This is a genomic window from Anaerolineales bacterium, assembly GCA_003105035.1.
Taxonomy (GTDB): domain Bacteria; phylum Chloroflexota; class Anaerolineae; order Anaerolineales; family UBA4823; genus FEB-25.
The window spans coordinates 173,015-230,685 of record PQAL01000005.1; the positions used below are offsets into that span (position 1 = coordinate 173,015).

48 protein-coding genes, 1 tRNA gene and 2 pseudogenes (2 of these 51 running past the window's edge) are annotated in these 57,671 nt (G+C 52.6%); 18 read left to right on the forward strand and 33 right to left on the reverse strand.

Features of this window, described 5'->3' with window-relative positions; genetic code table 11:
- Positions 1 to 1,180, reverse strand: partial view of a hypothetical protein gene (locus C3F13_03720; GenBank protein ID PWB55788.1) — the 5' portion only. 128 nt of this gene lie to the left of the window's left edge; the window shows 1,180 of its 1,308 coding nt (coding positions 1-1,180); the start codon lies at positions 1,178 to 1,180; the stop codon falls past the left edge of the window.
- A 364-nt stretch (positions 1,181 to 1,544) separates the two neighbouring features.
- Between C3F13_03720 and C3F13_03725 the strand changes: the two genes are divergently transcribed.
- A tRNA-Met gene (locus tag C3F13_03725) sits at positions 1,545 to 1,619 on the forward strand.
- A gap of 418 nt (positions 1,620 to 2,037) precedes the next feature.
- On the opposite strand, the gene C3F13_03730 is transcribed toward C3F13_03725, so the two are convergent.
- Positions 2,038 to 2,505 (reverse strand): hypothetical protein, encoded by a 468-nt coding sequence (locus C3F13_03730; protein ID PWB55789.1) that lies wholly within the window; start codon positions 2,503 to 2,505, stop codon positions 2,038 to 2,040.
- 262 nt (positions 2,506 to 2,767) lie between these two features.
- On the reverse strand, positions 2,768 to 5,605 hold the full coding sequence (locus C3F13_03735) for a hypothetical protein (GenBank protein ID PWB55790.1): 2,838 nt from the start codon (positions 5,603 to 5,605) through the stop codon (positions 2,768 to 2,770).
- 403 nt (positions 5,606 to 6,008) lie between these two features.
- Here C3F13_03735 and C3F13_03740 point away from each other — a divergent pair, with 403 nt between their 5' ends.
- From C3F13_03740 to C3F13_03760, 5 genes are read left to right on the forward strand one after another with little or no spacing between them, the layout of a single operon-like run.
- The gene (locus C3F13_03740) at positions 6,009 to 8,159 is read left to right on the forward strand and encodes a hypothetical protein (GenBank protein PWB55791.1); all 2,151 of its coding nucleotides are present in this window, start codon (positions 6,009 to 6,011) and stop codon (positions 8,157 to 8,159) included.
- Between the two features lie 57 nt (positions 8,160 to 8,216).
- Entirely contained in the window at positions 8,217 to 9,554 is a 1,338-nt protein-coding gene (locus tag C3F13_03745; GenBank protein ID PWB55792.1) for a UbiD family decarboxylase, read from the forward strand.
- Positions 9,555 to 9,611: 57 nt separating this feature from the next.
- Positions 9,612 to 10,805, forward strand: coding sequence for a hypothetical protein (locus C3F13_03750; protein PWB55793.1), 1,194 nt, complete (start codon positions 9,612 to 9,614; stop codon positions 10,803 to 10,805).
- The gene (locus tag C3F13_03755) at positions 10,802 to 11,227 is read left to right on the forward strand and encodes a hypothetical protein (protein ID PWB55794.1); all 426 of its coding nucleotides are present in this window, start codon (positions 10,802 to 10,804) and stop codon (positions 11,225 to 11,227) included. Before C3F13_03750 ends, C3F13_03755 begins: the two co-directional genes overlap by 4 nt.
- 10 nt (positions 11,228 to 11,237) lie before the next feature.
- A complete protein-coding gene (locus tag C3F13_03760) occupies positions 11,238 to 12,392 on the forward strand; it encodes an alanine--glyoxylate aminotransferase family protein (protein ID PWB55859.1) in 1,155 nt (384 codons plus the stop codon).
- A gap of 144 nt (positions 12,393 to 12,536) precedes the next feature.
- On the opposite strand, the gene C3F13_03765 is transcribed toward C3F13_03760, so the two are convergent.
- From C3F13_03765 to C3F13_03795, 7 genes and pseudogenes are all read right to left on the reverse strand, one after another.
- Entirely contained in the window at positions 12,537 to 12,938 is a 402-nt protein-coding gene (locus tag C3F13_03765; GenBank protein PWB55795.1) for a hypothetical protein, read from the reverse strand.
- A gap of 47 nt (positions 12,939 to 12,985) precedes the next feature.
- Entirely contained in the window at positions 12,986 to 13,219 is a 234-nt protein-coding gene (locus C3F13_03770) for an NrdH-redoxin (protein ID PWB55860.1), read from the reverse strand.
- Positions 13,220 to 13,300: 81 nt separating this feature from the next.
- Positions 13,301 to 13,756 (reverse strand): annotated as a pseudogene (locus tag C3F13_03775) (peroxiredoxin).
- 89 nt (positions 13,757 to 13,845) lie between these two features.
- Positions 13,846 to 14,043, reverse strand: a complete 198-nt coding sequence (locus C3F13_03780; GenBank protein ID PWB55861.1) for a DUF2892 domain-containing protein — start codon at positions 14,041 to 14,043, stop codon at positions 13,846 to 13,848.
- A 72-nt stretch (positions 14,044 to 14,115) separates the two neighbouring features.
- Positions 14,116 to 16,389 (reverse strand): hypothetical protein, encoded by a 2,274-nt coding sequence (locus tag C3F13_03785; GenBank protein PWB55796.1) that lies wholly within the window; start codon positions 16,387 to 16,389, stop codon positions 14,116 to 14,118.
- Positions 16,382 to 16,843 carry a hypothetical protein gene (locus tag C3F13_03790; protein PWB55797.1) on the reverse strand — a complete coding sequence of 154 codons (462 nt, stop codon included), beginning with the start codon at positions 16,841 to 16,843 and terminating at the stop codon, positions 16,382 to 16,384. The genes C3F13_03785 and C3F13_03790 overlap by 8 nt, the downstream gene beginning before the upstream one ends.
- Positions 16,844 to 16,855: 12 nt before the next feature.
- A complete protein-coding gene (locus C3F13_03795) occupies positions 16,856 to 17,428 on the reverse strand; it encodes a hypothetical protein (GenBank protein ID PWB55798.1) in 573 nt (190 codons plus the stop codon).
- A gap of 397 nt (positions 17,429 to 17,825) precedes the next feature.
- Here C3F13_03795 and C3F13_03800 point away from each other — a divergent pair, with 397 nt between their 5' ends.
- From C3F13_03800 to C3F13_03825, 6 genes are all read left to right on the forward strand, one after another.
- Complete coding sequence (locus tag C3F13_03800) at positions 17,826 to 18,599, forward strand: ABC transporter ATP-binding protein (GenBank protein PWB55799.1); 774 nt, start codon at positions 17,826 to 17,828, stop codon at positions 18,597 to 18,599.
- A complete protein-coding gene (locus C3F13_03805; protein ID PWB55800.1) occupies positions 18,596 to 19,711 on the forward strand; it encodes a cyclic nucleotide-binding protein in 1,116 nt (371 codons plus the stop codon). The genes C3F13_03800 and C3F13_03805 overlap by 4 nt, the downstream gene beginning before the upstream one ends.
- A gap of 4 nt (positions 19,712 to 19,715) precedes the next feature.
- Positions 19,716 to 22,100, forward strand: coding sequence for an ABC transporter permease (locus C3F13_03810; GenBank protein ID PWB55801.1), 2,385 nt, complete (start codon positions 19,716 to 19,718; stop codon positions 22,098 to 22,100).
- A gap of 5 nt (positions 22,101 to 22,105) precedes the next feature.
- On the forward strand, positions 22,106 to 23,287 hold the full coding sequence (locus tag C3F13_03815; GenBank protein ID PWB55802.1) for a hypothetical protein: 1,182 nt from the start codon (positions 22,106 to 22,108) through the stop codon (positions 23,285 to 23,287).
- A 167-nt stretch (positions 23,288 to 23,454) separates the two neighbouring features.
- The gene (locus C3F13_03820; GenBank protein PWB55803.1) at positions 23,455 to 23,667 is read left to right on the forward strand and encodes a hypothetical protein; all 213 of its coding nucleotides are present in this window, start codon (positions 23,455 to 23,457) and stop codon (positions 23,665 to 23,667) included.
- A 125-nt stretch (positions 23,668 to 23,792) separates the two neighbouring features.
- A complete protein-coding gene (locus tag C3F13_03825) occupies positions 23,793 to 25,529 on the forward strand; it encodes a dynamin (protein PWB55804.1) in 1,737 nt (578 codons plus the stop codon).
- Positions 25,530 to 25,950: 421 nt separating this feature from the next.
- Here the strand turns inward: C3F13_03825 and C3F13_03830 are convergent, their stop codons facing one another.
- The 9 genes from C3F13_03830 to C3F13_03870 all read right to left on the reverse strand — a co-directional run bounded on the left by C3F13_03830 (position 25,951) and on the right by C3F13_03870 (position 34,224).
- Complete coding sequence (locus C3F13_03830; protein PWB55805.1) at positions 25,951 to 26,637, reverse strand: hypothetical protein; 687 nt, start codon at positions 26,635 to 26,637, stop codon at positions 25,951 to 25,953.
- A gap of 1 nt (position 26,638) precedes the next feature.
- The gene (locus C3F13_03835) at positions 26,639 to 27,088 is read right to left on the reverse strand and encodes a hypothetical protein (protein ID PWB55806.1); all 450 of its coding nucleotides are present in this window, start codon (positions 27,086 to 27,088) and stop codon (positions 26,639 to 26,641) included.
- A 2-nt stretch (positions 27,089 to 27,090) separates the two neighbouring features.
- A complete protein-coding gene (gene galK, locus C3F13_03840; GenBank protein ID PWB55807.1) occupies positions 27,091 to 28,263 on the reverse strand; it encodes a galactokinase in 1,173 nt (390 codons plus the stop codon).
- A 52-nt stretch (positions 28,264 to 28,315) separates the two neighbouring features.
- Entirely contained in the window at positions 28,316 to 28,864 is a 549-nt protein-coding gene (locus C3F13_03845; GenBank protein ID PWB55808.1) for a pyridoxamine 5'-phosphate oxidase family protein, read from the reverse strand.
- 42 nt (positions 28,865 to 28,906) lie between these two features.
- Positions 28,907 to 30,436 (reverse strand): L-lactate permease, encoded by a 1,530-nt coding sequence (locus C3F13_03850; protein PWB55809.1) that lies wholly within the window; start codon positions 30,434 to 30,436, stop codon positions 28,907 to 28,909.
- A gap of 59 nt (positions 30,437 to 30,495) precedes the next feature.
- Positions 30,496 to 31,266 carry a 3-oxoadipate--succinyl-CoA transferase subunit B gene (locus C3F13_03855; GenBank protein ID PWB55810.1) on the reverse strand — a complete coding sequence of 257 codons (771 nt, stop codon included), beginning with the start codon at positions 31,264 to 31,266 and terminating at the stop codon, positions 30,496 to 30,498.
- Between the two features lie 2 nt (positions 31,267 to 31,268).
- On the reverse strand, positions 31,269 to 32,171 hold the full coding sequence (locus C3F13_03860) for a 3-oxoadipate--succinyl-CoA transferase subunit A (GenBank protein ID PWB55811.1): 903 nt from the start codon (positions 32,169 to 32,171) through the stop codon (positions 31,269 to 31,271).
- A gap of 29 nt (positions 32,172 to 32,200) precedes the next feature.
- Entirely contained in the window at positions 32,201 to 32,548 is a 348-nt protein-coding gene (locus C3F13_03865; GenBank protein PWB55812.1) for a hypothetical protein, read from the reverse strand.
- Positions 32,549 to 32,649: 101 nt separating this feature from the next.
- Positions 32,650 to 34,224, reverse strand: a complete 1,575-nt coding sequence (locus C3F13_03870) for a 1-pyrroline-5-carboxylate dehydrogenase (GenBank protein ID PWB55813.1) — start codon at positions 34,222 to 34,224, stop codon at positions 32,650 to 32,652.
- Between the two features lie 258 nt (positions 34,225 to 34,482).
- Between C3F13_03870 and C3F13_03875 the strand changes: the two genes are divergently transcribed.
- The 5 genes from C3F13_03875 (at position 34,483) to C3F13_03895 (ending at position 41,827) form a co-directional block, all read left to right on the forward strand.
- Entirely contained in the window at positions 34,483 to 35,304 is an 822-nt protein-coding gene (locus C3F13_03875; GenBank protein ID PWB55814.1) for a hypothetical protein, read from the forward strand.
- 37 nt (positions 35,305 to 35,341) lie between these two features.
- Positions 35,342 to 36,109, forward strand: a complete 768-nt coding sequence (locus C3F13_03880; protein PWB55815.1) for a hypothetical protein — start codon at positions 35,342 to 35,344, stop codon at positions 36,107 to 36,109.
- Between the two features lie 10 nt (positions 36,110 to 36,119).
- Entirely contained in the window at positions 36,120 to 36,557 is a 438-nt protein-coding gene (locus C3F13_03885; protein PWB55816.1) for a hypothetical protein, read from the forward strand.
- A 46-nt stretch (positions 36,558 to 36,603) separates the two neighbouring features.
- Complete coding sequence (locus C3F13_03890) at positions 36,604 to 37,323, forward strand: isoprenylcysteine carboxyl methyltransferase (protein ID PWB55817.1); 720 nt, start codon at positions 36,604 to 36,606, stop codon at positions 37,321 to 37,323.
- Positions 37,324 to 37,666: 343 nt separating this feature from the next.
- On the forward strand, positions 37,667 to 41,827 hold the full coding sequence (locus tag C3F13_03895) for a hypothetical protein (protein ID PWB55818.1): 4,161 nt from the start codon (positions 37,667 to 37,669) through the stop codon (positions 41,825 to 41,827).
- A gap of 68 nt (positions 41,828 to 41,895) precedes the next feature.
- Here the strand turns inward: C3F13_03895 and C3F13_03900 are convergent, their stop codons facing one another.
- The 5 genes from C3F13_03900 to C3F13_03920 form a co-directional block, all read right to left on the reverse strand.
- Positions 41,896 to 42,453 (reverse strand): hypothetical protein, encoded by a 558-nt coding sequence (locus tag C3F13_03900; GenBank protein ID PWB55819.1) that lies wholly within the window; start codon positions 42,451 to 42,453, stop codon positions 41,896 to 41,898.
- 171 nt (positions 42,454 to 42,624) lie between these two features.
- A complete protein-coding gene (locus C3F13_03905) occupies positions 42,625 to 43,869 on the reverse strand; it encodes a hypothetical protein (GenBank protein ID PWB55820.1) in 1,245 nt (414 codons plus the stop codon).
- Positions 43,866 to 44,339 carry a DNA mismatch repair protein MutT gene (locus tag C3F13_03910; protein ID PWB55821.1) on the reverse strand — a complete coding sequence of 158 codons (474 nt, stop codon included), beginning with the start codon at positions 44,337 to 44,339 and terminating at the stop codon, positions 43,866 to 43,868. The genes C3F13_03905 and C3F13_03910 overlap by 4 nt, the downstream gene beginning before the upstream one ends.
- The gene (locus tag C3F13_03915; GenBank protein ID PWB55822.1) at positions 44,336 to 45,154 is read right to left on the reverse strand and encodes a hypothetical protein; all 819 of its coding nucleotides are present in this window, start codon (positions 45,152 to 45,154) and stop codon (positions 44,336 to 44,338) included. The genes C3F13_03910 and C3F13_03915 overlap by 4 nt, the downstream gene beginning before the upstream one ends.
- Positions 45,155 to 45,199: 45 nt before the next feature.
- The gene (locus tag C3F13_03920) at positions 45,200 to 46,255 is read right to left on the reverse strand and encodes a saccharopine dehydrogenase (protein PWB55823.1); all 1,056 of its coding nucleotides are present in this window, start codon (positions 46,253 to 46,255) and stop codon (positions 45,200 to 45,202) included.
- 68 nt (positions 46,256 to 46,323) lie between these two features.
- Here C3F13_03920 and C3F13_03925 point away from each other — a divergent pair, with 68 nt between their 5' ends.
- Positions 46,324 to 47,196, forward strand: coding sequence for an LLM class F420-dependent oxidoreductase (locus tag C3F13_03925; protein ID PWB55824.1), 873 nt, complete (start codon positions 46,324 to 46,326; stop codon positions 47,194 to 47,196).
- Here C3F13_03925 and C3F13_03930 read toward each other — a convergent pair.
- From C3F13_03930 to C3F13_03970, 9 genes and pseudogenes are all read right to left on the reverse strand, one after another.
- The gene (locus C3F13_03930; protein PWB55825.1) at positions 47,193 to 48,563 is read right to left on the reverse strand and encodes a hypothetical protein; all 1,371 of its coding nucleotides are present in this window, start codon (positions 48,561 to 48,563) and stop codon (positions 47,193 to 47,195) included. The genes C3F13_03925 and C3F13_03930 overlap by 4 nt on opposite strands.
- Before the next feature lie 3 nt (positions 48,564 to 48,566).
- On the reverse strand, positions 48,567 to 48,935 hold the full coding sequence (locus C3F13_03935) for a hypothetical protein (GenBank protein ID PWB55826.1): 369 nt from the start codon (positions 48,933 to 48,935) through the stop codon (positions 48,567 to 48,569).
- A complete protein-coding gene (locus C3F13_03940) occupies positions 48,865 to 49,641 on the reverse strand; it encodes a 3-oxoacid CoA-transferase (protein ID PWB55827.1) in 777 nt (258 codons plus the stop codon). Before C3F13_03940 ends, C3F13_03935 begins: the two co-directional genes overlap by 71 nt.
- A 13-nt stretch (positions 49,642 to 49,654) precedes the next feature.
- Positions 49,655 to 50,632: a CoA transferase subunit A gene (locus C3F13_03945; GenBank protein ID PWB55828.1), complete on the reverse strand. Its 978-nt coding sequence runs from the start codon at positions 50,630 to 50,632 to the stop codon at positions 49,655 to 49,657.
- A 124-nt stretch (positions 50,633 to 50,756) separates the two neighbouring features.
- Positions 50,757 to 52,460: an ATPase gene (locus C3F13_03950; protein ID PWB55829.1), complete on the reverse strand. Its 1,704-nt coding sequence runs from the start codon at positions 52,458 to 52,460 to the stop codon at positions 50,757 to 50,759.
- 44 nt (positions 52,461 to 52,504) lie between these two features.
- Positions 52,505 to 52,924 (reverse strand): annotated as a pseudogene (locus C3F13_03955) (GxxExxY protein).
- 85 nt (positions 52,925 to 53,009) lie between these two features.
- Positions 53,010 to 53,606, reverse strand: a complete 597-nt coding sequence (locus C3F13_03960) for a hypothetical protein (protein ID PWB55830.1) — start codon at positions 53,604 to 53,606, stop codon at positions 53,010 to 53,012.
- Complete coding sequence (locus C3F13_03965) at positions 53,603 to 54,784, reverse strand: hypothetical protein (GenBank protein PWB55831.1); 1,182 nt, start codon at positions 54,782 to 54,784, stop codon at positions 53,603 to 53,605. Before C3F13_03965 ends, C3F13_03960 begins: the two co-directional genes overlap by 4 nt.
- 379 nt (positions 54,785 to 55,163) lie before the next feature.
- On the reverse strand, positions 55,164 to 57,671 hold the 3' portion of the coding sequence (locus C3F13_03970) for an ATPase (protein PWB55832.1). The gene runs 420 nt beyond the window's last position; the window shows 2,508 of its 2,928 coding nt (coding positions 421-2,928); its start codon lies off the right edge, out of view; it ends in the stop codon at positions 55,164 to 55,166.

Genomic DNA, 57,671 nt, shown 5'->3' on the forward strand with positions numbered 1-57,671 from the left:
AGCGCGGCTCATAGGCGAGAATATAATAGATCAACGGGTAGGTAGCTAATGGAATCAATAAAGCTGCTCGCTGTGGGATTCTTATCCTTGGAAGTGCCAGGCATGCCCCAATGAGTGCCAAAACCGTCAGCTTAAAGACATCCAGGAAATATTTCATCCAGTAAGGTGGTCCGATCCATAGGTTGATAAACCGTTGGCCTGTAAGCCAGAGGAATCTCGCTGGATGGGCCTTGATCCATGTCAGCGCTTCATCCCTCGCCTGGTGCATATATTCCATTTCGCCTAATTCAAGTAGTCTTTGGGCTTCCTGAAAGCTCGCCCGCGGGTGTAGATAGGGAAAACGGATGGCATCCATCTCCGCAAACGTAGGTAGCGCCTTATCGTTATTCCCCATGCGCAGTTCAAGCCCCAGGTTGCTGCGGATAAAAAACACTTCGTGGAAAACCTGATAGTTCCTTATCCCCCAGGGCAAGCACGCCATGACTACCCCGATCGTTAATACACCAACCCTCACCCATTTACCTGGGTTCTTGAGCCACACCAGTTCGAACACCATAAATCCCAGGATCACCGGCAGCAATGCTGGCTGTAGATGTAAGGCGAGTCCAATGCCTAGCCCAAGTAGAAGAGAACGAAGCCAATGCTCATTTTGTCCCTTCCATCTTCGTAAGAAAGCCACCATCAGCAACCCCAGGATGATCCCGGTTAAATATTCCCCATGTCCGGGCAATTTCGCCGCGATCGTTTTTTCCAACCCACCAAACGCGCCGATCAGCCCGCCGATCATGCCTGCGACACCTCCTGTGCCAAGCCGCTCAGAGAACCAGGGGAGCAACCCATATAAGACAGAGGCAGTGAACAGAATGAATAAAGCGCTCACAGAGCCTGCCTGGGAGGTCAGCCCGAAGATTCGATAGATCAGGCTCTCGATCAAGGGGACGAGAGGTGGTAGATGCGCTGTGGGACCCGTAGGGATGGCATAAGGATTGGCAAATTCCCCGGTCCGCAGCAGTGAGATGGCAATCGCTCCTCTCTCACTCTCGCTGGTGGGCGCCAGATAATCGGGGTATTCTCGGGTTAGGTCGTTTAGCTGGTGGATGCGTATTGTTAAGGAAAGCAGAAAGATCAATGGAAAATATCGCCATGGATTGCCAGTGATCCACTCCAACAAGCCTCGCATCAAGCGGAGCGGCCAGAAATTCTTATATTTCTCCACTCTGATCATCCCTTATGATAGACGAATAAAATAATCAGGCAGCTACATCATTATACAATGGGACCGCACTCCACAGTTTTTCCAGTCAAAACCTGGATCCGAGAGTGCGTCAATCGATATGTAATTCAATCACCAAGATGTTTTATTATAAAATGGGATAATTCATGAAATCTTTACCCACCCTGTGTTCATGTTAGAATATAGACCTCTTTTATAACTTGTCCCAGGTCACGGTTAGGTGATCTCAGGCGTCCAGGCGGATGCCTACACCTACCAACCCCATTACCAGTTGTGTTAATTCCCCCTGGGGCAGGCTGCACCTTAACATGGGCCCATAGCTCAGCGGCAGAGCGGACGGCTCATAACCGTTTGGCCGTAGGTTCGATCCCTACTGGGCCCACCAAACTCAAAAAAACAGCTCCCTGGTTGGAGCTGTTTTTTGTTGCCGATAATCGATAAGTTTTCACGTCTTTCGATCCTGCTGGTTGAGATGGCCTATGGACAGTCTTCTCATGACAAAGCAGGTTACCATTCGCTAAGATCACGAACCTTAAAATATTCCGTTTCTTTGCTAAACCTCTTGTGGACTAGAACGTTTGTGCTATAATATATCCATTAATACTCGCAATTGCTGACATTTCAAGAAGGGCGCTAAATGAATCCGGGTTCTCCCCCACCATCCAAATGCCAATGTGGTAATCCGCTCTATGCCTCATGAATTGTTTGCTTTTGTTTTTTTTACAAAACAATTCCCCTTGAATCGAAAACCGGCTCTACCTCCCGGTCGAGCTGTTGATAATCTTGCTCAATGTAAAAATTACTTAGGCGTAGGCAGCTGCAAGCTGAACGCGCGTGGAGTTCAACCGACCCATGGCGGCTTCAGCCACACAGCGCACCATCATGCACTCCAGCCGTGGGTCCTGCGCGAAGGCTGCCTTCAAGTCTTCCACTTTAAAGCGGATCACCCGGCTGGCACCGCTGCTGCGTGCTGTGGATGTAAGCACATTAGGCTCGATCAAGGCTGAGATGCTGAAAGGTTCTCCCGGGTTTATCTCACATACAACTACCTCGCTTGTCTTGTCTGGGGCGTGGGCACTCCCCACCGGGTGGTACAGCGCCACGCTGCCCTCCACCAGGAAATACAGGCTGTCGGCTGTCTTCCCCTCCTCGATGACCACCTGGCCATCCTTCAGCTCAATTTCTTCAGCAATCATCGCCAGAGTTTTTAATTGTTCATGCCCCAGCTTGCCGAAAAATGGATACCTTCTCAACAATTCAACAGAGATCATGCTTTTTCCTCCTAGAGCGATTTTTATTAATCTTGCCCACCTCTAGCGACTTCCCATGTCTCACCACAGGGATAACTCGCTGGTAGTGCAGGCGGCAGGTTGGCATTACTACCAAACTTCGATCGAGCTCATCCGAATGTGCGAATTATAGCAGGGTTATACTGCATGTCAAAGTCATCCCCAAAACCACGGAATTTCATGCCCGCAGGCCCCAAAAAAAACACCCCGGGTTGTAGACCGGGGTGTAAGAAAGGATTTTGTCTTACTTCGCTGTGATCGGCAAGAAAAATTCGCTACCAGTAAATTTCACACGGGTAACAACTGGCGTACCATACGCAACTACACCTTCGTCACAGCTCACTGAATAATCATCATTACTGATCGATCGACCACCGGTCACTGTAACTTGGAAGGTCACTTTTGCGCTTTCACCCGTGTCTAGAACCGGAAGTATCCATTTGACCGCACCATCTACGGGCTGCCAGCCTGAGCTGGCACTCCCTTCAACGTACTCTGTATTCGCGGGTATGCTGTCGTTAATTTCCAACAAGGTTGCCATCTGCCCAAGGTTAGTCACTTGGATCTGGTATAGCAGGTTAGCACCCACCGCAACCGGGTCTGGCGTGGCGATCTTAGAGATTCGCAGCACCGGTTCATCAGTGATGTAGGCCACCGCTGTCACTACCTTATCTTGTAGGAGTGATTCATGGGTGATGGTTGCCGTATTGGTCAGCACGCCTTCGAAGAAATCATCCACCTTCACCGTAAAGGTGATGAGCTGCTCGTCCCCGTGCGCTACATCGCCCGTCCATACCAGGCTGACGATATCACTTTCCAGTGTCCCCGCGCTTGCCACGGCATTCCGCTGGTAAGTGGCATGCTCCCAGGGGAAGATATCGGTAACTTTGACATCATTCAGGTCATACGGCCCTGAGTTGACAACGTGCACAGTGTAGGTGAGCACCGTGCCGCTTCCAGGCAGAGCCCACTCTGGGGTAACCGTCTTGAACGAGTCAACCAACCCAACTTCGTGCACAGTGGTCGTGACTGGCTCACCGATGTTGGTCATTGTCCCGGTTATATTCGTCTCGTACCAGCTGGCCTGGTAATAATCGTTGACGATCAGCGTCCCACTCACCAGGTCTGGGTCAACATCCACAGCGTAAGAAAGGTCGATTGACTCTCCCGTGTGTAAGCCCTCCTCCAACACCCATTCTACGACGGTATTGTCACCTATGATCTCAGAGGTTCCGCCATTACTGATGCTCTTCTCGATCAAAGTAACGCTAGGTGGAACGGTATCGGTGATTATGGGTGGCGGAGTCAGCTCTGTCGTGTAAGCACTGTTCCACACCTGGATAGTATAGGTCATTGTTTGCCCAGGACCAATCTCGGCCGGAGCTGATTTCGTTGGAATCAGGTTGGAAAAATGGGTGATGTTACCGACCGCTGTGCCGGTGACCGGCTCGGTGACGTAATCACCCAAGGTATCGGTAACCACCACTGTAGCGGTGTAAGCGTTTCCTTGCTCACCCACAATGGTGCTTTGCGGGATGGGCGTGGTAATGGTGATCATATCACCAACCATCAGGTCTCCCATCCAAACGTAACTCCGGCAGTGCTCATAAAGTGTGCAGGTTGGGCCTTTCTCAATAGTACCCACTGGAGGTGTCACCGATAAATCACTAACTTTATTGATACTGATATTCCCAAATGTCAGCAAGGCGGTTGCATCAAAGGCATTTCCAGGGCCCAGGTTTTCGATTGTCAAGGTTGGTGTGACAATTTTGTCGCCACCTCCCGCTCCTTTGGCAAGTGGATACACGCTCGCCATGGCTTCAAAGGTCGGCCCAACGATCAGGCTGTTCACCGGGATGCCTTCTGCGCACACACCTTCTGCACTGCACACCTGATAATCACTGTTCAAGAGCGGCAGGTCTGCAATATCTCCAATAGACACGGTGAAGCTCACCTGGGCCGATTGGCGTGTATCCAGGCGTGCTATCGTCCAGCTGATGACGCCATCCTCATACTCTCCACCTCGTTGGTACTCCACGCCTGGTGGCAGTGTAAGCGTATCCGTGATTACCAGGTCAGTGGCTAAGGACCCCAGGTTGAGCACCGTCAGGGTATAGGTCATCTCACGGTTGGAACCGGGTGGATCAGGGTCCACACTCTTGGAAAGGATAAAGATTGGATCGATCACCGTGGTTGAAAAAGGTTCTCCGTAATTAATGTCTGGATCATCCCCATTCATCCAGGTCACATTATAGTAATTGTTCCCGATTACTGTTCCGCTTGAAACAGAGCTTCCTGTGATGTTCACACTGAAAGTGAACGTTGATGTCTCCTTATATTCCAGGTCAACACTGCGATTCCAAAGGACCACATCTCCATCGAGAGTGCCATCCCGCCCTGCCTCAAGAAATTCCGTGTAATCTGGGACCAGGTCTGTCACTACGATCGGGACAGGCACTTCACCTGTATCCTGCCCAACATTGGTGACAGTCAACTCATAAATCAACGGTTTATTCTTTCCCGGCAAGGCTGGCGTGGCGGTCTTGCTGATCTCAAAAACGGGATGGTCAGTAACGTTCGTTTGCGCCATGATGCTAATGGGCTCGGCGATCATCGGGTCACTGATCACAGCGGTATTGGAGATCATTCCATCAAACCCATCGGTAACAACCACACTGAAGGTGATCATGACCGAATCATCGAAGCCCACCACACCGTGCTCCCACAGGATCATCCCATCCGTATATACGGGTGTGATTGGCGAATCGGTATCGATATAACCCGTGAAAGTTGTGCTGTATGGGATGGCATCCTCCAAGGTCACATCCGTGGCAGAATAGGCACCTGTGTTGAGGATGGTCAGGCTGTAAGTCAGCACAGCCCCATCCGGCCAGGCAACCTCAGGCCTTACCACTTTAGACGAAAGGCTAAGCTTGGGGTAGCCCACAGGTGGTGGGATTGCCCCAGCCGCCATGACCTTCTCTGAGGATTTGCGAGCAAAAACGACCACAGTCGCCACCATAAGGATACCGATGACAATAACGGTGATCAATTGGATAGCTTTCTTGAATCTTGTTCTCATCTCTATCTCCTTTGCCTAACGCCAACGCTGCCAAAATGTTCAAGGATAATACAATCATGCGTGGTGGCAAAACACAAAAGACTCCACCTCCCGATGAACACCCCTCCTGTTGCAACTTTCAATCCAACTGTGACCTTTTCTGTAATTTTTCTCTTAGGATTGGTAGAATCTCTTGTGCAACAAAAACATTAATTAATTTATTACCCAATTGCAATCAAATCTGGCATTATCATATATCAAATCAATTTACAGCGTAAGATATATTGATATCATTCATCTTTTTGTATCATTTTTTGCATATTCTATAGGATTTATTCGCCCTCCGAAGTAAACGGGCCATATTATTGCAACTACAAGAGAATATATTAGCTATATCAAATCTCGCCCTTACACAGTTACTTTTATGCCCTTAATCAACCGCCTGCCAGCCAAATATCTGACCCGACAACGCCTCCCGCGAATCGCTATGATCTTGTTGTTCACTGTATTCCTGTTTCCATCTATACAGGCTCCCAAAGCTCAGGCGCTTGAAGTGGTTGTTGAGGATCCAGAGCTTCATCCAACCTATACTACCTGCCCGCAGACTCACTGGTATCCTTTTGCTAACAGCCGCGGCCATACTGCCTACCTGACGTTAAACACAAACAACCGTGATCACTCCACGAATTCAGCTGAGTGGCACCCGGTCATCCCACAGCCAGGTTATTACCGGGTGGAAGCTTATATTGCTTTTCATGCCCCGATCAAATGGTGCAATACTGCCCAATGGCCTATCGCTCACGATACTACCGAAGCAAGGTATACCATCCATCATTTTTACGGTGAATCCCAGCGCAGCGTAAGCCAGTATCCTATCGCAGACCAGTGGCTTGACCTGGGGGAGTATTTTTTCTTCCCAGGCAGCAATGGTCATGTAAGCCTGACAGATTTTAATGGCGAGGCAGAGTACACCACTTCAATCTCTTTCAGTGCCATGCGCTTCACCTTCACCCGCCCCTCCCGCCCAACGGTATACCTGCCCATAGTTCATTCCGCCGATCCTGGCGGCGCGCCGCCCCCCGATGCAGGGGTCATCCAGGGGCAAGGGTTTGATACCTGTGGTCTCCCCTCCTTATCCAAAATGCAAACCTGGTGGAACGCCAGTCCATACAGCTTCTTTGGGTTGTACTTAGGCGGGATCCACTTTCCATCCTTCTGCTCAAAAGCAGACGCAGCCTGGGTGTCATCAGCGCATACCCAGGGTTGGAGTTTCATCCCAACCTGGGTGGGACCTCAAGCGCCTTGTTCAGGCTATAAACATGTAATGAATGCAGATCCGGCTATCGCATATCAGGAAGGCCGCCATGAAGCGGATGCTGCCTCAGCTGCCGCAGCAGCAGTAGGCCTTACCAATTATGGTTTAGGTGGCACGGTGATTTATTATGATATGGAAACCTTCGGTGGTGCCAGTCTGGCGTGTCGCCAGGCGGCAGCAGCCTTTATGAATGGCTGGACTGAACGCCTGGGCGAGCTGGGCAACCTGGCCGGTGGCTACGGGGCACGCAACTCGTATGTAGCAGATTGGGCGTCCATCGAGCATATCCCCGGGAATGTTTGGGCAGCTTCCTGGTACGCCGACGGATATGACCCTTATGCTTCTGTCAACGGCATCACCTGGCTGGTAGGTTTATGGACCAACCACCAGCGTATTCGCCAGTATGCTGGAGACGTCAGCAATACGTGGGGAGGGGTATCCCTGGCAATCGATATCAATGTTGCCGATGGTATGATCGCTATGCCGGCTGTTAAATCCCTGGCCAATCCGGGTGAGATTGCCTCGCAGAATATCAAGGACACAGGCTGGCTATCAGCTGAACAAGGTTGGTTGGTCGTAAACGACCACCTGTATATTACGAATAATCGTGGCGCCGATTGGGAAGATATCACCCCCGCAGCTGTCCAACTGGCATCACTCTTACCCTCCGGTGAAGCCTGGTCGCTTTCGACAGCCAGTGAAGCTGTATATAAGCTCTACCATTCTGCTGATTGGGGCAAGACCTGGCATAACCTCGACCTCCCTCTTCAACAAGGCGACTGGCAGGCTCTGCAGCTTCAATTCAATTCATCATCTAATGGATGGATCGTGTTTACAAAAGTGACCAGTCAGATTTTTAGCGACGGCATCCTGATGAAAACCACTGATGGAGGGCTCACCTGGCAGTCGTTTGCCTTGCCAGCAGGTGAAAAGGTGACCTTCAATACTCCCAACGACGGTTGGCTTCAGGATGAACGCAATGGCTTGCTCTACAATACAGTGGATGGGGGTGTCAGCTGGAACAGTGAAGTTCCTTCGGTAATCCACTCTCGGCCAACGACTTATCCCTCAGGGGCGATGACTTCAGGTTGGCGGGACGACGAGCTCGGTTGGTCAGTCACCTCTGTTGGCTCCTGCGCAGGAACAAAAATCACCTCAGGCTTTACTTGCCAGCTGGACAATTCGCTTTGGCAAACACTGGATGGTGGCCAGAACTGGATAAAAGTGCCTATTCCCACTGGAAGTTCGCTTTACCGTTAATCATCCTCCAAAACCAAGTCATTTAGTGGTATAAGCACTGATATCCCTCGCATTGGAATGTGTTTTATGACCTTGCGTTCCTACATTCAAAGTCTGGAAGATTCTGGTGAGTTGCAAAATCTCAGCAGCCCGGTTTCTAAAACCTATGAAATGGCTGGTGTCCTAAAGCAGCTGGAGCCATGCCCGGTACGATTTGAAAAAGTCAAAGAAAGTACTTTTCGGGTGATGGGCAACCTGCTGTGCACAAAAGCTGCGCTTGCCCGCTATCTGGGTATCGATGTAAAGGAAATCATCCCCACTCTGGCAGATGCAATTGGGCATCACTCCCCGTGTCCGGTAGTAAATGAGGCTCCCTGCCAGGAGGTGGTGACCGATCAACCAGACCTTGATCTCTTGCCGATCTTACGCCACTGCGCAATGGATGGCGGTAACTATATCAGCTCAGGTGTGTTCATTGCCCGGCACCCGCGTTATGGTCAGAATCTTGACTTCCACCGCTGCATGCAGATCTCCAAGACCCAGATGGCTATCCGCGTGGTCCGCGGTCGTCATTTTCACCAATATTTGGAGGAAACGGGAGCACTGGATGTAGCTGTCTGTGTTGGTGTCTCACCCGAGTTGCTGATAGCAGCTGCGACGTCGGTTGAGTTGGGAGTGGATGAGTTGGAAATCGCCAATGCATTATCTTCTCGATGCTTACATGAACCACTCAACCTTGTGCATGCCAAATCGATCGACCTGCTCGTCCCTACTGAAGTCGAATTCGTTCTAGAAGGCACAGTATATAACGACCGCCGGCACACCGAGGGGCCATTCGTTGACCTTACCGAGACCTACGATATCGTCCGTGACGAGCCGATCTTTGAGGTCAAAACGATTACCCACCGTAAAGACGCCTTTTGGCATGCCCTGCTACCTGGTGCTCTTGAGCATAAACTGCTGATGGGCATGCCACGCGAGCCAACCATTTTCAAAAAAGTGAATGAAGTGGTCAAGTGCCTGGATGTGAACGTCAACCCAGGGGGTTGTTCCTGGCTGCATGCCATCATCCAGATCGACAAGCATGCTGAAGATGATGGCAAAAAGGCTATTCAGGCAGCTTTTGCAGGTCATCGCTCGTGTAAGCATGTGTTTGTGGTCGATAAGGATATCGACATCTACAACCCGCAGGAAGTGGAATGGGCCTTTGCCACTCGCTTCCAGGGTGACACCGACCTGATCATCCTACCCAGAGAACCAGGCTCAAGTCTGGATCCATCCAGTGAAGTCACCCCGGTTGGTAAACACCTCACCACCAAGCTTGGCTTTGATCTCACTAAACCACTCACCACCCAGGGTAAAGATTTCGAGAAAGCACTCTTCCCCGTGGTTGATATGGCAAAATATCTCAAGTAATCTTCGGCATACGATGAATGGTGGGTGTGAGGAATTGATCTCCTCAAAAAGGGAAATATGCAGCTAACGCTTGAAGAAACGCAGATGCTCGACGGCAAGCATGGCAAGGCAGTGCAAAAAGCCATGCAAATTCTGGTGGCGCTCGGGAACATATACGGCGCGGAGCGCATGATCCCCATCACCTCAGTGCAGGTAGCTGGGGTAAGCTACGACAACCTGGGTGAGGCTGGCTTGCAGTTCCTTTCAGGGTTGGCGGATGGTGGTGGTAAAGCCCGCATCCCGACCACCCTCAACCCGGCAGGCATGGACATTGAGAATTGGCCTGCCCTTGGGATTCCAGCTGAATTTGCCGAACGACAGTTGCGTGTAATTGAGGCCTTTTCTCGAATGGAGATAGCAACTACCTGTACTTGCACGCCCTATCTCATCGGTAACCTGCCCTGCCTCGGAGATCATCTGGCCTGGTCTGAATCCTCAGCCGTTTGCTATGCCAACTCCGTGCTCGGGGCTCGCACCAACCGGGAAGGCGGTCCATCTGCCCTGGCGGCAGCCCTTACCGGCCGCACACCCGAGTACGGGCTGCACCTCGATATTAACCGTCAGCCTGAACTTTGCTTTGAGGTGGATGCCCAATTACGGGAGAATAGTGATTTTGGGGCATTGGGTAAAGTCATCGGCGACAAAATCCAGGCACTGCGGCAGGTGCCGTTTATCAAGGGTGTGCCATCTGCCACCCTCGAAAACCTAAAATCCTTCTGTGCCAGCCTGGCCACTTATGGAGGTTCAGCCATCTTCCATATAGCAGGCATCACGCCTGAAGCAGGCCTGTACAAGCCTTCCCAAAACACCCTCAGGATTATCCAAACTGACCTGGATAATGCCAGGGATATGCTCAATGATGCCGATCAGCAGGATGTTGACTTCATCAGCCTGGGCTGCCCACATCTTAGTCTGGGCGAGGTCGCCCGCATTGCTCAGCTCCTCGACGGTCGGCTGGTGAGAAAGGAATTCTGGATCACCACCGCCCGCCCGATTAAACAACAGGCGGATCAGCTAGGTTATACAAATATTATTGAAGCAACTGGAGCCAGGTTTGCCACCGATACCTGTTGTGTGGTCGCTCCCATCCGTGAGCGCTTCAAGGTAATGGCCACTGACAGTGCCAAAGCCTGCTACTATGCTTCTGCTAAGAACAGGTTCAAAACAGTGTTCTTACCCTTTGATGAAGTAGTCAGGTTGGCACTGAAATGAGCTATCATGGCCGTAGTATTTATAATGGCAAAGCAAGAGGCCGTCTCTTGGTCTCCTCCCAGGCTATCTCGTTCTTCGGCGGTGTTGACCCTGAGACTGGGGTGGTGGTTGAGCGCGGCCATGACCTGGAAGGGCAATGCATCTCCGGTAGGGTTTTGGTTTTCCCCACTGGTAAGGGATCTACAGTTGGCTCTTATACCTTATACCGACTGAAACATAATGGCCATGCCCCGATCGCCATCTTGAACGCGGAATGCGAAACCATCACAGCAGTAGGCTGCATTATTGCTGAAATTGCCTGCGTTGACCAGCTATCGATCCATGAGCTCAAGACCGGCTGGATGGTTTCTATTGATGAAGGCTTGATCGTAATTGAACAAGAATCAGGGTACTCTCTGGAGGAGCAAGCTCATGAAGAATAGATCCTTATTAATGATCCCAGGCCCAGTGGAATTTGAACCTGCTGTCTTGGCGGCTATGGGCGAGCCTACCACAAGTCATCTGGCTGTTGATTTTATCGAAGCGTTCAGCCAGGTACTGCAAGACTTGCGCCGCGTATTCGAAAGCCCGTCTGGGCAACCATTACTATTAGCTGGCTCAGGCACTCTAGCCATGGACTGTGCCGGCGCTAACCTGATCGAGCCAGGGGATAAGGCACTGGTTGTGGACACAGGTTATTTCTCTGAGCGCTTTGCCCTTATCCTGCAGCGTTATGGGGCTCAGGTGCAGCGAGTCACTGCTCCTCCTGGAAGCCGCCCAAGCCTCGAGCAAGTCAAATCCACCCTTGATGCCGATGCCTACAAGCTGCTGACCATCACGCATGTAGATACCTCCACCGCGGTGATTACCGAAGTAGAGCAGTTGGCCAGGCTGGGGAAGCAGTACGGCTGCCTGGTCGTCGTTGATGGTGTGTGCTCAGTGGCTGGTGAAGTGCTGATGATGGACAAATGGGGTGTGGACCTGGCTCTGACTGCTTCGCAAAAGGCACTCGGCGTTCCGCCCGGCCTGGCAATATTGATGATTGGCACACAGGCCCTGGAGAGATTCCAAAAACGCTCAACCCCCGTGTTGAATTACTATGCCGATTGGGCCAATTGGCTACCCATCATGCAAGCCTATGAAGCCCGTAAGCCCAGTTATTTTGGCACTCCGCCCGTAAATCTGATAGTTGCCATGCAGGTCAGCTTGAAGCAAATTTTAGCTGAGGGGATGTCCAGGCGATCCACCCGGCATATCGCCATCAGCCATGCCTGTAAGGCTGGCATCCAGGCACTTGGCTTGACTCAGGTGCCTCTCCAACCGGAATTTGCCGCCCATACCCTCACTGCTCCACGCTACCCGATCGGAGTTAATGGACAGGAATTCCTGGCCAAGGTGCTGGCGGCTGGGGTCACTCTTGCCGGTGGACTGCTGCCGAGCATCCGCAGTGAGTATTTCCGCATCGGGCATATGGGTGCGGTCACACTAGGCGATGTGTTAGCCACCATCAGCGCTATTGAAACCGCTCTGGAGGGTTCAGGTTATAAGTTCACCCCCGGCATAGGGATCGAAGCTGCCCGAAGTTCAGGGAAGATACTCTCCAGCTGATTTAGTTAGCTAGCCTGTCTACCACTAAATTTGAGTTTATTTTTCTCGCCAACCGGCTGCGGGACATTTGACTGCTCAACTGCACCTCGCGAAGTAACCTGCATCTTCTCGGGTTATATGAATTTTAACCAATCACTCATTGGGTTATAACTGCTTCTTTGACAGGAAATACTCCTTCATCGGCTCAAAATACGATTCCACCCAGCCTTCTTCATACTGTTTTCCATGAGGTGGCAGGCCAGTGTGCCGCAGGGTGAGCCTGGTCTGGTCACCTTCCTCAACCAAGGTAATCTCAATGCGAGAATCAGGCTCATCGGGACTAAACTCAGTGGTTCGCCATAATTGTACAATGTGCTTCCCAGGAAGAAGCTCCAGCGTCTTCCCGTGGATATAACCATCCCAGGCATCGAACTCACCACCCACGTTGGATGCGACAGTTGCCGGGCTGCCCGTCATGGCTGAGTGGCCATCCGAACTCAACCAGGCATGATAGATTTCCATTGATGTAGCAGGGAGTAATGCAGATACGGTAAACTCTATTGTCATCGTTCACCTATAAAAAACCCGGAAGCGTAATGCTTCCGGGCAATTGGTTATTTTGTGATTTTTTCCTTTACGGCGGCTTCGACCTTCTTCTCGTCAAAGCCCACCAGGATGGTGCCTTCAATATCAAAGCTTGGGGTTGTGCGGGTGCCGTTCGCCCACTTTTTTACCTGGTCAGCAGCACCGGGGGTGACGTCAATATCCACCTCGGTATACTCCACGTTGTTCGCCTGGAACCAGGCACGAGCCCGGCGGCAACCAGGACACCAGCGCGTACAGTACATCACCACACCCCCGTGAGGCAAACGGATCTCATCTGGATTTATCGGAGGAGGTGCCGGACTGCGTAAAGCAGCTTCAGGGTCTATACGGCGCAGCACTTCCAGCACGACATCATTGTCGGGCTGATGGTCAATATCATGGATATCGATGTAGCGGATATATCCACGCTTATCAATGACGAAAATCGCTCGCTCGGTATAACCATCCGGCTCGCGGAACACCCCATACAGTTTTGCCACCCTGCCGTGCGGCCAGAAATCACTCATTAATGGGTAGTTTATGCCACCCAGAGATTCCGCCCAAGCTTTCAGGCAGGGAACATGATCAACACTTAGGCCCAGAACCTGGGCATCCAATCCCTCGAACTTGGCTTTATCAGCCTCATACGATGGGATTTGGCCCGTTCAGATGGGCGTCCAGGCCAAAGGAAAGAACACCAGAACCACATTCTTGCCGAGGTAATCACTCAGCTTGACGTCCTTATCCAAATGAGATGGTAAAGAAAAATCAGGCGCTGCCTGACCGACGTATAGTTTCATATTTGCCTCCTTTCTGGTGTGCTATTTTACACCAACTTTAATGAAAAATGGGCAGCTCTGACTGCCCATTCTGCAAAAACCGATTAACGTTACTTAATGTCACGTGCAAAGAAAGGCCCTCCAAACAAAGGCGCAAATACACAAAAATTAAACAAACCTGCTACCAGGGGCACCAAACCGATGACTGCCAATATGATCCCTCCAGTACCGTGAATCACAGCCAGACCGATAATGATCAGGGCAATCCCTGCCACGATGCGCAACAAACGACCAACCAACGAAGACATAAAGCGTGCGAAACCCATTTTTTCTCCTTTTTACACCCAAATAAATAGTTTATTCAATGCTAGCGAAGTTGTTCATACATTTAGATAAACATGGGAGAAAAAAGTTACATCTCGCGCATGCGAAAAAACCTGGGTGATCAAATCGTCTTCCTGCACACCGAACGGTTGCATGATGGCAGCAGCAGCCCGCAGCAGAAGCACCTTGTAACGTTCCTGGTCTACCGTGCGTACATCAGGAGGCTGAGGCAGGTCCCAGGCATGCACGCCCGGCTCACCCATGGTGTATACGAAGCGTACGCGCTGCCCGGGGCGCAAGTCCTTCCCAATAGCTGCCAGCTGAGCCGCCGCCCGGGCTGCGGGCGAGGGAGTGCGGTATTCAGAAAGCTCGCGGCTCAACGTCAGAGAAACCAGCAGGTCTTCAACCGGCACCTTGCCGGTACGCAGGCGGGTGAGGGCCCTGCGGATCAGGCTCAGGATTTTCGGCAGGTATGCAGAGCGGTCATCTACATTAGGTATATGCACCAGGGTATCGAGGATCTGCATTTGCACATCCGATACCCAGGTAGGAGTGTCATGGCGCCGCACTTCAATGCCACGCATTTTCAACGAGCCATCCTGGAAAACACCAAAGTATCGGTTGGGCACCGGCACGCGCTCATCCAGGCGCGACGGCAGGAAAGCCACCCAGCGGTAAATACCATCCAGGGCGATCGGCAGGCCGGTACGGTTGGTGATTTCATCCAGAAGGGGCTGGAAGTCTGGCACTTTGGCACAGCCCTTCTTCTTCACCCACAGGCCGTCCACATACATGTGCAGCACAACAAAGCCCAGGTCTTCAGCAGCCTCCTTGGCACGCAGCAGCATCTCGCGCCCATAGGCGGTTACCGCCTCATGTGCCTCGATGCGCCCAAAACGGGCATTCTTATAACCCAGGTAGCCAAAGCATGTCACCAGCAGCCATTTATGAGCCGTGGCCTGGGCCTGGTAGGTGGTGCGACGCGGGTCCCAGGCAGGCAGCTCAGCCAGGCGCAGCTTGAGCTCCAGGCGCTTATCCAGGAGCGGCGCCAGCGTTTGGGGGATCAGTCCAGAGTTCTCCTGGTCTATCCACAAGCCAAGCTCCGAAACGCGTTCCAGGCGGGCATATTGGTCGCGGCCAACAGTATTGGGGTCCGCCACCGTCTCAGGGGAGATATTGAAGTGGCGCATGATGCTGGGGTACATCGAGATGAAGTCCACCTCCCCCACGTCGCGGTGCAGGCCGATCAGCGGTTGGTAGACTAACCCCCCTTGGTCCGCCTGCATCATCTCGATGGCACTCTTGGGGCGCTCGGCCTGCTGCTTATGCCAGGGCACCATGATGCCCAGGCGCAGGGCGGTCACCATTTGCATGGCAGAGATACCGCTGCCCGGGGAAACGCGTGCCACCACCTGCCCTGCCAGAGCAGTAACGCGCGCCAGCTCATACACTCCTTCCAGACCGTATTCGTGGAACAGCATGGCATTGCAGCCATCGATATGCCAGCGTCCGAACAGGTGCACCTGTTTACCCCGGTAGATCACCCTCCCATATGCCATATAGCTGCGTTCCTCCTTGCGGGTCACCTCCCTGCCGGGCTCACGGTTCAGGGGCAACGGGATATGCCACTGCTCCGACAGGTCAATCAGGTACGGGAGCAGCCATGTGTCGCCCCAGGCAGTCATCAGGATGTCAGGATCCTGGCGCTCCAGGATGGCGCGCAGATTGACCAGCAAGGACCGCGGACGTTGCAGGCTGAAGCGGTAGGAAGCACTCAGCGACCGTACGTACAGATTTCTGGGAATAGCATGAGCCGGGTCAATATCTGGCTCAATTGCCATCAGGCGTAGAGGTGGGGCAGGTGGGTCCAGCTCCCAGGGCGTATCCAACGTCTGGATGGTTTGCACCTTCCCGTTCTCGTCCACCTCCACCCGGCAATGCACCAGCGGGAAGGTATTGTAGAGAGCAGCATGGCGCGTGGTGAGGGGCAGGTCAGCATCGTAATAAGGCAGCTCGGGGAATTCACGCGCCACCCGGTTGAACAGGTAGGGTTGGGTTGCCGTATCAGGCACAGTGGCTTCTAGCACCTGCACCGGCTGCGGCGAGAAGATATCGCGCCGCTCGCTGCGCTTCAGCCTCACCTTCTCAGGCTGGGCCTTCAGAAAGCGCCACAGCTGGCGCAGGCGGGCCGGCTCACCAGCCGCGTAAAAGGTGATGGGAAAATCTTGGGTCAAGCGGTAGCGCTGTCCGTCCTCGCCGATCAGCCAGAGCACAAGCCCGGGTTGCGTATCGGCAAACAGGTCCAGCAGCCAGCCGGTCAGCTCAGCCATGGAAGTTCATCAGCGTCGGCCCCGCCTCAGGGGGGTCGGGTGCCGCGGCAGGAGGTTCTGGCTTCGCCGGACCATGCGGCACGCCAGCTGGTTCCTCTCCACCCGAGGCGGGAAGTGAGGTAGAGCTTTCGGCCTCCACCTGGGCAGTGAGGGCATCCAGGTAGGCCGTGGAATCACCCTGCTCCAGTTGCTCCAGGGCAGCCGCCTCTGCCGGGTTAAGCAGGTAGCGCATGCGCAGCACCAGCTTGTGCTCCTCCAGCAGCATGGCAAGCAGGAAAGTCTCGAAAGGCAGGGCATGCGAGGCATACGCCGCGGCCGCCAGGTGCTTGTGGGCAGCGGCAAACAAGTCATCCAGGGCTTTTTGGTCACTGCGGCGCAGGGCGCGCCGGAAACGCAGGAAAGATTCCTGCTCCTTCAGAAAAACTTGCGTTACAGATGGAAGTGTGCGTCCCATAAGAAAACCTCCTTAAAACAAACGCAATGGCTCGACAGGCTGCGGTTCCTCGTAGCTCCATACCTTCCCGGCAGCCGCGCTCAGCATCTCAAGCAGCTCAACGGGCTGATCACGAGTGGGCATACAGGTGCTGACGGCCACCGAAGCGGCCCGGCTCAAGCGGCGTAGCTCCCCCAGGCTCACCTGCAGCAGGCGCAGGCGCTCGGTCAGCTTGACGTTTTCATCATAGAATGTATCCAGCAGGTTGAGCACCAGGACGGGTGCGGTGTTGGCCACCGTCTCGGTGAGCAGGGTTTCCACCTGGTAGCAAGTGAAGGCACGCGCCACACTCACCCGCTCGAGGGCAGATTGGAAGCGGGGGGTGTGCTGGCGTAGCTGGCGGGCCAGGCCATAACCATCGAAGCAGTTGCCTGCGTCCAGCAGGCGCACCGGGCTGGCAACGGCCAGGCGGGCAGTCAGGATGGTCATCAGCTGGCGTTGAGCCCGGTGTGGTGCGATTACCAGGTGTAGCTGGCGGGGGGAAAGCTGAAGAACGCTTTCTGCAGACCTGTCATAGTCATAAGCAGGATATGCTATTGTTTCCATGTCCTGATTATATCAGAACGTTTGTTCTAATTACATTAGAGTTTCCTCAGTCCGAAGTGTTACATAATCTGGCGTATGGGCATTAAATGTGCAACTCTTCCGGTGTGAGTAGCTTCCCGCTCCTTCACTTTCATATGTGTTCTGGTCAGGCTTCAGCCGTCCTGGCGCAGGCTTGGGGCGAGAGGGTCAGGTGTACTTTCCAGCAAAACGTTGATGTAGCAAGGTTGGGCGAATACCCCGAGGCAGCTGTGGCAAAGGAGAAAAAAAACATCCACCCGGTTCTGATGCAGCAGTGATTAGCATTCCTTCTTAATGAAAGAATAAGGATTGCCGATAATTATCCGTGATAAAATCATGCGCTCTCAGTCCGGGAACAATTTTTTAGCTATTTGATTTGATGGATACCTTACTTACTGGCTCTTCGGTTGGCTTGGCCAACAATCATCGGCTGCTTATCCAGCTGCGCGACGTGGTCAAAGTTTATAAGACGGCGGCTGGTGATTTCACCGCGCTAAAAGGCATCACCGCTGATATCCACTCGGGTGAATTCGTTGGGGTGATTGGAAAGTCGGGTGCGGGTAAGACTACCCTACTGAATATGATCACCGGGGCGGATGAGATCACCTCAGGTGAGGTAATTTTTATTCCTCCGGACGGGAAAAGCACCTCGATCCACAACCTGAGTGAAAATTCCCTGGCACTCTGGCGTGGCCGTAACATAGGTATCATTCATCAATCCTTCCAGCTGTTGCCGATGCTCAGCTTGGTTGAAAACATCATGCTGCCAGTAGATTTCTCGGGTAATTATCAGCCGCGGGTGAGCAAAGAACGCGCCTTCCAGCTGCTAAAGCTGGTGGAGCTAGAGGAGCATGCCAGCAAACTGCCAGCATATATATCGGGTGGTCAGAAACAACGTGTGGCAATCGCGCGGGCCCTGGTCAATGATCCTCCTGTTATTGTCGCTGACGAACCCACTGGCAGCCTAGACACCTTGACCGCAGAGACTATTTTCCAGATCTTTGAAATGCTGATCGCCGAGGGACGCACCATCATTATGGTGACTCACGACAATAACCTCGGTCCGCGCTTCACCCGCCGTGTACTTCTCTCTGATGGACAGGTCGAGGCTGATTCTGGGCTCCACATGCTTGCCTTCCAGGAGAAACGGTGAACAGTCCACACACCCCTTCTCTAATTTCATTACGCCAGGTGGTTAAGCGGTATAAAACCTCAGCAGGTGAATACATAGCCCTGCGCAGTGTGAATGTTGATATACCTACCAGCGAGTTTGTTGCAATCGTCGGTAAATCGGGCAGTGGTAAGTCTACATTGCTTAATATGATCACTGGTATTGATCACCCCACCAGTGGTGAAGTAATGGTCAATGGGGTTAATCTTTACAAGATGACCGAAAGTGAACGTGCTTTGTGGCGTGGTACCAACCTGGGGATCGTCTTCCAGTTTTTTCAGCTCATGCCAATGCTTACCTTGTTAGAGAATACCATGCTGCCAATGGATTACTGTAATGTATTTCCTCTAGCAGAGCGCCCTGAGCGCGCTATACAATTACTAAAAATGGTCGGCCTCGAACAGCAAGCCTACAAACTCCCAGCAGCTGTTTCCAGTGGGCAGCAACAAACCGCTGCTATTGCCCGTGCCATGGCAACTGACCCCCCTATTATCGTGGCTGACGAGCCTACCGGTAACCTGGATTCGCGCTCCTCAGACACGATTATCAGCCTGTTCAACCAGTTGGTGGAACAGGGCAAGACAATTATCCTGGTCACGCATGACCCGTCTATCACCAAGCGTACTTATCGCACGCTGATCATCTCAGATGGCGAAATTATCAACGAATCAGTTGCCCTGGCCCTACCCCTGCTTAGCCACTCTCAGATGCTTAAGGTCACTCACCTGGTTAAATCCATGGAGGTTCCTCCAGGTGGGATGATTCTCCACAAAGGTCAGAATGTAGAAAATTTCTTCATAATCGTACGTGGACGAGTCGAGGTGGTACTGGAAAACTCTAATCGGCCAGATATCACCCTGGCCGAGCTGGGTCCAGGTGAATTTTTTGGCGAGATTGAATTAATCTATGGCGGCGACTGTCTTGCTAGCGTACGCGCCGCACCTGATAACCCGGTTGAGCTTGTGGCTCTGCCACATAAGGATTTCGCCGAGATGGTGGTTGGCTCCCCCATGACTCAAGAAGCGCTTTCTCGTATTGTACAAGCCCGCCTGGCGCAGAACCGCTCAGTGGACAAGAAAATCCGGTGGTGGTAACCTGATGAGACCGCGCTGGCGTAAGGTATTTTCTGATTTGTGGGATAACAAGATGCGCACCCTTCTGGTGGTGGCATCTATTGCCATAGGTGTATTCTCAATAGGCATGATTGCAGGGACATATGAGATCATCTCCCAGGATATGGGAGCAAGTTATGCTTCAGCCAATCCTGCCAATATCGTCTTGCATACCGATCCGTACGACGATAACTTGTTGGATTCGATTAAAACTCTTGAAGGTGTGAAGGAAGCTGAGGGCCGCCATATCTTTTCTGCCAGTGTCAGGCTCCCAGGTAGCGATTGGCACAATATCGATCTGGTGGCGATCAAAGATTTTTCAGATACTAACATCAATTTACTGGTTCCTGTTCAGGGTAATCCCATTCCTGAAAATAAGCAGGTGCTGTTAGAAAGCCAGGTTCTGGATGAGCTCTCGGTCAAAGTCGGTGATGTACTGGAATTCCAGCTACCCAACGGCAGAATAAAATCCATGAGCGTGGCTGGTATCGTGCAAGACCAAACCACTGCAGCAGGCGATTTCCTTTCACCACCGCTCAGTTATATCACCATCGATACACTCCCCTGGTTGGGTCAGCCGACCACGTATAACCGCTTGTTTGCCACCGTCAATGGCGATTCCAACGACCTTGATCACATTCGGGAGGTTTCAGCCACCGTGGCAGATAAGCTGGATAAGAGTGACGTGCAGATCCTGCGTACTCAGCTAAACCAAACCAACAAACACCCCATGGCATCGACTGTCCAGGCCATATTGGGCATCTTGATGGCACTGGGCATTCTCATTGTATTCCTCAGCAGCTCGCTGATTGCAAACACGTTAAATTCATTGCTCACCCAACATCTTCCCCACATTGGGGTGATGAAACTGATCGGGGCACGCAGCCAGCAGATTTTTGGCATGTACATGGTGCTGATCCTGTTCTTTGGAATAATCGCGTTGTTAATTGCTCTACCAACCGGTGGGCAGGCAGCCTATTTGCTCTCAGATTATGTGGCCAGTAAGATGAATTTTAACCTGCAGGGTTACCGAATTGTTCCTTTAGCGTATCTTCTTCAGATTATTGTTGCCATTCTGGTACCCCTGGCCGCTGGATTCATTCCCATCATCAATGGCTCTCGCGTAAAAGTTCAGGCAGCCATCAATGGGACTGCTTTAAACGGTGGGAAATCTTCCCCTGGATGGTTGGAACGTCTGGGTAGCCGTGTAAAGTGGCTTTCCCGACCGCTCCTGATCTCACTGCGAAACACATTCCGACGGAAACGTCGCCTGCTCCTCACCCTTTTCACCCTGACCATCGGTGGAGCCATCTTTATCGGCGTCTTTAACGTCCAGCTTTCTTTGAATGATTTCATCCTTATGACAGAAAAATATTTCATCGCCGATGTGACGTTGAACTTTGACCGTCCTTATCGCCTGGATGAGATCAAGCAGGTGGTGATGAACATCCCACATGTGAAAGCTGTGGAAGGTTGGTCGTTCGCCTCTGCGGATATTATCCGTCAGGATGAAACTGTTGCTGATTATTTGACCATCCTGGCACCTCCAGCGGATAGCAAGCTGATCGCACCCATCATGCTAGAAGGCCGCTGGCTGCAACCTGGTGATACGACCGCCATCACCGTCAGTGAAGCTATCTGGACCATTTACCCTGATATAAAGCCAGGTGACCAGCTTAAACTCAAGATCAATGGACAGGAAGATGAATGGACTGTTGTAGGCATCTTTCGCTTCCTGAGCCGCGACCAGATCATCGCTTATGCCACGTATGAGTATGTCTCACGGCTGATCAATCTACCGAACCAGTCATTTTCATACCGCGTGGTCACCGACCAGCATACCCTGGCTTACCAGGAGCAGATGAGCTCGACCATCGACACCAACCTGCGTAAACTTGGTTATCATGTCAGTGATACCCAGGCAGGCTTATCAACATTAAAGACTGCCTCAGAGAGTTTGGCAATTCTGATCAATTTCCTTTTAGTCATGGCCTTGCTCACTGCGGCGGTTGGCAGTATCGGTCTGACTGGCACCATGGGTATGAATGTCATGGAACGGACGCGCGAAATCGGCGTGATGCGCGCCATCGGGGCAACCGATAAGCAAATTATGCGCACTGTTATGGTGGAAGGGATGATTATCGGTGTGATCAGCTGGTTTCTGGCAGCCATTGCCTCGTTCCCAATCACCCTTCTGCTTAATCGCATCATCAGCTTAGCAATTTTTAACTCTCCAAGCAAATTCATGCTGAACCCATACGGATTTCTCATCTGGCTTGGCTTGGTGCTGATCCTTTCAGCAGTGGCCAGTGTGCTGCCTGCCCGAAATGCGGCCCGGCTGACCATCCGTGAGGTTTTGGCATATGAATAGCAACTATGAATAAGAGGTGGAATATGAAAAATCACTCGAAATTATTGACCATTTTCGTGCTCACAGCCCTTTTTTTGAGCAGCTGTAGTGCTTTGAAGGTGCAGAGCACACCTGAGAGTACGCCTGTTCCAACTGTTGAAAGCAGTGGTTCGGTGATCAGCCAGGGTAACCTTGTCCCTAAGCAAACTATGTATCTGTCATTTCCCGCGGGAGGTCACATTTCCAGTGTCGCAGTGAGTCAGGGCGATAAGGTCTCTGCCGGTCAGGTGTTGGCTATCATGGGTGACCGTGAGCAGTACCAGGCAAACGTTACGGCTGCTGAATTGGAAGTGGAAAATGCACAGCAGGCTTTGGATAGTCTCAATAAGAACGCCAACATCACCTCCTCCAATACCTGGCTGACCTTGTTGAATGCGAAGGAGCAACTGATTCAAGCAGAGACAGCTTGGAGCGCTATAGACACTGATGCATATCAGAAGAAGATCGATGATGCCAACATCGAAGTCGCTGATAAAAAGACCGCCCTGGATGACGCACAGACAGAGTTTGATAAATACGCTAACCTGGAAAAGGACAACCCAACCCGCAAAGCAGCCGAAGATGATCTAAAAAAGGCTCAGGAAGAGTATGATAGTGCAGTGCATGCGCGTGACCAGCTGGTCATCGACCACGACCGTGCCCAGGCCAATCTGCAGCTTGCCCAGGCTCTGCAAGTCAAAGCCCAAAGTGATTATGATGCCACCCGCCAGGGTCCGGACCCAGACCAGCTCAAGATCGCTCAAATGAACCTGGACACAGCGCAGGCGCACCTGGCCGCTGCTCAATATGTGCTCGATAACCTTGACTTAAAAGCCCCGTTTACCGGCACTGTAGTGGATGTGAATGTCGACCCTGGGCAGCTGGTCGGCACTGGAACTTGGGCAGTTTTACTGGCGGATTATAGGGAATGGTATGTGGAAACTAATGACTTGACCGAGCAGGAAGTTGTGAATATCTCGGTTGGTAAGTCAGCATCTTTAGCTCCTGACGCGTTGCCTGACCAGAAATTTAACGGCAAGGTGACTGAGATTGCCAACATGTTCAACCTTCAGGCGGGAGATGTCTTGTACAAGGTACGCCTGCTGGTCGAGAATCCAGACCCGCAATTCCGCTGGGGTATGACGACTGAAGTTACTTTCGCACCATAATCAATTCAGAGGCCTGGTAAATCCCAGGCCTCTTCCTTTATTGGTCTCTCGATAAAGGTCTGATAATTCTGTGATTGCCATGCAACTTTTTGGTTGCAATTGCATCAAAATAACGTTCTAAAGTATTTTATAAATTTATTTAGACAAATATGCTCTAGGAGAAAAGAATGCCTATATTCGAGTTCGTTTGTGCCGACTGCGGCAAGCCATTTGAAGAACTGGTGCTTAACAGTAATAAAATTTCGGAAGTCATCTGCCCATCCTGCCACAGCCAGAACATCACCAAGCAAATCTCAACATTTGCGTCAAAATTCGCCGGAGGCAGCTCATTCTCGTTTGGAGGCGCCTCGAGCTCAAGTTGCAGTACTGGTAGCGTCTGAGGGGCATAAATATTAGTCGACCGTGCGTCGACAACGAATTTCGCGGCGTATGACGGATTGATCTGACAACCGTTCATGCGCCGCGTTTCTTTTAACGCTATAATCAACTCCAGGAGAGCCAGCTTATGCGAATTTTGAATGATGCCCAGGAAAACCTGTTAAAAGATTCCCGCAATGTATTGAATGACCTGAGGTCATCACTGGTGCAATTCGGTGCTACTTCCGAAGATCATAAAACTCTAGCTGATTCAATCCGCCAGCTGGATGAACTGTTCTTGCTCGTGGTCGTCGGAGAATTCAACTCTGGGAAGAGCGCATTCATCAATGCCTTGTTAGGTCAAAATATCCTCAAAGAGGGTGTCACACCCACCACTACCCAGATTAACGTCTTACAATTTGGGCAAACCATTGAAAGACACGTTGAGAACGAAAATCTGCATACCCTCACAGCCCCTGTAGAGCTTCTAGCAGAGCTGAACATCGTGGATACCCCTGGTACCAATGCCATTATCCGGCAACATGAATCTATCACCCAACAATTCGTGCCGCGCTCCGACCTGGTATTGTTCGTCACCTCTGCAGATCGACCTTTCACGGAAAGCGAGCGGTCATTCCTGGAAAATATCCGTGACTGGGGGAAAAAGGTAGTCATCGTATTGAACAAGATTGATCTATTTCAGAGCGCCGAGGAACAGCAGCAAGTGGTATCTTATATCAGTGATAATTCCCGCTCACTGCTTGGCATCACTCCTGAGATATTTCCGGTGAGCTCCCGCCTGGCGCTACGCGCTAAGCTGGGTGAGCCTGCTCTCTGGCAATCCAGCCAGTTTGAAACACTGGAGCAGTATATTCAAATCACCCTGGATGAGAAAGGACGCCTGTCGTTGAAGTTCATGAACCCCTTAGGCGTTGCCACCCACCTGGTGAATAAATATCTGGAGGTCACCAATGCCCGTCTGGGATTGCTGAAAACTGATTTTGCCACCCTATCGGATGTGGACGCACAATTGAACGTATACCAGCAAGATATGCGGCATAACTTTGGGTTCCGCATGTCAGACATCGATAACGTGCTTTACGAGATGGAGCAACGCGGCCAGGATTATTTCGACGAGACCCTGCGCCTGCCGCGCGTGCTCGATCTGCTGAACAAGAGCCGCATCCAAAAGGAGTTCGAGCAGCGTGTGGTTGCAGACGTACCGCAAAAAATTGAAACCAAGGTCAACGAGATGATTGATTGGTTGGTAGAGGCTAACCTGCGCCAGTGGCAGGCAGTGATGGAGCATATCGCTGACCGCCGTCGGGAACACGAAGAACGCATCATCGGTGATGCCGCGGGAGGCAGCTTTCACTATGATCGGGAGAAGCTGATCGAAGGGGTGGGACGTGAAGCCCAGCGCGTGGTGGAAGGTTATGACCGCGAGGTTGAAGCCCGTCTTATGGCAGAAGGAGCCCAAACTGCTGTGGCTGCCCTGGCAGCTACCGAGGTGGGTGCCATCGGCTTAGGCGCACTAATAGCCGTCCTGGCTACCACGGCAGCTGCAGATGCCACGGGAATCCTGCTGGCCAGTGTGATTGCGTTGTTAGGACTGTTCATCATTCCAGCCAAAAAACGCCAAGCCAAGGTGGAGCTGCGCCAGAAGATCGCCGATCTGCGCCAGCAGCTCACCCAGTCATTACGAACCCAGTTCGAACGAGAGATGGAGCGCGGGATACTAAATATCCAAGATGCCATTGCCCCCTACTCACGCTTTGTGCGCGCCGAGCAGGGTAAGCTGGAGCAAGTTCAATCCAAATTGGATGAGACTAAGAATGGTCTGGAGAAGCTGAAAGTGCAGGTACAGGAAGTAATCAACCTGTAATTTTGTCAGTTTCAATCTAAGTCAAGTAATCCACATTTATGGTTAATAAAATACAACGCAGGTGAACTGAACCCTGAAAAGAAGACAAATAAAAGAAAGCACCTCATGCAAAAATAATAGCATGAGGTGCTTTTCTATGTCTGGAACTAAAGGAATGACACATTACAACCTGGAGATTTAGCTACAAGAAGTTCATCTGCGTAAACGAGAAGGGCTATGCTATTCCCAAATAGCCGAGCAGCTATAGATCCGTAAGGCTGCACGCATCGAGAAATGGTGCCAGGCCTACCGTGGAGAAGGGAAACTTGCTTTTCACAGACCTATTGGAAGACCCCGGAAAGTTGAATCAGAGCTGACGTCCCTGGCTCGGCTGCAAATGGAGAACGCAGACCGGGAAGATAGATGGCTCGCCTGACACTGGTTACCTATCAGGTTGAGGCAACTTCAATTGCTGTCCCTGGGTGTACCGCATCTTCTCCTTCTTATTCCACACCACTACTCCCCCGCTGCCTACCACCTGATAGCCCTCCTCACTAACAACCAGGGCAGTATTACCTTCAATACCCAACAACGTCTGTTGATCGCGCACGAGCAGTTGTAATAAATTGATCATGGCAACCGGTATCTCATCGAAATGGGGCATAATGACCATGCCCGAGAGCAGCCCAAAGGCAGGCTTTAAACCGGGAAAACCAGGCATGTGCTCGCCCATGATCATCGCCCCGGCGCTACACCCCGCTACCACCCCACCTTGTTTCAATATTTTCAAGACCGCCTCCCACACCAGGCTATGTACCAGCGTGCGGTATAAGTAATCTGGTTTTCCACCCGATAAATAAACAAAGTTCGCCTGCCTGATCTGCTCAGCGAACCGGGCATCATTGGCGCTGGGAGGGTCAATCACAGGTAGAGAATCCACCTGCGCACCCAGCCGTGAAAAGTGTACCTTTCCCAGCTTCATCCAGTAGTTGATGCGTTCACTGCCTTCTGTCCCAGCTGCGGTAGGAAGGCAGATCACGTTAGGTGCAGTTTTCAGCTGACCCAGCAGGTAGCGGTCCACTGGCTCCATGGGGGGTAAATATTCGCCACTGCCAACGAGCGCCAGCATGTTACTTTGAATTCTCCCAGGATTTACTAAACTTAATGATCCGCCGATAGATGTACCACATTTTAAGGTCGGATATCGGCCTTTGCTCTTTGATCAGCCGCATGGCCTCGTTTGGAGACATCCCCTGGGCGATTAAAATACACGCCCCCATGGCGGGTCCGCGGTGCCTGCCTTTCGCGCAGTGCGTATAAACCACCCCTCCATCGTCGATCACTATCAAGGCCTCGAGCACGCCTTTCTTGAGCAAACATACAGGGATGGGAAAGATAGGCGAATCGATCACTGGCAGCCATACACTTCGCATCGGAGGGGTACGTGGGTCGTGGCTGGGTGGCAGCCCAATGCGCATGTTGATCACCAGGTTGACACCCAGATCATGCAGCGCAGCATAATCGCCCGTCTTCGGCGTTGTGCCGATGTACAGGTTGTCAGTTATCTTTGAATAATCCATCGCTAACTATTTTCCCACCTGGCTTCCGCGCCTCGGCTGGCCTGGCACAGATACACGCTGGCTGTCCTGCCCATCTTTTTACAATATCCTTCAACCAATCCCTGAATGAAAGCTGGAGCGTTGATTTCGTCCACCAGGTTCACCGTACAACCCCCGAACCCCGCCCCGGTCAGGCGTGCCCCATAAATCCCGGGCAAACCACGGGCAATCTCCACTAAGCAATCCAACTCAGGCAAGCTGACCTGGTACAGATCCCGCAGGCTCTTGTGACTGGCAAACATGAACCCACCAAACATCTGAATGTCACCCCGACCAAGAGCAATGATCGCCTGCTCCACACGATGGATTTCTTTGACCACGTGTTCAGCACGCATTTCAACCACTGGGGGCAGTAAAGTGGAATATGCAGCCAGTTCTACGGAAGATACATCGCGTAAGGACGTGATACGCGGCAGGTATTTTTGAAGCAGCTGCACAGCCTGCTCACATGCCGCCCGGCGGTCATTGTAACCAGAATTCGTCAAGCTGCGTCGGATACCTGAATCGGCAATAACAATGGCAGTACCAGATGGCAACCTGAGTGATTCCCAGTCCAGGTTGCGTGTATCAAAACGGAGCACATGCCCCTCCACCCCACAGACACTGGCAAATTGATCCATCAAGCCTGACGATACCCCCACATACTCATTTTCGGCCCGTTGGCACAATCTAGCCAGGGCAAGCTTATCCACATTCCAACCAGATAGTGCCTGCCAGGTGGTGGCAAATGCTACCTCTACTGCTGCTGAGCTACTTAAGCCAGCTCCAATGGGGATATCTGAAGAATAAATTGCATTCATCCCTGTCAATGCATACCCAGCTTCTTGCAAAGCCCAAGCCACTCCAGCCGGGTAACGCGCCCAACCGGGTAGTGGCTGGCCCGTGCTATCGATCTTCTGGTCAAGCTCGCGTAAGCTGAAAGCGACCTGCCGCTTTAGATCATGGGCATGTAACGTCACAAGACTGCTGGCAGCAGGTGCTGCTGCCAGGCTCACCCGCCGGTCGATCGCTGCCGGCAACACCACCCCCTCGTTATAGTCGACGTGCTCACCCAGGAGATTCACCCGCCCAGGTGCACGGACTGTAACGGTTGGTTTATATCCGAAAATCACTTCAAAGATGGAAGCAATATCCATAGGTTGTCAGATACCTTGCCCAAGTGAGATCTACTTGCATTGTTTCACTTTTCTATCTAGCTTGAAAATAAAATGCATTTGGAAAATCGGGCTGGGCTTGATCTTCCTTACCGCTCCACGAGTCAATCCTGATCCGGTAAACTGAAGTGATATCTACTTCTTGGGGAAGGATCTCGCGGTAATCGACCCCTGGTTTTAGATGCGGAAAATAACGATCCAACAGCAGCTGTAAACCATGTACTGCTTGTTCAGCATCCGTAACTATCTCAATCTTGCCATAGATCACTACGCTGGCATACTCTACCCCTACCTCCATGGCAGTATCAGCTGGTAGCAGGCGTCCCATCTCCGCCACGCAAAAGCTTATGCGTGGGTTACGCTCAATATTGGTACGCATGCGACCCACTAACGCCCCGTGGATATATATGGAGTGCTCACTTTCATCATATACAAAGTTCGTTGGTTTGATAAAGGGCTGCCTGTCCATTTCGGTAGCCAACATTCCGAATGGCAGGCGTTGTAATGTTGCCTTGATCCAGGCATCGTCTTTGGCGCGGTCTTTCCTCAATGGCAGATTGATGGGTACACTAGAGCTATTCATTACGGATCATTCCTCGGTCAAAGTTTATCATCATATAATCGATCACGTACCTATCAACACACCAATCGAAGTCAGCAGGCTGGTCAGCAGCACCAGGATGATGATATAAGGTAGCATCATGCGCATCACCTCGCCTTCTCTGCCTGCCAGGTCAGCTGTGCTTGTTCCGACTACAATCTTGGCGGGTGCCACCACGCTGGCTAAACCTGCTCCAGCAGTCTGCCCAGCCAGGATGATGACGGCGCTGTAGCCCAGCAGTTGGGCTGTCCGCAGCTGCAATAGAGCAAAAACCACATTCGAGTTGGTGTTACTGCCAGTCATAAAGGCACCCAGCGCGCCGATCCACGGAGCCACAAACGGGAACAGACCTCCCGCCAGGTCAGCCAAGCCACGCGCCAGGGCATCCGTCATCCCGCTGAACTCCATGACAGTAGCCATACACAGCATCAGGAGGATACTCAAGCTGGGTGACCAAACCCGCTTCACCGTGCCTTTAAGAATAGAGCGAAACGCTCCTGGCTGATACCTGCCCGCTATCTTGTAAATCAAGTAAACCAGCAGGGCAGCATAGAATAAGATCGCCCCAGCATGATTGAGCAAGGATATGGATTTGCCACCTGTCTGATGAATATGGCCCAACCCTGTGCTAAGTTCTGGGTTCGACACCCTGATCACAACCCCTCCCAGCAGACCCTTGACCGCAGGAATAAGCAGGATGATGGCAGTGATCATCACCAAAATGGCATAGCCTGATACGGCCACCCCCAGGCTTTTTAATCCCAGGTTGCCGGCGTTGCTTTGGGTTCCACGATGTAACCTAGCCAGGCCAAAACTCACCAACAGGCCCGCCATACCACCTATGAACGAAGCCGTATTCCAAGGCCCATAGGTGGCAATAAAAAGCTGGACGCCCCCCATCACGATCCCGAGCAGGATGGCTATCGGAACAAGCCGCAGCATCGGCTTCCATCCCACTGTACAATGAAGTACAAGAATCCCGGTGATCATGGCAGCAATACCCAGGAACAAGGCGCTCGGGAAGGCTAGCTCAATGCTGGATAATCCCGTTGTGGAAAGCAAAGCCTGGAATGCTGAGCCCAATGATCCAAATGTCACCGCCCAACCGCTGCCGACCGAAGGGACGATGATGGCCGCAATCGGCGGAAAACCCAAACCCAAAAGGATAGGAGCAACTACAGCTACAGGAACACCGAAGCCTCCCACCCCCTGCAGGAAAGCCGCGAATCCCCAACCGATCACCAACGCTTGCATTCCTCTGTCTGCGGTGAGGTGCGGCAAAGCTTCCCCGATCTGCTTTACTGCTCCCGCTTCATCTGTCACCCTGTAAAACAAGAAGGCTGCCCAGATGATCAGTAAAACGTCCAGGCTGGACATTAGCGCCTTGAGATGGGCATACTCCAACAAGCGAACGCCTGCCTTGAAATACAGCACGGAGATTAACAAGGCTGCAAGATAGCCCGCCAGGCTGGCTCGCACAGCACTCCAACGCAAACCCAGCATCAACACCAGGATTAACAGGATGGGAAGTAATGCAAGCAAGAATGGAGCCATTTGTTTACCTGTAACCAACTAGTGAAATCATCGGATCGAGATCTTACGAGTAATCCTGGTCAAGCGCCACCCTTCAAATAGATACCCTGCGGGTCCAGGTCTTCACGCAGGATACGCAGCTCTTCAGCACTGGGTGATTCCGTAATATGTAGGGTCTCAGCCACCTTAAGGTCCCAACCGGTGTTCTCACGTGCCTGCTCCACCGTAGCGCCGGGATGCAGCGCAGTCAATATCAGCTCACCAGTCGCGTCCGGCTCCATCAATCCCAGGTCGGTCACTACCGCCAGCATGCCGCCTCCTCTCAGGTTGGCTTTCTTCCGCTCCTCCCTTCCGCTTAAAAATCCAGCGGAAGTACGGAAGTCTAGTTTACCAGGGAAGCGTCGTTTGGAATGGGGGGTCAGCAGGTAGCAGCGGTTCGCCCAAGCAGCGATCTCCATCGAGCCGCCCGAACCAGGCAGGCGTACCTTGGGGTGTTGATAGTCTCCAATCACTGTAGCATTGATATTGCCGTAGCGGTCAATCTGCGCCCCACCCATAAAGCCCACATCTACATTGCCACGCTGCAGGTAGAAGGCGAAAATATCGTACATACTGCATACCGCTAATGCCCCGCTGACCAGGGTTGGGTCACCAATGGAAAGGGGCAGGCGGGCAGGTTGAGCACCGATTACTCCCGCCTCGTAAATCATCAACAGGTTTGGGGCATGCGTACGGCGTGCCAGGTTGCAAGCCAAGTTGGGTAAACCCACCCCCACGAAAACCCGGTCACCGTCACGCAGCAGGCGGGCAGCATTAATCGTCAGAAGTTCAGGAGATGTGTAGTCGGCCATGTCTAGTATTTCCCATAATCCACGGTAGCGCTGGGCCGGCTGTCTATCTTTAACCGATGATGCACCTCACTACCCAGCTTTTCCCAGTATTCATCGCGGTCACGAACTCCGTACACCCATTCATCAAGGTAACTCAGCGTGGCGTCACGGTTACTGCTGATCTCATCCCACTTCAGGTAGAAGTCGTTATCCCGATCATAAAAGCCCTGGGTGTAAGAGGGATGGGCACAATGGGGCACCAGGCACACTGCATCGACGATAAATCCCGGGATGAGCGTCCGGTTGGGATCAGAACGGATGATCGATTCATCAACAATCTCCTCGGCGGTTAAGATAACCCGCTCTGCAGCAAAAGCCGCCTCCTTCTGTTCTCCGATGATGCCCCAAATGTGAGCATTACCGTCCGCATCCGCCCGCTGCACGTGCACAATGGCTACATCCGGTTTGAGGGCTGGCACCACCACCACGTCACCTCCGCTGTAAGGGTCCTGCACCGTGCGGTAATTTGGATTGGCCTTTTCAAGGTCACCGGCGGCAGTGGGGTTCATTGGCATAAACGGCAAGCCGGTAGCCCCAGCCTGCAGGCGTGAAATCATCCCGAAATGTGAGTATTCCTCCCACTCCAATTTACCAGCTTCAATCTCTGTCCGCACAATCCTCAGCGAACCTACCCCAGGGTTGCCCATATAGGAGAAGATGACTTTACGAGCACACCCTCCTGCTACCATCTGGTCATAAATCAAATCAGGCGTGGCACGGGCGAGGGTTAATTCGCGTTTGCGCTGCCGGATGATCTCATGCCCGGCGGCGAATGGGATCAAATGGGTGAAACCCGCCGCATACACCAAGTCGCCATCCCTCACGTGTTGGCGTACCGCTTCACCAAGCGAGATTACTTTAGACATAACGTTGTTGGCCTCCTATCATGAATAGCTCAGTGCTCATAAGGCTGATTTTTCTTTTCGGCTTTTCTCTGCCGTTGTTGTTCACGCCATTTACGCAAGGTGCGGAAACGCATGCTCTCAGCGGGTGGTGGCTGGCCGCGCAGCATCAACAGCCCACCCAGCAAAACAATCACCACTCCCGCACAAAAATACCCATACGATGGGTTTTGGGCCTGGTCCATGGCAAAAAATACCACCAGAAGGATCAAGCCAATGAATAACAAGAACCTGCCAATCTTACTCTTGCTGACCGGAATATTCTCCTCACTAGAATTGTAATCGCAATCCGATAGAAAATCGTAGGGGCGTGCGAGAGAAATTATAAAACAGGATTTCAATCCTCTCCCTGCGCCCCTCTGTTATTTGCCGTTTTTTCCTGATAAGTTTCGCTAGTTAACGCTATCAGCCTAAATTCAACAATACCAGTGCCACGCAATGCTCAGCGGATTACGGTGCGGATTTGTTCGTGCATGTATTGGGGTAGATAATAGTGCCCACCCCCGTTCTTGCCTGTGGAGCCTGAGCCTTTCCAACCTCCAAAAGGTTGAAAACCTGGCCAGGCCCCGGTGGTAGCGCCCTGCGGGCGATTGGCGTAGTTCACACCTGCTTCAATGTTGTTAAAATACCACTCAACCTCATCCTCGGCCCCGTAAAAACCGGACGTCAGACCGTAATTGACCGAATTGGCCTGCTGCATGGCCTCTTCCAGGTTCTTGACTCTCCCAATGGTAGTGATTGGAACAAACATCTCATCCTTCCACAGGTGATGAGCAAACGGTACATCGGCAACCAAGGTCGGCTCGCAGAAGTAACCCTTACTGTATTCGCCTTCGGTGCGAACCTTGCCACCGGTCAGGAAGGTGCCAGCTTGCGAAAGCTCCTCGGTGTAATTCAAAAAATCCTTGTAAGAATTACGGTTGACAACTGGCCCTAAGTAAACTTCCCGCCGTGTTGGGTCACCGATCACCAGCTTGTTGATGCGCTCCGCCAGCATGGATGTCAGCTGATCATAAACAGGAGCTTCCACATACACCCGCGAGGCTGCCGAGCATTTCTGGCCCTGTAACCCGTATGCTGAGCGGATGATACCAGTGGCAGCTTTTTCCAGGTCGGCATGTTTGCTCACGATCACCGGGTTTTTGCCACCCAGCTCAAGTATGATCGGCCGGATATATGAGCAGTTGGAGAAATCGCGATAGATGCCCATCCCCACGTTGAAAGAACCGGTAAAGGTGGCTCCGTCTACATCCGAACAGGTAATCAGGGCCTGTCCAAGGGTGCTGCCCGGCCCTGTGACGAAGTTGAAGGTCCCATCAGGCAGGCCGGCATCACGCAGGCACTCGGCGATTAACCGCACCACCCACGGGGTATCCGAGGCAGGTTTCATTACCACAGTATTCCCCGCCACCAGGGCAGCTCCCACCGGTCCACCGGTTAGTGAGGCGGGGAAGTTGAACGGGCTGATCACTAGCCAGGTGCCGTAAGGGCGCATGATGGAAATATTCCTGGCAGTGTACCCCACCAGCGGGTCTTTACCCATTTCCACGATATAACCCTTATTGCGCTCCATCTCGTCACAGTAGAAAGAGATCAGGTCAGCGGTCTCCTGCACATCACCGAGGCTCTCCATGCGGTTTTTGCCCACTTCCATTGAAAGGGCTGCGGAAATTGTAAATATCCGCTCGCCGATCAGGTCAGCCGCCTTACGAAGCAAGACCACGCGCTCCTGCCAAGGCAAGCGGCTCCACACTGGAAAAGCTTTATGGGCAGCTGCCAGAGCATCCACCGCATCCTTGGCTCCTCCCTTTTGAAACAATCCTAAAACGATATCCGTGTTGGTCGGTGAACGGTCTTCAATCTTTTCAGGGGAAAAGCGGTCTTTCCCACCGATCATCATGCCATATTCCTGCCCCAACCCGGCCTTCAGCCTAGCCAGGGCTCCATCAAATTGCGTATGCAATTCTTCTGGGGGATTGAACATGGTGGCGTATGTAAGCTTAAAACTCTTGTCCATTGTTTTTCCTCCTAACAATAAGTGGGTGTAGTATAGCATTTGGATGCACTCTCGTCAAAATAGTTTTTTTTAATGTTTTAGGAGGCTGGATTAACCAGTTACCTATTGTCATAATAGGTTAAGTGGTGTAAATTATAGTTACAGATACTCAAGAATATGCAATATAAATTGCATATTGTGTGGCGATCTTGTGATGATCATGCAGATTAATAGGGGAAATAATGTATCAAATAATGAATTCAGTCCAGGAGAGATAAAATGAAAACGCCCGCTTCTTTTGTCTTGTTCATCCTTTCAGCATTGATCCTAACCAGCTGCCAGGGTTCGAGCACTACCCAATTGGAAGCCACTAATCAGGCTCTGGTCAACCAGGTCAATTCCATGATGACGCAGCTTACCCAACAGGCCAGCCTGCCCAACCAACCAGCTACCCAACAAGCTACGGCACCCACCCAGGCAACCCTTCCAACTGTTGCCCCATCGCCGATACCCACCTCCCAATCTCTCCAGACCGAAGGAGTAATCACCCCGTCGCTGATCGTCTCCGGTTCAGGTGAGATCACCCCCTGGACGAATAAGACCCCTTATGCCATGTCTCTCTTTGGGGTGGCCAACGTCCACCTGCTGTGCGACCCAGCTGATACCACGGATGGTAAGGTCTGGATAGACGACAAGACCTATAAGGTGAGCTGTAATCCCAACAGCGAATCGTGGATCCCCTGGAAACAAGATATTACCGTGGGAGATCATTACATATATTCGCAAAATCCAGCCGACAGGTATGAGTTCTGGACAATTGGAACCACCCCCTTCACCATCCACAATAAATTCGAAGGCACCGACTATATGTTCAATATTCCCATGGCGGGAATCTATAACCTCACCGCCAATTTGATTAAAGGTGCCTTCAACGTCTACATCACCTGCGAAGACGCCCAGAACTTTAACTACAAGATCATCCAGTCCACCACGATCCAGGTGGTGTTAAACCCCGCCAGGTGCGAGTTGATCGTGCGCGACGCCCCTCCAGGGACGGTGACTCCAGGTGAAATCGAGGTCAGCCTGGAATTCGCAAAATAACTTAATCTACCCGTGAATTATGTGATATAAAACAAGCATGTTCTTCAGTGGTTCCTCCTTTATTGGCATCGACCCCACCGCCGGGCGCAGGCCATTTTCCTATGCCGCCTTGGACTCTGACCTGAACCTGACTGCGTTAGGCAGTGGCAACGTCGAAGAAGTGCTGGCTTTCACTGCCGGCCAACACCAGTCGGTGGTGGCGGTGTGCGCTCCCCGTCGGCCAAACCAGCGCTTGATGGAGCGTAGCGAGCTGCGCGATAGCCTCAATCCTCCCCCCCGTCCGGGGCGCTGGACGAACTTTCGCCTTGCTGAATACCTGCTACGCCAACACAATATCAGCTGTTATAAGACCCCCTCCGACGCGAAAGCTTGCCCCAATTGGATGAAGGTGGGCTTCCACCTTTATCACCGATTGGAGCAAATGGGCTTCATTGCGTACCCTTCGCCTGAGTCAGCCCTGCAGTGGCTGGAAGTCTACCCACACGCTTGTTTCTGCTCCTTGTTGGGTCATGCGCCTCTGCCCAAGCATACCCTGGAAGGCCGCCTGCAAAGGCAGTTGGTGCTTCATCAACTCAAGCTTTCCGTGCATGACCCGATGGATTTCGTCAAAGGCATTACCCCTCAAAACATACTGCAGGGTGACTTTTCGACCATCCAGATATACACAACCGGCGAGCTTGATGCCCTGGCAGCCGCCTACACAGCCTGGCAAGCGGTCACCCATCCCGATCAGATCACTGGCCTGGGAGAGGCATCGGAGGGTGTGGTATTTCTGCCAGTGTCTGAGCTGAAACGCCGCTATTAGAGATCCCCAAATGCCCAACATAGAAGAGCTGCTGCGTAAGGCCATGGCAGACGGTAAGTTCGACAACCTACCCGGAAAGGGCAAGCCCTTGCGTCTTGAAGAATCGAACCCACACGCTGACCGCGAGTGGGAGCTGGCCTACAAAATGCTAAAGGACTCAGGCTATTCCCTGCCGTGGATCGAAGAGATTAAAGATATTGATAGCCAGCTGGATTCTGCTCGAAATGAGCTTCGCCTGGCCTGGGCAACTTACCAGGCTGGCTTCGCACAGACATCAACTGCAAATGCGGCTGCAATGGAGTGGGGGCGCGCCCAGGCTGCTTTTAGAGAAAAAGCCCACCAGTTGAATAAGCGTATCCGCACGGTTAACTTACAGGTGCCCAACTTACGCTTCCAACGCCCGGTATTGGATCCGGATCGAGAAATTCAGCGCATAGCCTCGAGCTGAATAAGATCTTTTCATCGGATGACTCACAAGTAGAGGGGAGACTCACATGCCGCTGAATACCACCAGCCAACCATCCTCACCAGCTGCGGATTCTCGCACCTGGTTCAAGCTGATCCTGACCTATCTGCTCATTCCAATCACCCTGTTCGCGTGTGCTTGGGATCTCAGCTGGTGGCAGGCCTGGATCTATTCGATGCTTGTATTCGCGGCCGGCGTGGGGGGACGTATGTGGGCCGAGCGTCGCCACCCCGGGCTAATGGAGGAGCGCATACAATACGAAAAAGCCCCCGATGTGAAGTCCTGGGATAAGATCCTTGCCCCGCTGATGGCGGTGAGTGTCGCCTTCCCGTTATTAATCGTGGCCGGTCTGGATCACCGCTTTCGCTGGTCGCCACCCTTCCCGATCTGGCTCAATCTGCTCGGGCTCATCCTAAGCGGCCTTGGATATACGCTGGCCGTGTGGGCGCTGGTTGAGAACCGCTTTTTTTCCAGCGTCGTGCGCATCCAGGTCGAGCGTGGGCACGTAGTTTGTGATACAGGTCCATACCGGATCGTACGCCATCCAGGCTACCTTGGCAATATCCTTCCGCTGGCAGGTATCGTGCTCGCTCTGAGCTCGTTGTGGACGATCATCCCAGCCTTAGCGGCATTGATCATCGCTCTCATAAGGACATCCTTGGAGGATCGTACGCTGCAGGCTGAGCTACCCGGCTACAGTGAGTATGCTCAACAGGTACGCTATAGGCTGTTCCCAGGGATTTATTGATATGGCAAACATGACAGCCTCGAATAAGGATTGGACTCGTCCTAGCCAAATCGCTTGTTAATTGGGTTTTCGCTGCGATACCAGCTAAACGTGCTAAGTATGCTGCCCCAGAATAGTTCACCCTTGTCAATAAATGTAACCACCTTTGAAACCTGTGGGTGCTACACCAACGCCTTCGTACCCGAAATTAATACATAAGCATTAACTTCAGGACAACACAATATATTAATATAAAATGAGTTCAGTGCTATAATCAAACTAATAATATTCGCGGGGATTAGCTTCGAATAAATATCTTCAACCAATAAACCGGATTTTTACCGCAAACACAGGGAGGAGTGCGATGAATATCCAACCATCACCTCAACTTCCATTCTCCGACCTGCCCGAAGGCACGGTCACCTTTCTCTTCACCGACATCGAGGGTTCCACCCAGCTGCTGCACCGCTTGCGCGATAAATACGCCAGCCTGCTCGAAGAGCACCACCGCCTCCTGCGCGAGGCTTTTACCCATTGGGATGGCCACGAGGTCGACACTCAGGGCGATGCTTTCTTTGTGGCCTTCAGCCGTGCCACACAGGCGCTTAATGCTGCCGTAGAAGCTCAGCGTAATCTAGCCGAGCAGGCCTGGCCAGATGGATTGAGCGTGCGCGTTCGGATGGGCCTCCACACCGGGGAGCCCTGGAGTGGTGAGGTGGGCTATACCGGCATGGATGTGCATCGCGCTGCCCGCCTCGCCCACGTGGGCCATGGTGGGCAGGTGCTGCTTTCCGAAACCACCACTGCCCTGGTGCGAGATGAGCTACCTCAGGGAGTATCCTTGCTCGACTTAGGCCGCCACCTGCTTAAAGACATCCATCGCCCCGAGCACATCCAGCAGCTGGTGATCGAGGGCTTACCCTCCGAGTTTCCGCCCCTCACTTCCCTGGAGGTGCTACCCCCTGATTCAGCCCGCCCACGCCGTAAGGTGGGTGCCTGCCCCTATAAAGGGTTGGCGGCTTTCCGGGAGGGGGATGCACAATTTTACTTCGGGAGAGAAACTTTCGTGGATGCCCTGGAGCAAGCTGTCACCACCCACAAGCTGGTGGCAGTCATATTGGGGTCGTCGGGCTCAGGCAAATCCTCCGCCATCTTTGCCGGGTTGCTGCCGCGCCTGCGCAATCTGGGCAGCTACCAGTTCGCCACCTTCAGGCCAGGCACGCAGCCATTCTACAGCCTGTCAGATGCGGTGATCGAGCTCCTCGAGCCAAACCTGAGCAAGATGGACCACCTGACCGAGACCAGCAAGCTGGCAGAGCAGCTTACCAACCAGAAGGAAGTGCACCTGGCGAAGGTGCTCGAGCGCATCCTGAAGGACTCACCGGGCACGAAGCAGGTGTTGCTGGTAGTTGACCAGTTCGAAGAGTTGTATACCTTGTGCCCGGATGCAGGGTTACAGAATGCTTTCATCGATGAGCTGGTGGCGACGGTGGAAACCTCCAAAAACAGTAAAACTGGTCTGGCAATCATATTGCTCACCATGCGGGCCGACTTCATGGGCCAGGCTTTGCTCCACCGGCCTTTCGCTGACGCCCTGCAGGAAGCCACATTGCTGATGGGGCCCATGACTCGACAGGAGCTGCACACCACCATCGAGAAACCTGCTGAGCTGCAAGGTGCCGCCTTCGAGGCGGGGCTGGTAGAACGCATCCTGGACGATGTGGGCCAGAAGCCCGGCAACCTGCCGCTGTTGGAATTCACCCTCACCCAACTGTGGGAGCGCCAGACCGATGGCTGGCTCACCCATGCTGATTACGAAGCCATGGGCTGCGTGGAAGGTGCCCTGGCGGCCTATGCTGACCAGGTGTTTGCTGACCTGGATGAAAATGAGCAGGAGCTTGCCAGGCATGTCTTCGTGCAGCTGGTGCAGCCCGGGGAAGGCACCGAAGACACCCGCCGTATCGCCACCCACGCCGAGCTGGGCGACGAGAGCTGGAAGCTGATCCAGTACCTGGCTGACCGCCGCCTGGTGGTCACCGGGCGCGATGCCCTGGGTCGCGAGACTGCCGAGGTGGTGCATGAGGCCCTCATCCAGCGCTGGGGGCGTTTCTGGGAGTGGATGAACGCCGACCGCGCTTTCAGGGCCTGGCAGGAGCGCTTGAGGGGCTCACTGCGCCAGTGGCAGGAGAGCGGGCAAGATGAAGGAGCTTTACTTGCCGGGGCACCCCTGGCTGTGGCCCAGGACTGGCTATCCCAACGCAGCAGTGAGCTGAACCCGGCCGAGACCGGTTACATCCAGGCCAGCCAGGCTCTGCAGGTCAGGCAGCAAAAAGAGCGCCAGCGCAGAAGACAGTGGACCATCATCGGGCTGACTGCTGGCCTGGTGGTTTCCCTCGCCCTGGCTGCTTTCGCATTTGTTCAACGCCAGGCAGCCCTACGCCAGGCATCTATCGGTCTTGCCTCTCAGGCATTGATCGAGCTGGATGGTTCACTGCCGGAAAGGGGCGTCTTGCTGGCATTAGAGGCCCTGAAACAATATCCCTACACGCCCCAGGCGGAGGCTGCCCTGGCCAGGGCTGTGCAAGAGTCATTACCTTACCAGGATATTTTAGGATTTAGCAACATTGCTCAAGATGCCCGTGTTATTACCTGGTCACCGGATGGGAGGTACATTGCTGTCGGAGGCATTATTGGTGTAGTTGGCAATAATAACTTTGCTATTGCTGATGTAGCTACCCATCAGTTGAGCATGATTCTCCCTGTTGTTGGGCTTGAAGTCCATGGGATTGCCTGGTCTCCCGATTCCAGTCATTTAGCATTGGTAACCAATGATTCGTTCGTAACCGGTGATTCGGTTGAGTCAACGAATAACAAGTTCCTCGTATATGATACAACGAGTGGAGATTTGCTTTTATCCCTAACGACAAGTGGTGAATTCTCGCTGGATTGGTCACCAGACGGTCAAATGCTGCTGACAGGCGGTATGGATGGGGTATGCCGCCTATGGGATGCCGAAACAGGCGCCCTGCTCCATGAGTACCCCGTACATTCTGTTGATGTCATGGATGTCCACTTTTCCCCCGATGGCACACGCTTTGCAAGCATCTCCCGTGATGACACGGTGGTCATCCAGGATATTGCCAGTGGCAAAGTACTCCTGACCATTGGAGAGCCTCTCACAAATATTCCTGACTTTTCAGATCCAGCCATTAAAATTGATTATAGGCTTAGCTGGTCTCCGGATAGCAAATATCTGGCGGTTGGTTATCCTGATGGGAGTGTGGAAATCTGGGATACCACACTCAGAGAGAAGTACAGGGATTTAAAGGGACATACTGGGGGAATCATTGACATGGATTGGTCCCCAGATGGACGCTATATAGCCACTAACTCTGGTGATAGAACCGTCCGCCTATGGGAAGCCAGCAAGGGGAGGCTGGTTCTCACCATCAACAGCAAATGGTGGGCACTGGATTTCTCTCCAGATAGTCGTTATCTGGCAACCAGCCTTAACAATATACGCGTTTGGGACTTATCCGTTTTACCTCCCATCCTGCCATTCTCAACGGTTCCACCTATAGATTGGTGTGATTTAATGTGGTCGCCGGACGGGAGATATCTGGTTGATAGTTGTGCGGTTCGCGATTCAGCGAATGATTACCAGGCCGTGATAACAAACCTGGGCCATTTAATTGGCTGGTCACCAGACAGTACACGCATCGTTGGAGGTCTAGAAACCGACCCAAATTGGAATGCCGTAATAGTTGATATTAAAACCGGTAAGACACTTGTGGAATTGAAAACAGCCACACCAACACAAACTATGGGTTATCCTTCATCCGGGTGGTCTCCAGATGGTAGCATGGTGGCGAGTACTAGTTTTCAACCCAATTTTACGGTGATATGGAACCCCAATACAGGAGAGGAGATCGCGCGCACCCCAGATTACGACTGTCACTTGGCGCGACCGATGTTCTCGCCGGATAGTCAATTATTCGTAGTCGGCTGTAACTATACTGGTGGTGATACACCATTGAGAATTTTCGACCCCCACACGGGTGAGCTGGTGCGCGAGATCCCCAGCCAGGACGGCATGACCATTTCAGGGGTCTGGTCACCAGATGGAAAGTACATGGCAGTAACTTACTCTGAATCAATGGTACGTATCTATGACACTAACAAGTGGGAAGAGATTCAGTCCTTCGCAGCACATACCGGCGAGGTGTGGGATGTTAATTGGTCGCCGGATGGCAAGCGCCTGATGTCAGGGGATGGGAATGGTCAGGTATTTGTGTGGGATTTCGCCACTGGGCAAGTGGTGCAGAGCTTTATCAGCCTTGCGATCTATAGTGTGGATTGGTCTCCCGATGGAAAATTAATCGTTGATGGTGGATGCACAAATGAGTGTTTTATGACCTTCCACCGCGCCTGGCAGTCCACCCAGGAGTTGATCGATTACGCCAAAGAGTGCTGCGTGTTCCGCGATCTTACGAAGGGCGAGCGCACGCAGTTCGGGCTGCCGTGATGGTCATGTAGGGGCGTAGGGGTGGAATCCCAAGTGACATATGTACAAATTACTCCCCAACGCCCCACCTAAATGATTCCCGGCACATAAAATCGATCTTCTATCCAGGTCGCGGGATTAGCTTCAATATAATCCGTAATTTGCTTATACTCCCTTTCATTACGAATGATATGCTCATAATAATTCCGCTGCCAGACAGGCGGATTTGTATAACCGCGTATAGCATTGATCCGATACGTCACCGATGCCTTATACGCCTTCACAATGGCTCCTAGAGAACCCGGAGTAACATTATGGTCGCTGTAGGGGCGCAGGGAGGGGATTTTCTCATGACCCATCTTGGATACCTGCCCTGCGCCCCTAACAAGATGAATAATTCCATGCATGTGATTCGGCATGATTACAAATGTAGTAAATTCTGACGGAGGGAATCTTTTCTGCAATCGGTTCCATTGCTCATGAGCAATCAGACCATAAGAACTTAATCGAATCTCTCCATTAACAACTTCACTAAACAGGCACTTCCTTTGAAAAGTTGTAATCGTAACAAAATACGCGCCTTCCATGGAGTAGTCATAGCCCTTCATACGAATTGACCGTCGGTGGTATTTTGGTGCATCAACCATGATAAAACGATACTCCATTCATTTTGATGGAAATATTGTCATTCTATTATGGATCATAACTATAGTTGGAAAGGTACATCTTAGGGGCGTAGGGGTGAAATTCTATGTGGTGCTTGAACAAATCCTCCCCTACGCCCCTACTTTCAACCACATCTACACGATTAAAAATTATCATATGCTCTTCAACAATTTCTCCCCGAACTCACACGGCTCTGACCGCTCGATCACTAGCTCTTTTGCCTTGTGGAAGCTCAGAAAATCTCGCATCGCGGTGGCCACCCCCGCCACCAGCTCCTCATCTGGTGCGACCCCTGGCTCAAGGTATAACGCTTTTAAACGCAGCACACTGGTCTTCCGCTCCAGCTTGGGATCAAAGCGCCCCACGATACGGTCCTTATGCAGGATCGACTGGCAGAAATAGCCATATTTCCGGTTCTCGGCCTTCACGTAGGACTCAATGATGTTCCGGTAGCCCCACACCTGCAGGTCTCTGCCCCGGCACCAGAACAGGTTATCAAAGAAGCTCAGGAAGGTTGTGCGCTCTGCCCGGATAGCTCCATCTGCCACCTGCTGCATGATTTGCAGCTGTCCGTGGTGCACCACCATCTCATATTGTTGACCATCCGCCAACACCGCCTGAAGCGGCACGATCACACCTTCATCCAGCAGCTCCTGTCTCACTCCCTTGGGTAATGCCCGGCGCATGTGATAGGCGTATTCGGCGATCTGGTTCGGCAGGCAGATACCCAACGCCAGCAGTCCCTGCTCAATCCAATATCGGTCGCGTTCCTGCAATCTCGGCATGCGGGTATCCACCCACCCTGGCAGCACCCGCTCCGTCAAGTCATACACGCGCTGGAAGTTCACCCGGTTGGCAATCATCAGATCACCCCGCGTGAACAGGTACTCCAGGGCGACCTTGGCTGGCTTCCAATCCCACCAGCTTCCCCGGCGCGGCCCATCGTATACAAAGTCCGAGGCTTTCAACGCCCCTTCCTGCTTAATGCGTTCATACACCACCGACACCAGCTCATGGCTTCCCTGCTGGTCCAGCCATTTGGTGTACCATCTGACCAACCCCTCTCGCCTCTTATCAAATTCGGGCAGCTGGTAACGGTAATCCTTCAGCGGCAGGATGGCTGCTACCCCCTGCACGCCCTCGAATAAGACACGTTCCTCCGGCACATAGACCAACCGGTCGAGGTCAGTGGGCGTGTAGCTGCCCAGGCGACTCCATAATACGATGTATTGGGCGCGCTGGATCAGGTTGAGGGTATCGATCTGCACGTAATTCAGCTGTTCAACCATCCGTTTGATGTCCCTTATATCCGGCGTTGTATCAGCCGCGTTGGGTCGGGTCAATCCTTGGGCATGCAAGGCCATGGTTCTGACCGCAGACAGTGGGTAAACCGTCATGCCCCACCCTGTCCATAGAAGACCACCTCGTGCGAGACCAGCCTGCCCTGGTTATAGCTGAACTTGGCGGAGAAGATACCCGGCCGATCCAACCAGGTGAGGAAGATGGCATCTCCATCCCACAAATGCAACGAGGTAAGCTCGGTATTATTCACCCACTGCAGGTTGCCTTCTGGCGAGTCAATCAGCTCGCCCGTGAATTCGGTCACGACGTACACGAACACATACCAGTCCTCAAAATCATCGAAGGCTGGGAAGGTCAGGATTCCCTTGAGCTGCGGGTGACGAGCTCGCAAGCCTGATTCTTCGTAGATCTCGCGCACAGCACATTCTTCCGGCATCTCACCGGGATCCAGCTTGCCGCCCAGTCCGTTCCACTTGCCCTGGTGCATGTCATTGGCTTTCTTGATGCGGTGCACCATCAGGGTCTGTCCATCGCGCCGCAGGTAACACAGTGTGGCTAGCTTCATTGATACCTCGTTGATTGATCCTTATCCACTAGCTGACGAGCAAGTGCTAACAGCCTGTCTTCATCGAAATATATGCCTTCGTCCATACGTGCGGCAGCCGCCACAGGAATGTACACTTCAAGCTGCTTCCCCTCGATGGGATTGAGCTGAAAATACCGCCGCAGATAGATCTGGTAGAACGGTCGCTGGATGATATTGAGCAGCTGAGCGCCATGGAAGCCTGAAGGTAGGCGCCCACCCCCAAATAGCAGGCTCGAGCGTGCCACGTCCATCAGTGGGCTGCCGCGTGAGGCATCGATCCAATCAATGATCACTGGCCCTCGCCTTGTCAGCAGGATATTACCGGGATGAAAATCGCCATGGCAGAGCTGATTCTCTTCCGGCATCTGGTTTACCACAGAGAACGCAGCCTGGCGCACCTGTTCAGGGAGCTTCTCGGCCCCTGAGATCTTGCTAATCAAGCACTCCTTCTGAGATGGCAGCTCGGGCACCTGGCGGGTGTGCATGTCGGCCTGCAGGTTAGCGAGCTGACGGGCAAATAGGGGCAGCTTCCACGGCTTACGGATCAGCATCTCTGTCATCGACGGTCCATCCACCCGCTCCAGCTCCAGCCCAAACCGGCCATTCATCTCGATAACATCCCCCACTGCCGGAACAGGCAGACCGGTGGCATGCACGGCGCGGCTGAGCCGCGCCTCATATTCCACAGTCTGAGGCGAGCGGCCCAGCCTGAAAAGCTTGAGCACACAACCTTCCCGCCAGGCGAAGATCTCAGCAGTTAACCCGACTGCAATGAGGGCACCGAGCTTATCCATGGCTGCACTTCTCACAAGGTTTTACATACGCTTCCCCATATCCATTCATAGATCCTCCCGCTTCACACCTTCAAACTCGAGGATGAAGTCCGCTCCATACGCCAGGGAGGGCGTTTGAAAGCCGGGTTTGAGCTCGCCTTTGAGCACCCGCTCCACGATCGCCACGGCCGTTTCAGCGGTGAGCTGGTAGCCATTCGGTGTTTCCAACCTTGATATAACCTGCTGCCCTGCTGGATTGCTGGCAATGCCTATGAGACGGCTGAGCCCAGTTCGAAGTTGCTCTTCTGAAGGTCCAGGAGGTGACTGCAACGCCATCCACCGGAAGAGCCGCTTGACGACTGGCCAGCCGGACAGCCCTACAAATAGGCGGAGGATAGGCACCATGCGCCACATACGCTTGGAGAAAACCATGTACGTTTCAATATTAGGGATACCAGTGCTGTAGTAAGCTGTAGAGACATCCCCCCAGGGTATGTTCAGGGCAGCCCGCGGTCCACGCCCGAAATCAAACATGCTGACCTGCCCGAGGAGCGGCACACGAAGCAGCTTCCCATCCCGGCGTACCACACCACCCTCAGCCAGGTGCTCAATGCTCGTCAGCATGGTACCGCGCGATGACCCACCACCCAACCCCAGGATGGCAATCGTTAGCTGAGTGGCATCGGGAAGACGTCGTTTTAAATGGCTTGCCAGGCAGTCCGACGGGACCACGTCAAAACCCACACCTGGCAGCAGCATCACGCCCGCCTCCCTGGCATCATGATCCTTGGCTGCCAGTGCTTCGAACACCGGGATCTCACCCGTGATATCCAGGTAGTGCCGGCCAGCACGCAGGCATGCTTCGACCATTGGCTGGTAAGTGCGTGAAAAAGGTCCGGCGCAATTCAGCACCAGGGGCACTTCGCTAACTGCAACATCCAGCGCCCTCGGGTCATCTACCGACAGGGCGCGGTATTTCACGCCAAGCCGGTCAGCCTGCTTTACAAGGCGCGCGTTATCCCGGCCGGATAGGATCGGCTGGAGCTCGTGCTGTACAGCCAGGTCGGCGATCAGCGACCCTGTATAACCATAGGAGCCATAAAGAAGAAATGGTTGAGACATTGCCATAATCCTGAAGTATAGTCGAGTAAAATTCGCTTAATCATAATCCTGTTTAAGGGAGGTCTGCCATGAAGATTGGCGTAGTATTTCCGCAAACTGAGTTTCCACCTGATCCACTTGCCGTGCGTGATTATGCCCAGGCGGTCGAAGGGCTGGGCTACAGCCACATGCACGCGTATGATCACGTTTTGGGAGCCAACCCTGAACGTCCAGGAGGCTGGACCGGACCATACACTTTCAAACACGCCTTCTTCGAGCCGTTTGTGCTATTCAGTTTCCTGGCCGGGCTGACCCAGCGCATCGAGTTTGCCACCGGCATCCTCATCCTGCCCCAACGCCAGACTGCCCTGGTAGCCAAGCAAGCTGCCACCCTGGATGTGCTCAGCCAGGGTCGACTACGCCTGGGGGTGGGTAACGGCTGGAATGAAGTTGAATATATCACCTTGGGAGAAGACTTCCATACTCGCGGCCGTCGCATGGAAGAGCAGGTAGAGCTGCTCAGGCTGTTATGGACTCAACCTTTGGTGAAATTTGAAGGCCGCTTCGACAACATCCCTGATGCGGGACTCAACCCCCTGCCAGTCCAGCGACCCATCCCCATCTGGTTCGGCGGTACCGATGACAAGGTTATCCAGCGTATGGCGCGTATGGGTGATGGCTGGATGCTGAACATTCGCTCCCTCGAGCAAGCTCGACCTGCCTTGGATAAATTGGCTAACTACCTGGAGGAAGCCTCCCGGGATAAAACGAGTTTCGGTATCGACTTGCGTCTCAATCTAAGCCTTGTCGGGCTTGAAGCCTGGCAGGATTTCACTCATACCTGTGAGGAATTAGGTGCGTCCCACCTTACTGTCAATACCATGGGAATGGGAAATGACACCCCCTTGAAGCATCTATCTGCTTTACAGAGCTTTGCTACTGCGATCGGATTAACTACTTAGATCAGCTTACCCAGCCAGGCTTCATGGCGCTGGCCACTGCGCTCATCCCCGTTGAAGAAAGCCAGGTAGCTCATCAGCTGGAAAGGCAAGAATTTCTGCTGTTCGGGGTGGTAGCGTGTGAGGTCGTAGTACGAGCGCCAGGTCCCCGTATTCACCAGGTATTGGTAATTATCCTTCCCATTCCGGGTATATACATCCAAGGGAATGATCTCGTGGTGGTGGGTATGCCCGTAAACGATAAAATCTGCCTGCCGGCTGGTAAAAGCATTCTCCTTCATGGCATGTTTTACAAATGACCAGTCACTATCGAATATTTTCTTCTTCAACCGTAGGATCATCTTATTGAAATGTTCAATAGAAGTCCAACGTGTCAGCCTGAGCACCAATTCCAGCTCATCTACATTATAAAAGGGATTCCAATGGTTATCCTGGCTGCGAACAAAATCCAGCTGCAGGAATTCAGATACCAGTTCATTCCAAATTCCTTTTAGGATTTGCTCTACTTTTACTGGTACACCATAATTGCGTAACTGGCTGCCCACCCATAATGGGACAGCCGCGTTGGGGCGCACGTTGATCATCTCGTGCAAGCCACGGTAAAAGTCATTTGGCAGGCTGCCACCTAGTTGTTTTTCTGCTTCCATGGGAAAACGTGTCACCAATTCAATTGAGAAGGCATCCCCGAGGGTGGCTGAATCACGTCCCAGGTCAGAGTTATAACACCACTTATCGTAGCGGTCTCCATGCCGGGCAAAAACCCGATATTTTTCGAATAACGCGGCCAGCTCGTCCCAATCATGTGGCTCATAAGGGATAGGCGCAGGCGGATTTTGTAAGCCCATTGATTCGATGAGCAATCGGTGGGTATGGTGATTGACTTCACCGGGCAAGTGATAAAACCAGTCATGGTTGCCAATCATGTAATAGGTATTAACCGGTATTGGCATACGCTCACTCGCCTTATCCGCGGGCTTTCCCTGGGATGTGGCTGGAGGTAATGAGATCGCTTCGCCCCTGGCCATCTCACGCATGATCGCCATCGACTCATGGTTATGCTCCAGGATTGCCTGGGTGATTTCCTGTATCTTTTCAGCTAATTCAGCTTTCTCAGGGTTTATCCAGGCGCGTACCTGGGTTGGTAGACCTGATTCATCCTGCAGCCAGCGGGTGGAATGGATCAACTCGAAGATGTCTCCCAATAGAAGCAGGTCAATTCTCTCCAGTGGTCGGTAATCCCCATCTTTTCGGAAGGATGCCGAGTATGCCAGCTGCTCCAGCCGATCACGAAAGAATCGAAACGTGTTGGGAGATAGTGATTTCCCACACGTGCCATCATCCAGGTGGATATCGCTGATCGCTACCAGCATAGGCTAACAACCTCTCAGCGAAACCTTCATGGGATGGAGCTCTGCCATCATCACATTGCTCTGCACCGATGGGTCGTTCAGCATAAATTGGCGCGCCTCCTCTTCACTCCCCGCTCTAAGCACCACCACACCGAAGGTCTCATCCAGGCAAGGGCCTGCTAATAAAATAATTTTTTTATCCACAGCTTGCTTTAGATATTGATAATGGGCATCCATCATTTCATTTTCAAGCGCTGTGGGGCTCTCAAAGAACTCATGCCGCAGGGGATGGATCAGGTAAATGTACTCTCCCATATGGGCCTCAAATATAGAACCTTTCCGGGTCAATCTCCTCCCGCAACAGCCGTAGCTCCTCGGCGCTGGGTGGCTCATTCATGGGTACATGCTCAGGGATGATCAGCTCAAAGCCAGTGTTATCGATCACTTCATTCACGCTAACGCCAGGATGAGTGGCTGCCAGACGCATGCGATAACTGCCTCCTGGTCTAGTGTCGTAATCCATCAATGCCAGGGTGGAGACGACGTTGATCGGCCGGGTGCCCCGGGGCAAGCCCGCGTTCTCACGAGCCAGCTCACCCGTCAGGTACCCCGGTGTGGTCACAAAATCCACTTTGGGCACGAAGCGTCGTTTATCGTGTTGCATGATTGCCACCGTCATCCAGCATTGGCTTCCCACATCATTGCCACCCCCGCTACCGGGCAGGCGCGCTTTGGGGTGATCATGATCACCGATGGTGACGGAGTTCAGGTTACCGTATGGGTCAATCTGCGCTCCACCCAGGAACCCATAGTCAATGAAACCACGTTGAGCGGTTTCCATCAGCTCGCAGATACCGGCTGCCACCAGGCCCTTGTGAAATGTGCGTGCCTCTCCAACTGCCCGGGGAAGCTCTTCCATGATGGCACCCAGCCCGCCAAACTCAAACACCGGGACGAGGTTCGGGGCTTTCGTTTTAGCCGCCAGCATAGCGGCCAGCATAGGGATGCCAGTCCCAATAAACGCCGTTGTTCCATCCTGGAATAGGCGGGCAGCCACACAGATCATCAGCTCAGTCTTGGAATAGGTTTGGTCCGTCATTATCCACCTCCCTTTACACCCGCTTTTCCCGTTGATCCACCAGCTGTGAAAGCTGCTCTTCGCCAATCAGCTTCATATATTCCTCATGGTTCGCTACACCATAAACATATTTATCCAGGTAGGCTTTGGCACCTTCCGCGGTTTTGCTCGATTCGACCCATTCCCGGATCACTGCCTCATCCCGCCCGTACATATAGGCCATTTCGCCTGGGTGTGAGCCAAAGGGAGCGTGTACCACGGCATCCACCAGGTAATAGGGGATGATCGTCCGGTCGGGGTATTTACGAATTTCATCTGTATCGACGATCTCCTCCGCGCTGAGGATCAGCCGTTTGGTCGCCCGAGCCATTTCTGCCCCAAAACCAGTGATACCTTCGATCTGGGCATTTCCGTAGCGATCTGCCCGGTGTACATGGATGATGGCCACATCCAGAATCAGTGCGGGTAGCAAGCACACCTTAATTCCACTGAATGGATCCTCGACTACTTTAGCGGAGCTGTACTTGATCATATCCGTGCCCAGCATGGAACGTGCTGGTAGGAAGGGTACCCCCATAGCAGTAGCTTTCATGCGCCAGGAGATTGATGCGTTTGACCATTCCACACACGTGACGATCTGCCCCGACTCAACCGCCCTGCGCAGGGCATTGGAGGTGCCATAAACCTCCAGCCCGATGTATGTGATATCCAGCTTCTTCACCAAACCTGCCGCCATCCATAAATCTAGCTCAAGCACCCCTTGGCCGCACACGCGCAGGTCCTTCTTGCCCTGCCGCACCAGCTCACGCGCCATCGACATCGGGCAACGTACAGTCCCGTACAGCTCCGTGCCAATATAACAGCCGTCGTAGACGAAGGTGCTGATGGCTTCCTGTTCGCTCATCCGCTTATCCACCAGCTTACGTGATTTATGAGTACGGTTCCATTCCCTGAAGCTTTCAATATCGGGCGGCTGGATCATCTCACCAATACCAGATTCTAGTATTTCCATGTTTCCTCCTTACTTTTATGTCACTACGAGGAGTGAACTACACGACACAGCATTCACCAATTTGCATCAGTCACCCTTCGATTTTTCTAAAGAGTTCTTTCAAATCTCTGCTAGATTCTCTATCTCATCCAAAACCCAAATCCTCCAACGCCTTCTCTTTGGTTAGCTTGTTCTTGCTGAGCAGATCCTGCCAGAACTGGTCATCGTACCTCCTGGATTGGACAGGTAGTGGCATGGGCACCCCCCAACCAAGCAACAAGACTTCCTCCTTGGGCTGCAGGTGAGACAGCATGCCGCGCAGGGCTTCCCGGCCGGCTAACCCAGCCAGCACGCTGTGAATATCATCCTCATCGCCCAGCCAGCCAGAGATGCGCGTCCCCAGCTGTGACATGACCTCATCATAAATTTGTGATGGGCGCTGGTCGATGATCAGCAAGGTAACGTAATACTTACGCATCTCGCGCGCAATGGTACTGAAGGCAGTTTGGCCAGCCATCTCGCGGTTGAGTAGCTTATGGGCTTCCTCGACCACGATCACCAGCTGGCGGGGTTCCTGTCCACCCTTGGTGCGGAAGGTGTTGGTCTTCTTCTCCCACGCCTCACGGATTCGCCGGGTCAGCAAGTTGCTCACCAGTAGGTAATCCAGGTCAGATTCATGCTCACCGAAGGATAAGACCACGTGCTGCCCGGCCTCCAATGCTTTAATGATTTCGCCCACACCGTCTAGGGCAGGTTTAAGAACCACGTAGGGCTGGTCAAAGATGCGGTTTAGCTTGCTGCGCAAGCCTTCCGCTGCGGCAACGTTGACTCCTTCGCGGTTTGCCCAGGCTGCCACGCTGTCAGGTGCGGGGATCTTTTTCCCCTCATCGGTTTCGATCACAGCACCGTTTTTCATCTCTTTAAATTCTCTAAACCACCTATCTCGGCCAAAACTGCTAACAAGAGCCTCAAGCGTGGTTGGTGTGGTTTCTTTTAGATTAAGCTCGCGTGTCAGCATCTCAATATCACCCGGTTGGATGTCACTCTCGGCGATTTCCAGGTTGAAGTCGGGTGCCTGCCCCCTGATCCGTGTCCCACTTCCCAATCCTACCACCCTCACCCGGTTACTGAACTTGGTTTTCAGCCCAATTACCCGCAACCCCGTGTCTGAAGCAGTATCATCGTAGCCATATTCATTATGCATGTCAAACACCAGCACACTGGCTGCATTGTGATGGATCAAGCCAGCCAGCACCAGGCGGGTCAGGAAAGATTTCCCTGTGCCAGTCGCCCCGAATACCCCAGCAGAGCGTTGGACGAATTTATCCAGGTTGATGCACACCGGGTGCTTCTGCTCACGAGTATAGCCGATGACAAAGTTACCCTTCTCATCACTCTTTCCGAAGATCTCCCCGATATCCCCCTCTTCCGCCAGCCTTACTTCGGCGTGATGGGGTGGGACGGTCTTGACTGGAAGAGGTCGCGGTTCTTCCTGCAAGTTCGCCCGCCACTGCTCATATTCCGGTGAGCTTGGGTCAGGCCCACGCTCAAGCATCAGGGCTGGTAGGACTTCCAGGGTGGTGAAGAGCGTCTGGCCATGCAGCAGGCGCGCCATTTCCACCGGCAGGCGGCTCTCCGACTGTTCGTCAGCGAAGCGTGGGTCCGTTGAGCCTAATTGCAGGTCAACCACCAGCCCATAGAACTGCCAGTCGCCGTTTTCGATCACCACGAACGCCCCCTCCTGCACCTCTTGCGATGGGATGGTTAGCCTGACGCGCAGGTTCTCCTTCAGTCCTCCCCCGACTATATAACCGATGTTCTTATTTTCATCTCTCATTAGCATCACCATAGACAATAGATAACCACAAAGGACACAACGGACATAAAGGATTTTTATAACACAAGCCGCTTGCTACCTTCTCTCAAATGAACTGTGTTGAAATTTATAAGCAGCCCCTCGCGTGTGTTTGTTAATCCCATGTATGTTAATCGTTGAGCCCTATATTAAGGAATGATATTTTCTACCGACTTTAGTTCAAGGATCACACAATTCTCAACCCGTAAATCGATTCGAAATCCAGAATCGATGGTGATTCCTTCATAAGTGACAGGTGAAGAAACTTGATTTTTAACCAGTAAACCAGAAGATTTCAGCTCATACACAAAACATGCTTCATACACAGATTCTAACAAATCAGGTCCTAAGACTGTATGTACCTTGAGTGCTGCATCTACAACTGTTCTCGAAACCTCTTGAGTTCGAGATGGTATAGGAGCAAAATCATTATTATTACTTGAATAATTTTCTTTCATAAGATTTTCTGAGTTCATTATTTATCTGCTATTTCTTATCCAATAATCGCCTATGTGTCCTTCCTGTCCTTTGTGGTTAATTATTTTAAATATCCCCAAGGGCACCCAGAACACTCATTAATGTCACATAATCATCCCGCAGCAAGGTGATCAGCTCCTGGGTAGCCTGGTTCTTCCACTCCGTATTACCAGCTTCTGTCTGCGCCATCGCCGCCTGCTTGATGTGCGCCGCCAACAGCTCGCCCACCGGCAGGTCCACAGACCTCAGCACATGCCTGAAATATCCAAACCTGCCTGCACTGGTAAATTGCCGAATCTCGGCGGTTGAGCACAGGGATATTACATCCAGGCTGAGCGGCGGACGAGGCGGCAGCAGGTGGGATATCTTCCCGTCCAACTGGTATCCGACCGTCAAGACCGATAGCTCGAGTGGCACATTGCGGTTTATGCGGTTATCGGCGATGACAGCCTCATCCACATTCCCTGCCGTCACCAGCTGTCTCACCAAGCCATCGTCATCAATATGGATATCATGGATTAATCCATACACCTGGTAATCGCCATCCAATGCCACCCGCACGAGTGCTCCAAACGAAGGCGCATCGATCTGTGCCACCTGGCAGCCAACAACGAACCCAGTTGTGCCTGCCCGTAAAAGTCGTCCAATTTCCAATAGTCTCATTCTCCGTACCTCGTCCGTTTTCCAGCCGCATCCTTGTTGATCTGCTTAGCCGAAGCCCCTGCCACATCCAACCCTCTCCTGCGTAGCTCGTTCACGATCATCTGCGTCACCTGTTCCCGGTCTTCCAGGCTGACTACTGCCGTCTCGTGTGCCCGGTGAAGCAGGTAGGGATAGGCGCGTGCCCCAATCATCCTGGCCTGACTCACCAGCACTGCATGCAAGCTATCAAGTTTCACCGAATCTTCGGCTACCCAAGCTGGGATTTCGATCCGTGCCAAGGTGGGATGTGCTTCATTCCCTACGTTTAGATAAAAGAGGTGCAGCTTTAATTCATCTTTATATGCTTGGGAGGAGCGTGACTGGACGGCAAAGACCGCTGAGCGCTCACCCGGAAGCAATATTTCCTCAAGTAGCTCTCGATCTGTCACACCTTTGAAAGGGTGAAAATTACGCATTTGTGGAAAATCACCAGGTTCTGCCCGAGCCACTTCCAGCAGACGCACCAACAGATCCGCACCTGGTTTATCCACGTACCCTGCAACCGAAGCATCAATTTCACACAGCTCGCGTAAAACGTCCAGGTAGATATCCAGGGATTTCTTGAATTCTCCCGTCACCCTGCCTTCTTCAAGCGTCGTGGTCCATAACTCCAAGGGGCCATCAGTCAGGGTGATCACCGGTTTTGCCAGTTGTCCAGCTATCACCAAAAGCCTGGTTCGTTCCGCCAGATCGCGCTGCAAGCTCAATCTGTCATCCGACATACCTTCCAGCTCATCAGCATAGATCAGCCTGCTTTGGATACTCGTTTGCGGGGCGTCAGACGAGCCGGAACGCATCCAGATGGCCCCCGTATTGACTAGGCAGTAATCCACTTCTGCATGCCTGTCGGCAAAAATTTGTGATCCATCGGCAGCGATTAATGAGACCTGCTCTGGCATAGATGGAAGGGGAGAGTGTGTATTGAGCGGTTCTCTAACCGGCACCGCACATCGTAGTGTCTGGTCGTACCGGCTAACTACTTCATCCACTTTTTGTTGCAACTGGAGTAAATCATTGGCTCTCTCATGCAGTAATGCCCTTGATTCGACCAGTTTGTTTTTTAAATCTTGCTGGTGGCCGAGTGCCTGCTCCCCCATCTGCTTTACCTGTTGGCTTACCTGAAGGAAATCTAGCGCCATGGCTCATCCTTGCTCGGGTATCCTTGTCAATCAATTCGCAGGTATATTATACAAGATGACAGTTTGTAATGATAACGCGAATGAATAGCCGTAAGCAGCAAGTTAGAGTATTTGGCGGTACTTATCTCGATGGTTCATCCTGTTACAGTTCTATTCGTCAGGGCAACACCGTTAATGCCACCACGATGGATTTTTAATTCGCGACACTTAGGTAGATGACATCCTGCAGGATGAGTAGGAACACTCAATCCGTTTTTTGGATCCGCAAACCAACCACTCCGACACCCAATTTTCTCGAGATGGTGTTTTAGGTGATTAACCTCCTATGGCGCCGGTGAAGAAGCTTTTTTCTGCGAACAAGGAACTTTCCACCAGCGCTCTATCGCTTTTCCCTCATACGCAAAAAAGCCTTGGTGATTTCCTCAGCTATTGCCGGTACCAGGGAAAGCAGGATGATCACTCCCCATTCACGCGGGCTCGGGAAATGCGTATTGAAGATTGGCTGCATGAAAGGAACGCCTACCACGAAGATCAAGAGCAGAATGGACAATCCCACTGCGTACTGCATATACTTGTTGGAAAATACGCCAATCCTGAAAATGGATTGAGTCTCAGAACGCACCGTATATGCACGGAACAGCTCGCAGAGGCTTAAAGTCGCAAATGCCATGGTTTCTGCCACCTGTACATCCACCCCGCGCCAATTATGCTGCAAGATATACAATAAAGGATTATCGCCGGCAGGAATCACTGCCCCCACTTCAAGGTGCCATGCCAGGCCAATCACGAATGCTGCCAGTACCACTCCGGTTTGAGCAACAGTCTGGACACCGATACCCCACTGCATGCGTTTATTGATAATCGGTTCTGATGGTGGGCGCGGCTTGCGTTCCATGATTGCCGGGTCGCCTTTTTCCATGGCCAGGGCCAGCGCAGGTGCACCATCAGTGAGCAGGTTCAGCCACAGCAGTTGAATCACCGTTAGTGGCGCAGGTAAACCTGCCAGGGTTGCCAGAAATATGATCATAATCTCAGCCACATTGGACGATAACAGAAAGAACACGAACTTGCGAATGTTATCGTAAATGATACGGCCTTGTTCCACGGCTGCAACAATGCTGGCATAGTTATCGTCTGTCAGCACCATATCGGCACTTTCCTTGGCCACATCTGTCCCGGTGATGCCCATTGCCACACCGATATTGGCCCGCTTGATGGAAGGGCTGTCGTTCACTCCATCGCCGGTCATGGCTACCACTTCGTTGTCTTCCCGCAGAGCTTCCACGATACGCAGCTTGTGCTCGGGCGAAACGCGTGCAAACACATCAGTATATTCCACCTGCTGCTTGAGCTCATCATCACTCAAGGCATCCAGCTCGGCTGCACTTAACACCTGGTGACCAGGTTTTAGCAAGCCAATGGCTTCAGCAATCGCCCTGGCGGTGTTGGCAAAATCACCCGTGATCATGATAGTGCGGATGCCAGCTTTGGCTGCCTTCGCCAGGGCAGGCGTCACCTCCGGGCGGGGTGGGTCGATCATACCTACCAGCCCAACGAAGATCATCCCGTCTTCGAGTTTTTCCAGGTCAGTGACATCGGGCATCTCCTTGCTCACCTTATATGCCACACCCAGCACACGCAGTGCTTCTTGGGTCATCTGGTCATTGGCGTTCAGGATGCGCATGCGTTGTTCTTCTGTTAATGGCGCATGGCTGTCGTCTGTGAGCTGGTAGTGTGTGCACAAATCAAGCACTACGTCTGGGGCTCCTTTACTTGCCACCACGTAACCGCTTGTCTCGTGCTTGTAGAAGGGGGAGAAATCCTCCGGGCTGGATTCACTTACCTGGTGGATGGTGATCATGCGTTTGCGTTCCGAATCAAATGGCACTTCTTGAACGCGGGGATAGGCATGGTTTAAAGGCCGGGGTAGTGTCCCAGCTTTGGCAGCTGCCACCACCAGCGCGCCTTCGGTGGGATCGCCCGTCATCCGGTAAGTCTGCTCTTCCCCGACTTCACCCGAGATGGTCAACTCAGAGTCGTTGTTCAAAGCTCCCACCCACAGCGCAGTACGCACAGCCGGGAAAGCTTCTAGCATTACCGGTTTACCATTCTCTAAAAATTCACCACTCAGTGAGCGCCCCTTGCCAGTAATGGACAGGTATCGCCCATCTACCCAGATGCGGGTGAGGGTCATCTCGTTTTGGGTCAGGGTACCGGTTTTATCAGAACAAATCACGGTGGTTGAGCCAAGAGTCTCCACTGATGATAGCTTGCGGATCAAGGCATGGCGCTGAACCATCTCGCGCATCCCTAGTGCCAGACTGATCGTCACCACGGCTGGCAGGCCTTCCGGTACGGCTGCAATTGCCAGCCCTACGGCGAGCATGAATAGGTTGACGATTTCCTGTTTGGCAGAGTTCAGGTAAACCAGCCACCCTCCATCAGGAGCTGTGATTAAACTGAGATCAGTGAATCGTACGATCGATACGGCAAACACGAGTGCACAGATCCCCAAGGTGGCCCAACCCAGCATCTTCCCCAATCCATCCAACCGTTTTTGCAGCGGGGTGGGCTCGTTCTCTACCGCTTGCAGCATCTCCGCGATCAAACCAATTTGCGTGCGCATGCCAGTGCTGACTACAACCCCACGCCCGCGTCCGTATGATACGAGGGTACCCATAAAGGTTGTATTTTTCCGGTCTCCCAGGGGGATATCCGCCTCAAGGTGAATATTCGCATCCTTTTGCACCGGGACCGATTCCCCGGTTAGGGCAGCTTCTTCTATCCGCAGATTGGCCGCTTCCAGTAGACGGATATCCGCTGGGACATAATTCCCGGCCTCCAGCAAGACGATATCCCCTGGTACGAGCTGGTTGGATGGCACTGA

Bases quoted from the DNA above. Each gene is read 5' to 3' on its own strand.
- C3F13_03730 (PWB55789.1), bottom strand. From the start codon at position 2,505: ATGATCTCTGTTGAATTGTTGAGAAGGTATCCATTTTTCGGCAAGCTG.
- C3F13_03735 (PWB55790.1), bottom strand. From the start codon at position 5,605: ATGAGAACAAGATTCAAGAAAGCTATCCAATTGATCACCGTTATTGTC.
- C3F13_03740 (PWB55791.1), top strand. From the start codon at position 6,009: ATGCCCTTAATCAACCGCCTGCCAGCCAAATATCTGACCCGACAACGC.
- C3F13_03745 (PWB55792.1), top strand. From the start codon at position 8,217: ATGTGTTTTATGACCTTGCGTTCCTACATTCAAAGTCTGGAAGATTCT.
- C3F13_03750 (PWB55793.1), top strand. From the start codon at position 9,612: ATGCAGCTAACGCTTGAAGAAACGCAGATGCTCGACGGCAAGCATGGC.
- C3F13_03755 (PWB55794.1), top strand. From the start codon at position 10,802: ATGAGCTATCATGGCCGTAGTATTTATAATGGCAAAGCAAGAGGCCGT.
- C3F13_03760 (PWB55859.1), top strand. From the start codon at position 11,238: ATGATCCCAGGCCCAGTGGAATTTGAACCTGCTGTCTTGGCGGCTATG.
- C3F13_03765 (PWB55795.1), bottom strand. From the start codon at position 12,938: ATGACAATAGAGTTTACCGTATCTGCATTACTCCCTGCTACATCAATG.
- C3F13_03770 (PWB55860.1), bottom strand. From the start codon at position 13,219: ATGTACTGTACGCGCTGGTGTCCTGGTTGCCGCCGGGCTCGTGCCTGG.
- C3F13_03780 (PWB55861.1), bottom strand. From the start codon at position 14,043: ATGTCTTCGTTGGTTGGTCGTTTGTTGCGCATCGTGGCAGGGATTGCC.
- C3F13_03785 (PWB55796.1), bottom strand. From the start codon at position 16,389: ATGGCTGAGCTGACCGGCTGGCTGCTGGACCTGTTTGCCGATACGCAA.
- C3F13_03790 (PWB55797.1), bottom strand. From the start codon at position 16,843: ATGGGACGCACACTTCCATCTGTAACGCAAGTTTTTCTGAAGGAGCAG.
- C3F13_03795 (PWB55798.1), bottom strand. From the start codon at position 17,428: ATGGAAACAATAGCATATCCTGCTTATGACTATGACAGGTCTGCAGAA.
- C3F13_03800 (PWB55799.1), top strand. From the start codon at position 17,826: ATGGATACCTTACTTACTGGCTCTTCGGTTGGCTTGGCCAACAATCAT.
- C3F13_03810 (PWB55801.1), top strand. From the start codon at position 19,716: ATGAGACCGCGCTGGCGTAAGGTATTTTCTGATTTGTGGGATAACAAG.
- C3F13_03815 (PWB55802.1), top strand. From the start codon at position 22,106: ATGAATAAGAGGTGGAATATGAAAAATCACTCGAAATTATTGACCATT.
- C3F13_03820 (PWB55803.1), top strand. From the start codon at position 23,455: ATGCCTATATTCGAGTTCGTTTGTGCCGACTGCGGCAAGCCATTTGAA.
- C3F13_03825 (PWB55804.1), top strand. From the start codon at position 23,793: ATGCGAATTTTGAATGATGCCCAGGAAAACCTGTTAAAAGATTCCCGC.
- C3F13_03830 (PWB55805.1), bottom strand. From the start codon at position 26,637: ATGCTGGCGCTCGTTGGCAGTGGCGAATATTTACCCCCCATGGAGCCA.
- C3F13_03835 (PWB55806.1), bottom strand. From the start codon at position 27,088: ATGGATTATTCAAAGATAACTGACAACCTGTACATCGGCACAACGCCG.
- galK (PWB55807.1), bottom strand. From the start codon at position 28,263: ATGGATATTGCTTCCATCTTTGAAGTGATTTTCGGATATAAACCAACC.
- C3F13_03845 (PWB55808.1), bottom strand. From the start codon at position 28,864: ATGAATAGCTCTAGTGTACCCATCAATCTGCCATTGAGGAAAGACCGC.
- C3F13_03850 (PWB55809.1), bottom strand. From the start codon at position 30,436: ATGGCTCCATTCTTGCTTGCATTACTTCCCATCCTGTTAATCCTGGTG.
- C3F13_03855 (PWB55810.1), bottom strand. From the start codon at position 31,266: ATGGCCGACTACACATCTCCTGAACTTCTGACGATTAATGCTGCCCGC.
- C3F13_03860 (PWB55811.1), bottom strand. From the start codon at position 32,171: ATGTCTAAAGTAATCTCGCTTGGTGAAGCGGTACGCCAACACGTGAGG.
- C3F13_03870 (PWB55813.1), bottom strand. From the start codon at position 34,224: ATGGACAAGAGTTTTAAGCTTACATACGCCACCATGTTCAATCCCCCA.
- C3F13_03875 (PWB55814.1), top strand. From the start codon at position 34,483: ATGAAAACGCCCGCTTCTTTTGTCTTGTTCATCCTTTCAGCATTGATC.
- C3F13_03880 (PWB55815.1), top strand. From the start codon at position 35,342: ATGTTCTTCAGTGGTTCCTCCTTTATTGGCATCGACCCCACCGCCGGG.
- C3F13_03885 (PWB55816.1), top strand. From the start codon at position 36,120: ATGCCCAACATAGAAGAGCTGCTGCGTAAGGCCATGGCAGACGGTAAG.
- C3F13_03890 (PWB55817.1), top strand. From the start codon at position 36,604: ATGCCGCTGAATACCACCAGCCAACCATCCTCACCAGCTGCGGATTCT.
- C3F13_03895 (PWB55818.1), top strand. From the start codon at position 37,667: ATGAATATCCAACCATCACCTCAACTTCCATTCTCCGACCTGCCCGAA.
- C3F13_03900 (PWB55819.1), bottom strand. From the start codon at position 42,453: ATGGTTGATGCACCAAAATACCACCGACGGTCAATTCGTATGAAGGGC.
- C3F13_03905 (PWB55820.1), bottom strand. From the start codon at position 43,869: ATGACGGTTTACCCACTGTCTGCGGTCAGAACCATGGCCTTGCATGCC.
- C3F13_03910 (PWB55821.1), bottom strand. From the start codon at position 44,339: ATGAAGCTAGCCACACTGTGTTACCTGCGGCGCGATGGACAGACCCTG.
- C3F13_03915 (PWB55822.1), bottom strand. From the start codon at position 45,154: ATGGATAAGCTCGGTGCCCTCATTGCAGTCGGGTTAACTGCTGAGATC.
- C3F13_03920 (PWB55823.1), bottom strand. From the start codon at position 46,255: ATGTCTCAACCATTTCTTCTTTATGGCTCCTATGGTTATACAGGGTCG.
- C3F13_03925 (PWB55824.1), top strand. From the start codon at position 46,324: ATGAAGATTGGCGTAGTATTTCCGCAAACTGAGTTTCCACCTGATCCA.
- C3F13_03930 (PWB55825.1), bottom strand. From the start codon at position 48,563: ATGCTGGTAGCGATCAGCGATATCCACCTGGATGATGGCACGTGTGGG.
- C3F13_03935 (PWB55826.1), bottom strand. From the start codon at position 48,935: ATGAGCCACCCAGCGCCGAGGAGCTACGGCTGTTGCGGGAGGAGATTG.
- C3F13_03940 (PWB55827.1), bottom strand. From the start codon at position 49,641: ATGACGGACCAAACCTATTCCAAGACTGAGCTGATGATCTGTGTGGCT.
- C3F13_03945 (PWB55828.1), bottom strand. From the start codon at position 50,632: ATGGAAATACTAGAATCTGGTATTGGTGAGATGATCCAGCCGCCCGAT.
- C3F13_03950 (PWB55829.1), bottom strand. From the start codon at position 52,460: ATGGTGATGCTAATGAGAGATGAAAATAAGAACATCGGTTATATAGTC.
- C3F13_03960 (PWB55830.1), bottom strand. From the start codon at position 53,606: ATGAGACTATTGGAAATTGGACGACTTTTACGGGCAGGCACAACTGGG.
- C3F13_03965 (PWB55831.1), bottom strand. From the start codon at position 54,784: ATGGCGCTAGATTTCCTTCAGGTAAGCCAACAGGTAAAGCAGATGGGG.